A 57,036-nucleotide genomic window follows, 5' to 3' on the forward strand; every position below is an offset into this window, starting at 1 on the left:
GAGAACGGAGATGACGGGCATCGGCCCGATCTGTCTTGGCCCGCTTCTTGCGACCCCGCAACGACGAGGTGTCCGCCGGCTCCGCCAGATGCGCCTCGACACCGGCCGTCTCGAGTTCCTCAACCACAAACCGCCACCCGGTACAACCCTCAGTCGCGAACGACACATCGCTACGGCCGTCGAACCGACCCAACCAGGTACGGAACTCGGCCCGGTTCGCCGGTGCGATCCGCCCAACCTCGACCTCACCCGTCACGGTGTCGAGATGGTCATATGTGATCTGAGCACGATGCACGTCCAAGCCGCCTACGATCGCCATCAGGGATCTCCTTCGATAGCTCCGCCCCAACCCGGGGCCTTTCAGCACACAAGTGTGCATGAGCCGGAGGGGGTCCCTCACATGTCATCTGTCAGGAACCCTGTCAGGGACCCTGTCAGGGACCCTGTCAGGAACCTCCAACTCGACGCTTGTCCGAAATAACACTCAAATAACACTCCGCTGACAGGGTGCCGGACCACAATCCTCCACGCCAGTCGTCGAGCCGATCCCGTCGTCGCCGTCTGCTATGACTTTGGGACGCGACGGTTGAAGGAGTCGAAGATGGCGCACATCCGAAAGAAGGGTACGGGCCAGTGGCAGGTCCGGTACCGGGACCCCTCCGGCACGGAACGAGCGCGCAACTACCGCCGCAAGGCCGACGCCGAGAAGTTCCTCGTAACGGTCGAGGCTGACAAGTTGCGCGGTACATGGGCCGACCCGCGGCTCGGAAAGATCACGTTCGGCGAATGGCTGCCCACCTGGCAGGCAAGTCGGGTCCACCTCAGGCCATCGACACGAGCCGGAACCGAGTCGCTGTTGCGCAATCACGTACTCCCCTACTTCGGAGTTCGCCGCCTCGGATCGGTCACGCCGACGGAGGTGCAAGGGTTCGTTGCTCACCTCGAGGAAAAGGGGCTGGCCGCGTCAACAATCCGCCAGGCCTACCTGCTGGTCGCCGGCCTGTTCGCCTCAGCACTCGACTCGGACCTCATCGTCCGCACTCCCTGTCGTGGGATCAAGTTACCTCCAAAGTCGCAGACGGAGATGCGGTTCTTGAATGCCGACGAGGTAGCCGACGTCGCCGGTGCGATCGATGATCGGTACCGAGCGCTCGTCCTCACCGCCGCCTACACCGGTTGTCGCTTCGGTGAGCTCGCCGGCCTGCGAGTGCGCCGCCTCGATCTCCTCAGGCGGAGCCTGACGATCGCTGACACGCTTTCGGACGTGCGCGGTCAGGTCGCACTGGCTCCCCCGAAGACGGCAGCCGCACGGCGCCAGGTGGCGCTACCGAAGTTCCTCGTCGAGGAGGTGGCCCGGCACCTGAGTCAGTGGCCACCGGGTCCCGACGGGTTCGTGTTCTCGGCGCCCGAGGGCGGACCGCTGCGTCGCACAAACTTCCGGAGACGAACCTGGCTCCCGGCGGTCAGGGTCTCAGTTGGTGAGCCGCTCAGGTTCCATGACCTCAGACATACCCACGCCGCCATGCTCATCGCCCAAGGTGAGCACCCGAAAGTCATCCAGCTGCGCCTCGGGCACTCGTCGATTCAGGTCACTCTGGACACCTACGGGCACCTATTCGAGGGTCTCGATGAGGCGGCTGCGGACCGGCTTGACGCCGCGTTTTTGCGGACTCCCGCGGACTTTTCGCGGACTCTTGGCGATTCCAGCGTCTCCGAACTTCCTCGTTGAACGACAGAAACCCTTGCTGCACAAGGGCTTCCGCTGGTCGGGCTGGCCGGATTTGAACCGGCGACCTCTTGACCCCCAGTCAAGCGCGCTGCCATGCTGCGCCACAGCCCGTGGACATACGATCATACCCGACTCAGTGGGAGGAAAGGCCCAGCGATCAACGACCGCCTTCACCAGGGGCAGGTTCCCCAATCGAAGAGCCAGTCCCCGACACAGATGACTCCCTCGACTGCCCGGAGGGTCAGATAGAGGCCGACGATGGTGAGCGTGAGGATGTAGCCGAACGGCGGTCGCCGTCGCTCGGACTCAGGCATCGTCACCTTTTTGCGAACGGCGGCGGGCGACGAGCTTGACGGGCGTCCCGGTGAAATCTGCGACGCCCCGGATGCGATGCTCGAGGAAACGGAGGTAGTCGTCGCCTATCAATCCTCCGCCGACGAACACGACAATGGTCGGAGGTTCGGCACCCGCCTGAACGGCATACACGATATGCGGCCGCCGCCCCTTCCGCACCGGCGGCGGATGGGCGGCGTGCCACTCGCGAATCTGACGATTGAGCAGACTGGTCGACAGCCGTCGCCCCCTGTTCTCCAGGACGAGTTCGAGTGTCTTGGCCAGCCGGTGGAGCCGGGCGCCGGTTTTGGCCGAGATGCGCAACACCGGAGCCCATGCGATGAACTGGAGTCGTCTCGCCACCGCGTCCTCGGTGGCCTCTCGTTGCTCGAGATCGGCAATATCCCATTTGTTCAGCAGGACGATCAGGCCGGCGCCCCCGCCGGCGGCTTCCTCGGCGATCCGCTGATCCTGCTGGGTTACGCCCTCAACGGCGTCGATGATCAGCAGCGCGACATCGGCTGCGGCCAGTACTTCGCGGGCCCGCACGACTGAGTAGTACTCGGTGGTTTCCTTGACCTTGGGGGCACGGCGGATTCCTGCCGTGTCGACGATGGAGTATTCGATGCCGCCGAGTTCGACGACCGCATCGATGGGGTCGCGGGTCGTGCCGGGAACGGGTGATACCAGTACCCGGTCATCCTTCAACAGCTGATTCAGCAATGTGGATTTACCGACGTTCGGACGCCCAACGATGGCGAGCTTCGGCAGCGGTGACACCGCCGGCAACTCGTCGAGGTCGGGGAGATGATCGACAATGCGGTCGAGCAGGTCGCCGGTCCCGCGCCCGTGGAGCGCAGAGACACCTATCGGTTCGCCAAGGCCGAGGCTCCAGAGTTCGGGAACGTCGAACTCGCGAGCCGCGTCGTCGACCTTGTTGGCAACGACGATGACGCGATCCGGCGTGGCGCGCAGCAGCGAGACGACGCCTAGGTCGTCGCCCCCGACCGCCGTCGAGGCGTCCACAACGAAGAGCACGACGTCTGCGCTCGCCAGAGCCGCTTCGGCCTGCCCTGAGATGTCGGTGGCGAGTTCGTCTCCTGCTACCTGCCATCCACCCGTGTCGATGAGGAGGAACTGGCGACCGTTCCAATCGGCGGCGAACTCGCGCCGATCACGCGTCACGCCCGGCCGTTCTTCGACCACCGCAGAGCGGCGACCGATGATCCGGTTGATGAGTGTTGACTTACCTACGTTCGGGCGACCTACAACGGCCACAATGGGGAGGCGGGACATAGTGGGACGGATGGTACTCGGACGGGCGACTACCTCTGTTTCCCACCGACAAGCATGCGGGGATACTCCGTAGTCACACGGAACGCTGAGGTCAACGGTCGATGCCTGCAGCCTGAGGCCTACTGCCTGACGCGGACTCTCCGCCGGCTTCCACCTGTATCGCCCGGAGTGACCTAGCCTTGTTTCATGTCCCCATCCACCGTCCTTCTCGCAGAACCGCGCGGGTTCTGTGCCGGTGTCGAGATGGCGATCAAGGCCCTCACCTGGATGGTGCGGGTGTTCGAACCGCCGGTCTACTGCTTCCATGACATTGTCCACAACCGCTGGGTCGTGAAGGCCTTCGAGGATGTTGGCGTGATCTTTGTGGACGACATCGATGACGTTCCGGCCGGAGCGCCTGTGATGTTGTCTGCTCACGGTTCCGCCCCGGAGGTGGTTTCCAATGCAGAAGCGCGAGCGGGCATCGTTGTCGACGCCGTGTGCCCTCTCGTCACGAAAGTGCATCACGAAGTACGGCGCATGGCCGACCGCGGGTTCGAGATCATCTACGTCGGACATGCGGGCCACGATGAGGCCATCGGCACCGTAGCCGAGGCTCCCGAGGCGATCACGCTGGTCGAACCCGAAACAGGTCTAACCGATTTCGCGCCGGCGGATCCGTCGAAGGTGGCTCTCCTGGCGCAGACGACGCTCGGGGTGCATGAATGGCAGGCCGTACTCGATGAGGCGCGGCGCTCATTCCCAGCGGTGTCGATGGCCCGGAAGAGTGATCTTTGCTATGCCACGACGAACCGACAAGACGCCGTGCGGGCTCTGGCTGAGTCGGCCGACCTGATCCTGGTGGTCGGATCGGAATCATCCTCCAACACTCGCGCTCTCGTCCGCGTCGCCAGAGAGGGTGGAGTCGCCGCCTATCGGATCGACGACGCCGACTCCATCGAAGACACCTGGATCGACGCGGCAACTGTGGTCGGCCTCACTGCCGGGGCTTCGGCGCCGGATCATCTCGTCCAGGAGGTCATCGATCGCATCAACCCTCGTGATGGTGTGCGCCTGCTGTCGGTGACGGAGGAAGGCGAGTACTTCCCGCTCCCACCACAATTACGGTCGCTGCTGCGCGCTCTGCAGCAGACGGTGGAGGCGGGGTTCGGGGCGCGACCGTCGGTTGTACCGGGTCCGCTCGATCGAGATGTCGATTGGAACGCCACGGAGGCGCTGGCCGCCATCAGTCGCTAGGGCTACTCGATCAGCGGTGCTTCCGTTGCTGAGCCTCGGTCACGATCACGTCAACGACTTGCTCGATTGTGAGATCAGACGTATCGAGCACCAGCGCGTCTGCGGCTGCCGTCAGCGGCGAGTCCTTGCGCGACGAATCAATAGAGTCCCGACGCTCGAGATCTCCGGCCACCCGCTCTATGTCGGTTCGATCGTGCTCCGTGGCGCGCCGCCGGGCACGTATCTCCCGGCGGGCGGTCAGGTACACCTTGAGATCGGCATCCGGGAACACGACGGTGCCGATATCCCGACCTTCAACTACGGCACTACCGCCATGCTCCCTCACCCACTCCCGTTGGGCCGCCACCATGAGCCGACGCACCTCAGGGATTGCAGAAACGGGACTTGCCGCCCGGGTCACCGGGTCGGTACGGATCTCCGCGCTGACATCGCGTTCGTCGACCAACATGAGTCCGCCGCGGTAGCCGTATTCGTGGCGATTGACCTCAGCGATGACTGCCGGCGAATCATCGGGGTCGATCCCCGCTTCCACCGTCACCAGGGTCGCAGCCCGGTAGAACGCACCCGTGTCGAGGTGCGGGATGCTGAGCCTTTCACCAACTGCCCGGCTGACGGTCGTCTTGCCGGAACCGCCGGGACCGTCGAGTGCGATGATGACGCCCATGGGGTCAGGAACCCTAGTCGCGTCGACGGTGATCCCATCCAGAGCATCGAAGAAGCCCGGCCACGTCTTTGCCACACACCCGGAATCGAGAATCGTCATCCCCGGCGCGACCAGTCCTGCCACTGCGAAGGACATTGCGATCCGGTGGTCGTCGTAGGGTTCGATCTCGCCTCCGTGCGGCCGGCCACCCTCCACGCTGATCGAGTCGGAAGTTGTCCTGGCAGTGATCCCGATCGACGCCAGTTGCGCCTCCAAGGCAATCAAGCGATCCGACTCCTTGATGCGGAGGTTTCCGATATTGCTGATGATCGATTCACCGTCGGCGAATGCACAGACCACCGCCAGCATGAGCGCCGCGTCCGGTGCGGAACCCATATCGCGTCTTACCGGGCGCAACCTTTCCGGACCGTGAACCTGCACTCCCCCGCTTGTCCAATCGACACCACATCCCATTTCTTCCAGGACATCGAAGAACATCCGGTCTGCTTGTTGCGATTTTTGGGAAAGACCCTCGATCCGAATGTCTCCGCCGGTGATGGCGGCGGCCGCCGCCGGATACACCGCAGCCGAGAAATCGGGCTCGATCGCGAAATCCGTACCCGAATACCCGGTTGAACCGTGTACGAACAACTCGGGGCCGGGCCGCAGTTCGACGATGGCGCCGAACCGAGTCATGACGTCGATGGTCATCTCGATGTAGGGCCGGGACACCAGCAAGTCGTCGACGAAGCTGATCGTCGTGTCACCGGCCAGGCGCGGTGCAATCAACGCCACCGCCGAGACGTACTGACTCGACTTCGCCGCATCCATGGTGATCGAGCGACCTACCGGTTGCCTGTCGCCGACCCGGAGCGGTGGACCGGCACCGTCCCCCAGCATCTCGATCTCCGCCCCGAGCGCAATGAGAGCGTCCACCAGGTCGGTGATCGGTCGGCTGCGCATCCTTTCACTCCCGTCGATCACTACCGCACCCGGCACGAGTACGCCCAGCGCGGTGATGAACCGGGCGGTCGTCCCGGACGCTCCGACCTCGAGGCGACCTGTCGGAGTGGACAGGCGACCGCCGGAGCCGTGCACGCTCCACGCCGCCGGGTCCCCATCTTCGATCGTCACACCCAGAGCGCGAAGGCACCCCCGCATGGCCGACGTGTCCTCGGCATCGAGAGGCCGTCGCAAGACGCTTCGTCCGATAGCCAGTGCCGCAGTCACCAGTGCACGATTGGTGAGACTGCGCGATCCTGGAATCTGGAGTGACCCAACCGCTCTTCCGGGTCGCACCGTACGGTTCATCACCTCACCGAAGCTTCATAGAGTGACCGGACCTCTTCGATAGTCAGCCGCCGCCACTCTCCCTCTCGTAGATTCCCATCCCTCAGTGGACCGATCGCCGTCCGAAACAGGGCGGTCACCGAACAACCGATCGCTTCGCACATCCGCCTCACCTCGCGCTTGCGTCCTTCGCCCATGATGACCTCGAGCATGGTCTTGCCGCCTATCGACTCGACGATCCTGGCCGCAACCGCCTGCGCCGGACCGTCATCGAGTTGCACGCCCTGGGTCAAGCTACGGACTTCCGCCGTCCGGGGGCTGCCCTCCACCAGCACCGTGTAGGTCTTCGTCACTCCGTGACTCGGATGGGTGATGCGTTGGGCGAGGTCGCCGTCATTCGTCAGCAACAGCAACCCTCCCGAGTCCTGGTCGAGACGCCCAACCGGGAACACCCTGGGCTCTGACGGCACCAGGTCGACTACGGTCGCGCGGCCGTGCGTGTCTTCAGCTGTGCTGATCACTCCTGCCGGCTTGTTGAGTAGGTAGTAGACGAGCCCCGGGGCGATCGGGAGTGCGATGCCGTCGATCTCGACCTTTTCCTCATTGGTCTCGATCTTCTGCCCGAGGTGCGCGACGACACCGTCGACGGTTATGCGGCCCGCCCGAATCAACTCCTCAGCAGCTCGCCGCGAACATAGTCCCGACCGCGCTACCACTTTCTGAAGTCGCTCGTTCAAGGTTTGAAGGTTTCCTCGAGCGACTCAACCACCGTCGCCGCCGGTACGTGGTCTGCCAGCGGCGGTAGGTCGCCGAGCGATTGCAGGCCCATCTTCTCGAGGAACAGGTCCGTGGTGCCGTAGACCGCCGGATTGCCCGGGAGCGCCAGTCGCCCCATTTCGACGATCAGCCCACGTCTGGCGAGTGTGTGCAAAGCCGATTCGGCATCCACTCCTCGTACTTCGGACACCTGCGACCGGGACACCGGTTGCTGATAGGCGACGATCGCAAGAGTTTCGAGTGAAGCTTGAGAGAGCCGGGTGGCGGTGGCAGTCGTTGCGAATCGATCGAGATATGCGTAGGCGTCCGGCGACGTGTAGAGGCGCCACCCACCGCCGACGCTCCTCAGCTCCAGACCGCGATCGGTCAAGCGGTCCGCCAACACGTCGAGTTCGGAGCGAACCTCTGATACAGGAAGTTCTAGAACTTCGGCCAGTTCCTCGATCGGGACGGGTGACTCGGCAACGAACAGGATCGCTTCGAGAATCGATGGAACATCCATTACCGACTCCATTCACTCACGCGCGGGTCGCCATCCCCGGTATGACGTATGTCAATGGGCGAAAGCCAGTCATCCTGTGCGATGTCGACCAGTCCCCACCTGGCGAGTTCGAGCAGCGCCAGGAAATACGCCACGACTTCCACCTTGCGAGTGCAATGCGCTACGACATCATCGAAGGTGGTCTCGGCCAGCGAGGCGATCCTGGCCCGAAGCTCATCGATGGCATTCTCCACCGAGGGCAAATCGAGGTCGAGATGGTCGAGATCGAGCTCGGAGGGCCGCTCGGTAAAGACACGATGGGCCAGTGACACAAAACCGTTCAGGTCGAGCGGGATTCGCACTTCCGGCGGGTTGGCGGCGAGATCGGGATCGGAACCGGCACGCCGTTCGACGTACCGGTTGTTCGCCATGAACCTGTGCCCGAGCACCGCCGCAACGTCCTTGAATGTGACACATTGCAGCAACCGGGTGATCAGTCGATCCCGCTCTTCCATCAAAGCCAGTTCCTCGTCGAGGTCGACCTCAATATCGTCCGGGAGCAGATGGCGGGCCTTCAATTGAATCAGAGTGGCAGCGATGAGCAGGAACTCACTGGTGACGTCGAGATCGAGTTGCCTCATCTCGTGGATGAACGAGACGTACTCCGATACGAGATCGATCAAGCTCAGGCCGGTGATGTCGACTTGATGCCGGGTCACGAGTTGGAGTAGGAGGTCAAGCGGTCCCTCGAACACGGCCGTTTTCACTTCATACGTCATGATCGGCGCTCATCGTATTGCCTTCGAACGGGTGTCCGGAGGTTTTCCCGGTTCGTCTGCAGTCTCCAGCAACCGCCAATCCTCAGCACTGATCGACGTAGGGCGCTCATCGTGGTGCCATCTGGCAAAGTCGACGACGATTGGTTCACAGCCGAGCACCTGCAGCTCCTCGGCTCCGAGCGGGCCGTGTTGGAAGTACGTAGCGTGGCGCCCGCCGAGCGGTAATCGGAGTTTGGCCGATGCGCTTGCGAGGGAGCGACGGATGATGCCGAGGCCCGAATGGCGTTTGCCGACATCGTGCAACAACGCGGCCCGAATCAAATCGAGCCGATCGGGTACAAGATGCTGCATGCGTGATGCTGCTCGAAAGGCATGGCGTTGATCGACCACGGGCTGGAAGAAGAAGAGCCGGCCTTCCGCATTAGAAGCCAGCCAGGCGGCGAGTACGACCCGTTCCAGTTCATCCAGCGGACGTGCGGTTGCCACCTCGAAGAATCTCCTGGCGAGATGCCACCACGATCCGATCCGACGACCGCCCTCCACCGCGCCCCTAGGAACGGCGGGTCTTGCAGTCCATGCAGAGAACAGACGTCGGCCGGGCTTCCATTCTCGGCGCGCCGATCTCCTTACCGCACTTGGCGCACATCCCGTAGGTCCCCGAATCGAGCTTGGCCAGCGCTTCGTCAACCTCATCAACTTGCCCTTTGAGGCTCTCGACGAGTCCAAGGACCTCGGTGCGCTCTGCCGTCGCCGCTCCGGCATCGGCAAATCCATCACCAAACTGGACATCAGAGCGCAAATCACCGGACTCGGTCGCGCCGAGTTCCTCGAGCTGGTGAACCAGCTTCGTGCGCTCTTCAGTTAGTACCGTTCTAGCGGCGTCGTAGTTGATAATCATCTGCTTCGTGGGTGCGACTCGACGTAAACCTCAATGAGGTGCTGAGGCGACACTTTCGTATACACCTGAGTGGTGGAGATACTAGCGTGGCCGAGCATTACCTGTACGGTTCGCAGATCTGCCCCTCCTTCCACCATGTGTGTGGCTGCCGAATGGCGGAGAACATGGGGGGAAACCGCGTCTTCGTCGATGCCTGCCCGCCTCGCCGCTTTGCGGACCAGACCCCACACCCCTTGCCGGCTCAGCCGCCCTCCCCTGGCGTTGAGGAACACAGCACCGGGATCGGGCCGCCCGCCCAGCACGGCTCGACGGTCGGGGAGGTATTGCTCGATCGCCGCCACGGCATGACGTCCCAGTGGGACGAGGCGCTGCTTACTTCCCTTCCCCGTGACCATCGCCGTCCCGTCCTCCAGGTCGACATCGATGACATCGAGGCCGACCACCTCCGCCACCCTCGAACCCGAGGCGTACATGAATTCGAGGAGGGCGCGATCTCGCCTCCCTGGTGCCGTGGTCGTGTCCGGCGCTTCGATGAGCTTCTCTACGAGATCTAGGTCCAGCGCCTTTGGAAGGCGAAGGCCTCCGCGCCGGGCTTCGACGAGCGCGGTCGGATCGTCGGCAGCCGTGCCTTCTGCGATCAGGAAACGATGTAGCCCGCGCACTGCCGCCACCTTTCTCGAGATCGTGGCAGCCGCCAGTCCGCGCCGATTGAGGTCTGCAACGAACCCATCCACCAGGAGAGGCGTCGGCGCTCGTCCTTCGAGGAAAAGCCCATAGTCGGTGAGATCCCGGCGGTACGCCAGGATGGTGGCCGGTGCTAGACCACGCTCAACCGCGAGCGATGAAAGGAACTCGGCGACTTCAGCTTCGATGCTCATACCCTCCACGCCGAGACCGTTACGACGCCCACCGCGGCATTCCCTCCAACAGGCCGATCAGCGTCTTGGCATCGGTGATCGAACCATCGGCGATCGCCGACCGCACTTCCGCGAAGCTCAAGCGGATGATCTCGGCATGGCGTTCCTCAATCCCATCCGGCCGCGCTCCCACCTCCGTCAGATCGGTGGCGAGAAAAAGGTCGATGCGTTCGTCCGAGAAACCCGGTGTCGTGTTGATCGTGCGGAGATGTTCGAGCCGACCCGGCCGGTAGCCGGTCTCTTCCTCACACTCACGGGTAGCCGCCATCTCGAGAGGTTCGTTCTCGATGTCGAGTATCCCGGCCGGTATCTCCAGCATCAGGGCTCCAAGCGGTGCCCTGAACTGCCGGACGAAGATCACGTGTCCATCGTCGATCGGTACGACGGCCACGGCTCCGGGGTGCCGGATCACGACGCGTTCGAATTCGCTTCCGTCGTGGTCACGGTAACGATCCAACTCGACGGACAGAAAAGCGACCCTGGCAACTACATGGCTTCCGGTCAGAACCGCCGGAAGAGGATCCACGTCAGGATAACTCGACCGACGCCGGCGTTGGAACCGGCGATTCAGAGGTCAGACGGACCTCGCGGTGCGCGAGAGCAGCGGCGATGAAACCAAGGAACATCGGATGCGGATCATCCGGCCGCGACTTGAACTCCGGATGGAACTGCGAGGCGAGGAAGAACGGATGATCCGGCAGTTCGATGACCTCGACCAGGTTCCCATCTGGTGACACTCCGGAGAGCCGCATGCCGGCGGCCTCGAGGTCTTTGCGGTAGCGGTTGTTCACTTCGTACCGGTGCCGGTGTCGCTCGTAGATCAGTTCCTCGCCGTAGAGTCTGCGGATGAGCGAGCCTTCTGCCAGCTTGGCTGCGTAGAGACCAAGGCGCATCGTGCCACCCATATCGTTCAGATCCTGCTGGCTCTCCATCAGGTCGATGACCCGATGAGGGCTCGTTGGATCGAACTCGCCGGAATGTGCATCGCCCAAGCGAACCACGTTTCTGGCGAACTCGATCACCGCACACTGAAGACCCAGGCACAAACCCAGGTAGGGAACCCGTTGCTCCCGGGCATGACGAACGGCGAATACCTTGCCTTCGATGCCGCGACCGCCGAACCCACCGGGGACGAGTATGCCGTCGAGGTCCTCCAGGTAGGCAGAACCGAGGAGACCGGGAAGGTCATCGCTCGGGACCCAGCGAAGATCGAGTCGCACCCCCTTCGCCAGCGATGCGTGACGAAGGGACTCAACAACGGAGAGATAGGCGTCGGGGAGATCTACATACTTGCCGACGACACCGATCGTCACCTCGTCTTTCACTGAGGCGGCGCGGGCTACGAGGGCTTTCCACGAAGTCAGGTCTGGCTCGCCGGTTTCGAGGTGAAGTCGCTTCACCACGACCCCATCGAGACCGCCGTCATGAAGGGTAAGTGGTACCTCATAGATGTCGCTCGCATCGGGGGCGTTGATGACGGCATCTGCTTCGACATCGCAGAACAAGCTGATCTTCCGGCGAACCTGGTCGTCAATCGGGCGATCCGATCGCACCACAATCACATCCGGTTGGATGCCGCGGGACCGCAGTTCCGCGACCGAGTGCTGCGTCGGCTTGGATTTCAACTCTTCGCTGGAAGCTATGAACGGCACGAGTGTCACATGGAGGTAGAGCGTGTTGTCGCGTCCAACGTCCTTGCGCAGCTGGCGAATAGCCTCGAGATACGGGAGGCCTTCGATGTCGCCGACCGTGCCCCCGATCTCGGTGATGACAAAATCGACGTCATCGTTGTCGCCGAGACGCCGAATGCGTGACTTGATCTCATTGGTGATGTGCGGAATCACCTGGACGGTGTCACCGAGGTAGTCACCGCGTCGTTCCTTCTGGATGACCGTCTGGTAGATAGCCCCCGTGGTGACGTTCGAGTCGCGTCGGAGATGCTCGCCTGTGAATCGTTCGTAGTGGCCCAGGTCGAGGTCGGTCTCTCCGCCGTCGTCTGTGACGAATACCTCACCGTGCTGGAAGGGATTCATCGTCCCCGGATCCACGTTGATGTACGGGTCGAGTTTCTGGAGGACTACCTTGAGGCCCCGTGCTTTGAGGAGTCGACCGAGAGACGCAGCGGTTATGCCTTTGCCGAGGCTGGAAACCACGCCCCCGGTGACGAATACATATTTGGTCACGGGCGCGAAGCGTAGCACCGCCCCGCAGTTCCCCAAGTAAATCGCGCTCACCCGGCCGTCAGGCGCGATCTGCCATTGCCAATTGGCGCAACTCCTCAGCGTGCTCCCGCCCCCGCTCGGACTCCGACAAACCGGCGAGCATCCGCGACAGCTCTTCGATCTGGTCGACCGCTTCGACACGCCGGACCGTCGCCCGAGCACCGTCACGTTCGACGACGAAGTGGGCGTCGGCGAAAGCCGCCACCTGGGGCAGGTGTGTCACACACAGGACCTGACGGTGCCTGGCCAGGCCGGCGAGTTTCCGACCCATCGCCAGAGCCGTGCGACCGCCGAGACCGGCATCAACTTCGTCAAAGACAACAATCGGGGCCTCACCGGCCGCCCCGGCCAAACGCAGGGCCAGCACCAGGCGACTCAACTCGCCGCCTGAGGCGACTTTGGCGACCGGGCCGGGCTCGATTCGCTCATCGGAAGAGAACAGCAGGTCGATCTTGTCGGCGCCCGTTCCGCCCGGCCCGGCCTCGGTGATCGTGAACAGGATTGACGGCGAGGTGAAACCAAGGTCGCGCAGATGGCCTTCTGCGGCATGCTCCACTTGCTCGGCGGCCCGCATCCGTGCCTCCCGTAGCTCGCCGGCGGTGGCCAATACCTCTGCTTCGGCATCGACCAACTCAGCATCGAGGACCCGGCTTCTCTCAACCAGCTCCTCCAGTTCGGTCAGGCGTCCTGCCGCCTCCCGACCGAAATCGAGAACCGCGGTGAGGTCTTCTCCGTACTTGCGCCGGAGATCAGACAAGAGGGCGATCCGCTGTTCGATCTCCCCCAGCATCTTCGGGTCCAGCGACACCCCCTCGGTGGCGACCCGGATCTCAGTACCGAGTTCGGCCAGGCCGACCATCAGGCCTTGCGCGAGTTCGACCAGCGGAGCAAGGTCGGGGTCGAGGTCGGCTGCTCGCGTGATGCCGGCGAATGCACCACCACCGGCGTCGGCAGCTTCGTCGACAAGGCTGTGGGCGTTGTTCAGAACTTCGATCAGTTCGCTGGCGTGACGCATCCTCCTGGCGTCGATCACCAGGCTTTCATCGTCGCCGGTCACAAAACCGGCTGCAGAAATCTCGCCGACCTGGAAGGCTACGAGGGCACGCTCACGTTCGAGTGCACGCACATCCCCGCCGATCCGGGTTTGGTCTCTGCGAAGGCCTGCCAGCCGCTGCCAGGCAGTCTGGTACTTCTCAATCGACTGGCGGCCGGCTTCATCGAGCGAGGCATCGAGCAGGCGGCGGAGTTCGGCAGATGACCGCAGTGCGAAGTGGTCACCCTGGGCGACGACTTCGACGAGTCCGCGCACGCGTTCTGCGACCACTTTGAGAGGAACCATCGATCCGTCGAGATAGGCCCTGCTTCGTCCTTCGCGGGCAAGTCGACGAGTCACGGTCGTCTCTTCGCCGTCTGTTACGAATCTTCCCTCGACCGTAGCTTCGTCGCTGCCGGACGTGATCAGGCCGCTCCTGGCCGGAAGGCCAAGCATCAGTTCGATCGCCCCGAGCAGAAGGGTCTTGCCTGCACCGGTCTCGCCGGTCACCACCACGAGCCCGGCGGTCGGCTCGATGCGGGCCGAGTCGAGCACACCGAGATTCGAAATGGCCAGTTCGTCGAGGAGGGAGGTCATTGCAGTCTGAGCTTCTCCGTGACCAGGCGCGGGTACGACCGTCGGGAGTGGTCGATGAACCTCACGTTTTGTGGTGCACGGCGGATCACGATCTCCTCACCCTCAGCAGCACTCCCCAGCTCATTCCCGTCCACGTTTACGCCGACCGGCCACTCTCTGACCACGGTGCACCGAAGCTCAGTATCAGCCGGGAACACCATGGCACTCCGAAATAGGGAGTGGTGGGCGACAGGCGTGAGGATGATGGACTCGACTCGCGGATGGACGAGTGGACCTCCTGCTGACAAGTTGTAGGCGGTCGATCCTGTCGGGGTTGAAAACACGAGGCCATCAGCGTGGTACGTGAGAAACGGTTCTCCATCGATTGCGACGTCGATGGAGACAAGCCGCTGACTCATCACTTTCTCGACTACGACGTCATTGACGCCCACGAGGGATCCGACACCGGCAATCGATGCCTCGATTGCCATTCGCTCGACTTCGATCCAGGTGCCGGCGGCCAGCTGTGCAACGATCGAATCAATTTGCTCGGGCTCGACGTCCGCTAGGAACCCGATCCGACCTAGGTTCACTCCGAATAACGGCACGTCGATGGAGAGGGCGTGTTGAACAGCCCGTAGAACGGTCCCATCCCCCCCTACGGCCGCGACCACATCCACCGGGTCGACGTCCAGGTCCATCACCTCGATGCCCAGCACGGCGGCTGCACGTTCATCGGCCACCACCTCGAGGCCTGCGTCCCGAGCGCGGTTTACGAGTGTTCGGGCCACCTCCGCGGCCCGATCGAGCTTGTGATGCACCACAACGCCGAGTTTCACGCTCGCGTCATCTCCTCGATCTCCTTTTCGCTCACGATTCCGGATCCGGGCCGGAGGTGCACGAAGAACTCACGATTTCCCTTCGCCCCGCGAATCGGTGATGGAGTAATCCCGAGAGTTCCGAGACCGTAGCCATCGAGACACGCGATCACTTGCCGAATCGCCCGGCTGTGGTCCCCAGCCTCGCGCACGATGCCGCCCTTGCCAACCTCCCCCTTGCCCAACTCGAACTGCGGCTTGACCAGCAGGACGAGGTCGGCGCCGTCGGCGGCCAGATTCGCCAGAGCCCCACCCACGGTGCAAAGAGAGATGAAGGACAGATCCGCCACGATCAACGCGAATGGACCGCCGAGGTCGGTGCCGGCTACATAGCGAAGATTGGTCCGATCGTGAACCTCCACCCGCGGGTCCTGGCGGATCGACCAGTCCAGCTGACCGTACCCCACGTCGACCGCGCAGACGCTTTGCGCCCCGCGTTGGAGGAGGCAATCCGTGAATCCTCCCGTAGACGCACCGGCGTCCAGACAGCGCTTCTCTGTCGGGTCGACGCCAAACGTTTCGAGCGCAAACTCGAGCTTCAAGCCGCCCCGCGATACGTATCTGCTCGATCCTCCGTCGTCGACCTCGATGGGGTCATCGTTGCCGACCAGGGATGCCGCTTTGGGGGTAGAAACCCCGCGCACGAGGACGCGCCCTTCCTCGATGGCACGCTGCGCTTCCGATCTACTCGTAACCAACCCGCGCCGGAGCATCTCCTGGTCGAGACGGCGACGGGTCAGCCCGAACCCTCCCGCTCCGGGTCGAGCAGGTGGGCCAGGGTATCGGCGAGCGAATCGGCCTGTTCAGCGGCATCGGCCGGGTCGGCCTGTTCGAGGTCCTCGATGAGTTTCACGATCGACGTATGATCCATGAGTCCATTATCGCCCGTGTTCCCTGGATCCGAAGCTTTTCAGACACAATGATCCCAATTCGTGACACCAACCCCACCGTCATCAGGCCATTCGTCAACTGGTTGATCATCGCCGGTGCCGTTCTGGTCTTCTTCATGCTCCAACCACAGACCGAGCCGGCCGGCACCGCCTTCGCCTTCGAGTGGGCGGCGATCCCCTGCGAATTGACGACGATGGACCCCCTGGATGTTCGGGAACTCGAGACGGCGATTTGCCTATCGTCCGGCCAAGCAGGATCCGACCTTTTCCCTGAGAAGTCTGTCATGCTGGGGGTCCTGGTGTCGATGTTCCTCCACGGGGGACTCGGGCACCTCATCGGCAACATGTGGATGCTCTGGATCTTCGGTAACAACGCCGAAGAGGCGTTCGGGTCCGGCGGATATCTCCTCTTCTACCTGCTGTCGGGTGTCGCGGCTACCGCCGGTTACGTGCTACTGAACCCCGATGGCACCGTGCCATTGGTTGGCGCATCCGGCGCGATCGCCGGCGTTATGGGGGCGTACCTCGTGTTGTTTCCACGGGCACAAGTGGTCTCGCTGGTGCCGTTCTTCTTCTTCATCCCGTTCAACGTCCCGGCCGGGATCTACCTCATGATCTGGTTCGCCGGACAGTTCGCGATCTCCGGGGAGGCCGGCCAGATCGCCTGGGAAGCCCATGTGGCCGGCTTCGCGTTTGGTGTGGCGGTCGCCCTGCTGCTCCGTCGCCGGCTCTTGCGACGAGTCGCACGGTTGCAGCGACTGGCGGTTCCGCGCCGGATCAGGAGACGTTGAGCGCTGCTGGCAGTTCTGCGAGGGTCGAAACCACCAGGTCGGCGACGATCCCGACTGCTTCTGTCGGAGTGGTGATCCCGGACAAAGTCAGTACCGTTGACCATCCTGCCCGACGACCCAATTCGAGATCTGTCTCTGGACGATCGCCCACGGCGTACACGGGTCCCGCCAGAAGCTTGGCCGCGATGAGACGTCGCATGGGCTCGAACGGCTTGCCGGCCGGTTCAGCCGTCCTACCGGACGACGCTTCGAGAGCGGCAACCATCGACCCTGCTCCCGGCCACAAGTCGTTGCCGGCGGCCGGAAAGGTGTTGTCCAGATTGCTGGCAATGAACCGGGCTCCGCCGAGTAGAGCGAAGGTTGCCTCCCTCAGCCGATCGTAGGTGAGATCCCGATCGAACCCCACGACGACCGCCGTCGCAGTTCTCCCCTCCTCCACAAGTTCGTGACCGGCGTCCACCATTGCTGTGCGCAGCCCTTCACCGCCGACGATGTAGACGCGCCGGCGACCTGCTCCCAGGAGGGCTGCAGCCGCTTCGGCCGAGGTCACCACCTGGTCGGGCTTGACCGCGTAGCCAGACAAGCGCCCGATCTTCTCCGCCACCTGGTCATTCGTCTTCGAGGAGTTGTTCGTAGCGAAGATGATGTTGTAGCCGGCCTGGTCGAGCTTTCGAAGGGCCTCACCGGCGCCCGGAATCACCGTCTCTCCCCGATAGACGACCCCGTCCAGATCGCAGACCAGGTTGCCGACCCTGCGGGTTGGATCGCTCACGATTCCTGCAGACAATCGTTTGGCACCCGGGCAAACTACCAGGGCGGCATCGGACGTCCGGTGCAGACTCACGACGTAGTGTTGTTGCAGTGAGGTCGGCGCAGAGCATCGCTCAACCCCGGCGACTGGTGAGGCAATGGAATTGACGACTGCAATCAGATGGCTGGCAGGCGGCCTGATCGCCGCTAGATGGATGGCCTCGATGTGGTTGTTCCTACTCAACCGTCGACACGTGGTGGCTCACGCAAACGCAATACCAACGGCGTTTGCCGGAATCATCGACGAGTCAACCTACGGGCGGTCGGTGAGCTACACCCTGGCGAGGAACCGATTCAGCCAGATCGCGGAGACGTACACGTCGCTCGTTCTGCTGGCAGTGCTGTTCAGCGGTGTTCTGCCATGGGGGTACGAACTGGCGCTGCGCCGAACCGGCACCACGTCCTGGGCGATGGCCCTGTTCCTCATTTCTGTGGGACTGGGAATGGGCCTATCGAGTTTGCCGTTCGGATGGATCGCCCGGTTCAGGCTGGAAGATCGATTCGGCTTCAACACCAGTACACAGAGGACGTGGTGGCTAGATCTGGTCAAAGGGGCACTTCTGGCAATTGCCTTGGGATATCCCCTGCTTGTTGCGATCCTCCGGATCGTGGAGTGGTCGGGCGCCTCATGGTGGTTGTGGGTATGGGCAACGATCATGGCTCTCCAACTGACGATCACCGTACTGGCGCCTGTTCTCATCCTGCCGCTGTTCAACAAGCTGACTCCGTTGCCGGAAGGAAGCCTCAGGAACCGTCTGACGGCTCTCGCCGCGGAGACTCACTTCGAAGCTCGGAGTATCCAGGTGATGGATGGCAGCCGGCGCTCCCGTCACTCCAACGCCTTCTTCACAGGCTTCGGACGCCTTCGGAAGATTGTCCTGTTCGACACGTTGATCGAGCAAATGGAAGAAACGGAACTGGAGGCCGTGCTGGCTCACGAGATCGGGCATTCCAAGCGAAGGCACGTTCCCAAACTCCTGGTCGGCTCTGCGGCAGGATCACTCGCCGGCCTCTGGGTCATGGCCCGACTGGGAACGGAGCCGGCCTTCGTGGAGGCGTTCGGGTTCTCGTCACCGGCCTCCACGACCGGGTTCACCGGACCGGGGGTGGCGCCGGTGCTGTTGTTGTTCGGTCTGCTCTCGGGGGCGCTGACCTTCTGGCTCAACCCTCTCGTCCATTGGACGTCGCGTCGGTACGAATACGAAGCAGATTCATTCGCAAGAGAGGTAATGGGTGACTCTCAGCCGATGATCGGCGCGTTGCGAAAACTGAACGAGAAGAACCTGAGCAATCTGACTCCACATCCCATCTACAGCAAATTCCACTACTCGCATCCGACCTTGGTGGAACGGGAGGCTGCTCTGAGGGCACCGTAGTTGGCGCCCGGCGAGTCAGACCCGCGCCAAGAACCCCGCCACGACTTCATCGAGCAGTTGGTAGGTGCGGTGCAGGGACTCCACGCTCACCCGCTCATTCCTCCCGTGGAACATGCCGAGGAACTCCGGGAAGTCGATGCGCTCGTCGTACCAGCCGACGCCGTAGCCCACCGCTCCTCGCTCGCGAAAGAACCTGAGATCGGTGGTCACCGGAGTCAAGGTCGGCACCACCCGGCGTGAGCCCGCCAGCAGACCGAAAGCGTCGACAATCGCCTCCCACAACGGCCCGTTCGGCGCGCTCGACGAGGCTTGGTGATCCATCACCGGAGCGACCGCGATCCGATCCCGATCGGCGCCGAGGACCTTGGAGAGGTGATCGTCGACCGTCGATCCGTCCTGGCCGGGCAATGCCCGGAAGTCGACTTCGGCGTGACCAGCTTCCGGGATCACGTTGCTCTTCACTCCTGACTGCAACACGGTCGGGCTGACCGTGAGATGCGTGCATGCGTGTACGAACCTGGCTAACCCCATCGACTCAGCTGCCAGGTCTTCGACCACCTGATCGATGAGTTCGGGATCCAGCCAGGCAGTCGCCTGCTCGTCCGGCAACCCCAAGCCGGCCACGAACTCCCGCCACTCATCAGAGATCAAGACGGGCGCGGGAGCCTCGGCCAACCCCGCCATCGCACGAGCCAATGGCACCAGGGCGTTATCGGTTCCGTACGGCTGACTACCGTGACCCGGGGTACCGGTCGACTCGAGCGTTCGCCAGAATGGGCCCTTCTCGCCGACGTTCACCGGAAATACAGGGGACTCGGTCAGCCGGATAGCCGGATAAGCCACTTCGTTCAACACGTACTCACAGGCAATCTCGCCCCAGTGATGTTCTGTCAGGTACTTCGCACCGAATCTCGCTCCCGCTTCCTCATCGGCGACGGCGAGAAACAGGAGATCTCCTGCAGGCTGCGGAGCTTCGCCGGACAGGTACCGATTGAAGACGGCCGCCATGGCGGTCGTCACGTTCAGCATGTCCACTGCTCCGCGCCCCCAAACGAACCTGTCATGGACTCGACCGCCGAACGGATCATGGTCCCACCCGGTTCGATCGGCCGGAACGACATCGAGGTGGCCCATGAGCATCAGTCTCGGCGCCGCCGGGTTTCTCCCCGGTACCCTGTACAGGACGCTCTGACGGCCGGGGTGGGGTTCGAAAACCGTCCCGGCCTCCCCGAAGAAACCGGCCAGCGTCTCCACCGACCGGTGCTCGTAGCCGCTCTCAGGAGTGCCGTCGTTGATGCACTGATTGCGGATCAGCATTCCGAGCAGATCGGCCAGAACCTCGCTCTCCATCAACGTCTCCTGAGCAGGTCGATCAGTTCATGCATGGAGGAGGTCACCGGAAGGTCTGAAACCTCGTCCAACCCGACCCATGCCGCGTTCGCCGCGTCGTCTCCGGGAGTCAGCGTCCCTCCGACGACCGCTGCTTCGAAATCCATCAAGATGAAATGCCAGTCGGGTCCGATAGTTTGACCGCTCCAGACCAGCTCGCCGACCTCAACGACGAGCCCGGTTTCTTCATAGACTTCACGGACGACCGCATCCTCGAGCCGCTCACCCCAGCGAACCTTGCCGCCCGGAACGGCCCACTCACCGGCCCTGGGCGGCCGGCCACGTTCGACCATCAATAGGGCGCCGTCGCGTACGATCACTGCTCCGACTCCCACCCGGGGAAACCGGATCGGATCGTCCCTGGTCACCGCTTTCTCCGATGCATGATGATGGAACGGGCGGAGAACCCGGAGCGCTCGAAGAAGTTTTTGGCAAGCCGGTGGCCCGGCAAAACCGGTGCGTCGAATCGTTCCGCGCCGACGGCGGTGAGATCGGCCAACGCAACGTCGAGCATTGCCTCGGCAATGCCGACTTCGCGGGCTTCCAGTTCGGTGAAAATGAAGTCGATCACGCCGACCTCCTCGCCGCCGGCCTGTACGAGAAGCGGACGGAGGCGTGAAATCAGAAAACCGACCGGGACTTCGTCGATCATTCCCAGATACACGTGGTAATCGGTTGACTCAACTCGATCGCTGAGCGAGCCCTCAATCGGCTCATCGAGACCGTCGGCAACGGGCCACATCCCATGGAGTTCGACCATCTCGAGTTCAAGACGGCGATACAGTCGAACCAGTTCGGGGAGATCGGTTGGTTCGGCTCTGCGTACGTTGATCACCCTGGCGAGCGTAGTCGACCGAAGCGCCGTGACACTGCCCAGCGTGTCACGAGCCACATCGCCTCCGCCACTATTGCGTTGCTCATCTTCGACGTGCCGAATTTCCGGTCTCGAAACGAGATAGGCACTTCCTCAATCCGGCACCCCTCATCTGCAGCCCGCATCGCCAGCTCGACCTGGAAGGCGTAGCCCGATGCCCCGCAGGTTTCGGCATGTAGCCGGCGGAGGCAATCCGCCCGGTAGGCGCGAAACCCGGCGGTGGCGTCGTGCGTGGAAAGGCCGAGGGCAATTCGAGCGTAGAGGTTGCCGCCCCTTGAGAGGAACCGACGGTGCCACGGCCAGTCGGGAGTTGATCCACCCGGCACGTAGCGGCTGCCCAGCGCCAGGTCGGCACCTCCCTCGAGGGCCCCGATCAAGCGCGGGAGATCGTTCGGGTCGTGGGAGAAGTCGGCATCCATCTCGCACACGACCGCCGCCCCTCCTTCCAGGGCCACAGCAAACCCCTCTGCGTAGGCAGGTCCCAGCCCCTGCTTCGTTGAGCGGTGGACGACGTCCATCAACGTATGCTGGGAAGCGAGCTCGTCGGCGAGTGTTCCGGTCCCATCTGGCGAACCGTCGTCAACGATCAGCAGCCGGTATCCGTGGGACAGCACCGCGGTCACCAGATCCGGCAGGTTCTGTCGTTCGTTGTAGGTGGGGACTACGACGGTGACGGGGTCAAGACGCACAATCTAAGCAGATCATCTTGCGCCGATTCGCCAGCTGGCTCGTCCGCTTGACGAGAAAACATGAGGAGCAGACGAACTCATCGACCTGCGCCTGCTGGGCATCGATATTCATCGTCAATTCCTCTCGACGAATCGCCCGCAGCTCGGCAACCTCATCGATGAGCAGCGCTTCGGCCACTTCGTCGTCCAGCAACTCGAGTTCCTCGGCTTCGAGTTCGTCGAGCGCTTCGGTCTCCGTCTCGATCTCCGTCTCGTCGTCTTCGTCGTCGATGACCTCGTCGTCGACGATGTCATCCACCTCGCTCACCACGTCTTCATCGAGGTCCGCATCCTCATCAAAGTCCTCTTCGACGTCGTCTTCGAGTACTTCGTCGGGGTCTGTCAAAACATCATCCTGTGCCATGGCCTCTTCCATCGAGCGGCCGGAGTATAGGTTGCTGAGCCGGGTCCGTGACGCCACGGGCGATTTCGTTCCGGCCGCCGGCTCGAGGCAGTATCGACCGGTGAACGTCAGATCTTGAATTCGATGGCATTTGGCACCATATACGCCTTGAGGGGAGTCATGCCCAGTGGCTCACCGTCGACCTCGACCGGCCATGGGATCTCCGTCTCGATCGAGACAGAGGCCGCCGGCATCCGGTGAACACCGGGGTGGTTCCCGTGCATGCCCACCTTGATCTTCCGGAACAGCGGAACGGCAGACCTGCGCAACACCGAAAACGCCTGAACATCGAGCTTGCCGTCCCGGAGTGAGGCTCGAGGAGCGATATTGAGCCCTCCTCCGAAGAACTGACCGTTAGCCGCCACGACTGCCAGTGCGGGGCCTTCGAAAGACCTCAACCCCGCCTCGATCTTGACCATGGCCGGCCGAAAACGCGGCAAGGTAGCCCAGAAAGCGATCTGGTACTTGGCAGCGCCGATGCGACGCGGAAGTCGCTCGGCGATTCCTGCCGTCGCAGCTCCCAGTCCAGCCTGAACCTCGTTGATGAAAGCACGCTTGCCCCAGGAGCCCTCTGCGATGCCGACATCGACCGGATAGGTGCGCTCACCAACAAGATGGGCGGCAGCCTCTTCGAGTCGCTGCGGCAACGCGAACGTCCTGGCGAAATCGGAACCGGTCCCCGACGGCAATAACCCAACAACGGGCGGCGCGCTCCAAGTCCTCTGCATCAGGGCATCGACAACCACGTTGAGGGTGCCGTCTCCTCCTACAACGGCGAAACGGGTCCAGCCCGCGGCAGCGGCGGAAAGGGTCTGCTCTCGCATCGCCTCGATTCCGTCCGGGGATTCGGCATCTGACTCGAGTCCAAATGCGGTCAAAGCGTCGCGGGCCCGGTCCTCGAGGCGACGCCGGTCACCTGCCCGGGCGTTGACCATCACTTTCCAGGCCGTCATTGTTGTCCTCCTGCCGCGACCACGCCACGATCGACGGTCCGAATCGCTTCTCGAGCCAGACTCGCCAGGGCCGGGAACCCGTCCCTGAGCTGCCGGAGCAAGTCGAGCACTTGCCGCAGATTACGCACGAAGTCCCCTGCCGCGACGTCCTCGTCCTCGAGAACATCCTCGAGCGTAGCCCCGGAAGCCCAGGCAAATACCGTGTCGGCGTATCCCGGTTCGGGTCGACGCGTGGGTTTCAGGCGCCGGTTGGACTCTTCCTCGGTCAGAACCCGCCACGTTCGTTCGATCGCCTTCCAGCTGTCGCCGAACCGGACCGTTGGGGCCCGAAATCCCTCTCCGGCTCCGCGCGGGTCGTAGACGAATACGGACACCACGGCTGCCAGCTCGGCTGCCGACAACCCGTCGAAGACTCCTGTGCGAATCGATTCGGCCAGCAAGAGGTCCAATTCGTTGTAGACGATCCGAAGCCGCTCCCCCGCTTCACTGAGGCTCCAGCCGCGCACGTATCCCCGTGCCTCGAGGAGATCCAGGATCGAATCGAATTCCTCGATCAAATCCGACTCGCCGGCCCCCAGCCGCTTGCGCCTGCGAGCCAGGTCTTTCTCCAGCCGCAAAGCCTTCTGCGCAGTCCGAACGTGCTCGGTGACATCAGGGCACGCAGACACAGGATGCCCGCCTGCACGCTCCGATATGGTCCAACCGAGCACCTCTTCGACCTCGGGTTCAAAACCCTGTAGAAGGCGACCGACGCGATGATGGAATCGTTGATCCTTAGGACGGTACGGCTGCGGAAGCCGCACGCGGCCGAGGCGGGCTGTTCCGGGAGCGAGGTCGCGGAGGCGAATCCTCCGCAGCTTGCCGGTATCGCTCACGACAACGATCCGTGGGTCGGCGGACCGCCACCGATCACGCTGCAGAACAACGGTACGATCTCTTCCCCGGTCACCGAACTGTTCGATCACGTCACCGGCCTCGAGGTCCAACACACCGCGCTCGGACCGTGCAGGCGCCTCCCCTGCCAACCCCACGAACTCGAACACGTCGCCGCGTTCACAAGCGGCCCGGGACCGCAATTGGGCGAGCTCTGCTTCGAGCCTATCGATGGATTCCTTCGCCGCTTTCGCAGAACTACGCCGCTGGAATTGGGCAAACGAGGACTCGAGCAAGCGCTCCGCCTCAACCTGTGGGTAGTTGGCAACGAGATTGGCAGCCATGTTGTAGGTGGGACGGAAGCTCGATCGGAGTGGATGCGCTCCCATCCCGGCGATTGAGGAGACCCGATCGAAACCGACAAACGGGGAGTAGAGCGAGATCCCGTAACCGTGATCGTCGATTCCACGCCGTCCGGCCCGGCCGGTGAGCTGGGTGTAATCACCCGATCGAAGCAGCTCGTGCGTTTCTCCGTTGAACTTGCTCATGCTCTCCAGCACAACCGTCCTGGCCGGCATGTTGATGCCGAGCGCCAGCGTCTCAGTGGCGAACACCACTTTGACCAGACCCGCCGCGAAGGCCTCCTCGACGCTCTCCTTGAAAGCCGGCACCATTCCTGCGTGATGAGCTGCGACGCCCGACTCCAACTGGGCCACCCATCGTTCGTATCCGAGCGCCTGCAGGTCCCGGGTGGCCAGATGTGCCGTCCGGCGCTCGACGATCTCCCGCAACGACTGGCTATCACCATCGCCGCCCAGTCGAAGACCGGCAGAAGCCAGAGTGGCGGCGGCACTGTCGCACCCTGCTCTACTGAAGATGAAGTAGATCGCGGGCAGCATCTCGGCCCGGGCGAGTTGGTCAACGACGTCGAACCTGCGAGGAGTCACGAATCTCCGGCGCCGCCCCTTGCGCTGGCTGAGGAGTCGCTCGATCGCGTGGTTGGGGCGTTTTGCCCCGTCGCCGACAAACATCGGGAAGAGTTTGAGAGGGTCTTCTGCCCAGAGGTCCTTGAGGAAATAAAGGCTCTCGAGCGGAACGGGACGCTCGGACTCAACCACCAGCGATGTCGGGCCTCGCCGCTCTCTCACCCAGTCGGCCAGTTCCCCCGCATTCGCAATCGTGGCCGAGAGGCAGACCAGCCGGATCTGCGGAGGGGCGTGGATGATGATCTCTTCCCAGACCGGGCCACGAACCTGATCCTGTAGGTAGTGGACTTCGTCGAGCACGACGCTTTCGACGTCGACCAGCCCGGGAGTTTCCTGGTAGATCATGTTCCGCAGCACTTCGGTCGTCATCACAACCACCGGGGCATCGCCGTTGATGGAGTTGTCTCCGGTCAGCAATCCGACTCGTTTCTCGCCGTAGACGGCGACGAACTCGGCGAACTTCTGGTTGCTCAGAGCTTTGATCGGGGTCGTGTAGAACGCCCGCTTGCCGCGTTCGACGGCTCGGTAGACCGCCGCCTCCGCGATCAGAGTCTTGCCTGCTCCGGTCGGCGCAGACACGACAACGGATTCGTTGCGCTCGAGTATTTCGAAGGCCTGGCGTTGAAAACGATCCGGAGTGAAGTCCAACTGCGATATGTACGCGCCCAGACTCATTTGCGCAGGGTCCACCTGATCAGCCAGATCGTTATCTCATACAGCAGGTAAAGGGGTCCGCTCAGCAGGAGCAGCGTGTAGGGATCTCCGGTCGGCGTCACCACCGCGGCCACGATGACGATGATGGTGATTGCCCACCGGCGTGACCCGGCCAGCTTCTCCGAGGTGATCAGACCTGCTGCGGCGGCGGCGTAGAGGAACACCGGGAACTCAAACGAGAGCCCGAACACGAGCATCACCATGGTTACGAACTTCAAGTACTCCGTTATCTGCAGCCGGAACTCGACCTCGAGCACGGAGGCAAAGAATTCGAGGCCGCGCGGCAGAATCCAGTATGCGAACACGACGCCGCCCAGAAAGAGGATGACAAGAGCGGTGACGATTGGAATCGTCCAGCGGCGCTCCCGGGGGCTCAACGCAGGGTTGATGAACGCCCAGATTTGATACAGCAGGATCGGGCTGGCCAGCAACACCCCACCGAAGAACGCGATCCGCATCGCAGCCCCGAATGCTTCTGTTGGCTTCAGGGCTATCAGCTCCCCGGCCCCGCCGATGTCCCGGTAGGGCTGGACCAACACGTCGAGAATCCAGTCGCGGAAGACGAAGGCGACGATCGACGTGATGAGGAGGACAACTGCCGACTTGACGACCCGCCAGCGGAACTCCTCGAGGTGTTCGAGAATGGTCTGTCGGCGCTCGTCGTTCAATCCGGCTCCCCGTCGAGCAGGTCCTCGCCGGATTCGATTCGATCCAAATCCTCCAATGCATCGCCCGGTGTCGGCCCCGAGTCGGCAACAGGTCCCACCCAATCGGCCGACGCAAGCTGTTCGACCTCCTTCAGGTCGTCCTTGAGTTGGTCGAGCGGCTCGGCGAGGTCCTTCTTCATTGCTTCGACGGGACCCTGGATCTCCTTCTTGAGGTCCTGCATCGGACCAATCAGATCCTGGGTGATCTCCTTGAGAGGCTCATTGATTGCCGATACCTCGCGTTCGATGCCCCGGCGGAACTCACGGGAGATCGTTCGCAGTTCGCGCGCCCACTTGCCTGCCGTTCTACTGATCTCAGGCAGCCGTTTTGGGCCAAAGGCGATCAGCACGACCAGACCGATGACGGCGAACTCGGTTAGAGAGACATCAGGCATATGCACATGCTAGGAGGATCGTGCGCCTGGTCGACGCGAAGATGAGCGGAATCACATGGAAGGGACGGCCGGCCCACCAACCGGATCCCCGAAGGCTCGAGAACCTGTCGGTCAGGTGGCGAGGAGGCGGACGAGGTCTTCTTCGTCGCGCAGTGCTACGGCAAATGCGGCGATCTCGTCTTCTGTGATCGGATCTGTCGGGAGCACGTCGTAGGCGACGCCGGTGGCGAGCAGCACACTCACGACTCGAGCGTTCGCCGGGCGCCGCTGGATGTGATCGCAGGCCGGGCATGTGAACCGGTAGTTTCCTGCATCTTTCATCGGGTCGAGTTCGAGTCGCAGATCCTTGGGATGCAGCTCGATGTCTCCGCACAGCCGACAGGTGGTTTTGATGGTGGTCATCTTGTTGGGTTCTCCGCAACCGCTTGTTGCCAGAGATATCGGTGATAGACAGCTGAAACTGAAGAGGTTTCGCGAAGCCATTCGGGGAAGCCATCCGACTCGGACCCGCCTCGGCGCGGCTCACACCCTGGTCGGCAGGTCTTGAGTTCCGGCCGAGGCCGGTACGCCCCGGCGCTACGCCGGGGCGTACCGGGTGAGGATGCGGCTGCGCAAATCGGCGAGCGCTTCGGCAACGCCGGGGCCTTCAACTAGTGCGGCCTCGCTCCCGAGCCTGAGCAGGAGTCGTGCGATCACTGCAACATCGCTGGCCGAGAACCTGATGACGAGGCTGGACTCGAGATCTTCGACGACCTCGATCGGGTAATACTCTGCCACCCAGCGAGCCCGGTTGGTAAGGCGGATGGTGGCGCGTACGTCATCCTCACCCGGCAGGTACCGCACTTCCACCGGTGGGGGGTCCTCAGGCGGAACGAATGCCTCGTCTGTGACCTCCGCCCGACGGATCCGATCAACCCGGAAGATGCGCTCTCCCCCTGCCGTTCGGCAGTAGGCAGACAGATACCAGTTACCGAGGGCCGAAGCGACACTCCAGGGTTCAACCGATCGAGCCTTCGTCTCGCCTTTGCCGAGGGAGGAGTAAACGATGTCGACGACCCGGCCGCCGGCCGCCGCCGTGCGGAGCAGACCGACCAGCTCCGGTTCGCCGGATACATCTACCGCCAGTACCTCTCCGCCCTCAGGGGTGAGCGCGGTGCTGAGCTTCTCAACCGCCCGTTCGAGCGCCGGTGGGGCCTGACCGCTGCTGATCAACGCCAGTCCGGCCGCCAGCAGTCCCAGCCCTTCTGCCGGGGTGAGTCGGAGCGGTCTTGCGAAGTAATCCGCCATATCGACGATCACCTCGTCGTCCTCCACGTACGCGACCATGAGGTCACCGGGCCCGTATCCCGGAAGTCCGCACACGAAGACGAGGTCCAGGTCGGCGATCAGGTCCCTTCTGGAATAGCCGAACCGGTCGCAGACTTCATCAACCGCGGTACCGGGGTTGGCGATCACCCACGGGAGCATGGAGAGGATCCTGTTCAGTCGCTGCGCAGTGCGGGTCATCCGGCGCCCTCCACCCGTTGCATGAGCCTGGCCCGAAGTTCGGCAGGTGCCAGCACCTCCGCCTTTTCTTCGAATGCCAGCAGCCATCCAATGAACGCGTCCTCATTAGCCACATCGAGCCGGGCTGTGATCGATCCGTCATCGTGGTGTTCGCGCCCGGCATTCGAGGGGAGCTGTCGCTCCGCCCACCAGGCGACATCGGAATCGAACTGCACCTCCGCCCGGACATCACCTTCTCCTGCCTCCCATGGCGCCTTGGGGAGCGCTTGAGCCGCATTGAACCCAACCGGGCGTTCGAACGTTCCCGGCGCCGAGCCGACTGCCATGTTGGCGGTCCGGTCGATGCGAAAGGCCTTCACCGCCTCTTCAGATTCCTTACCTACCACGTACCAGTGCCCGCGCTGGTGCACCAGACCGTACGGGTGGATGCGGCGGTGGCGTTCCCGATAATCAAATTCGAGGGCAGACCGATCCGCTACCGCCTGGAACGCCGTTGAGAGGTCGGTCGACCCGAGCCCGAGCTCGGCCGCCAGCGGCTCGCCACCACCTGAGAACGGGATGCCACCCAGTTTCAGAATCGCCTCCGGGCCCTGTGGTTGTCCGCCCAGCCGGACGATCTGCGCGGCCAGCCACAGCGCGGTGCGTTCTTCGTCCGTCAGTCCCGGATCATCGAGCTGATACTCCTCGGGTGGCAGGACGTACCCGAATTCGATCTCCCAAATGTCGGTCGGCTGCAGTGAGATGGGAATCCCCATCTCACGCAAGAGCTCCTTGTCTCGCTCGAACATCCGGTGGAAGGCTTCATCCGTCTTTTCCTCGTACCCGGCCACGGTATAGCGAATCTCATCCGCTGAAACGGGGCGATCCGCGGTCAGCAGGCAAGCGAGCAGGTTCAGTAGGCGTTCGAGCACGTTCTTCATGACAACGACAGAGTACGGCGAGCGCCGCGGACTAGGAAGGATCTCGTGGAAGAGCTACCAGGTACCCGATCCGACCGGTGACTCAGAGGCTCTCGATCAACTTGTCGACCCGCTCATCTTGCGACTTGAACGGGTCCTTGCAGAGAACGGTTCGCTGAGCTTGATCGTTGAGCTTCAGGTGTACCCAGTCGACTGTGAAGTCGCGCTTCTTCTCTTTGGCGGCGCGAATGAACTCTCCGCGCAATCGCGCCCTAGTCGTCTGGGGTGCCTGTCTCCTGGCTTCGTCAATAGCCCGATCCGTCACCACCCTGTCGGCAAAACCGCGGCGCTGGAGGAGGTAGTAGAGACCGCGCGATCGGTTTACGTCGTGATAGCTGAGATCGATCATCGCCAGGCGCGAGCTCGACAGCGGCAGGTGATGCCGCTCGCGAAACCGCTCGATGATGTGATACTTCATGACCCAGTCGACCTCACGGTCGAGACGAAGCGGATCCTTTTCGAGATTCGTCAAGAGGTGTTCCCACATCTCGACTGCGAGTTGCACGGGAGCCGGGAACCCCACAGTGCGCGAGTAGCGCATGGCCCGATCGAAGTACTCCCACTGAACATCGAGCGCAGTGAGTTCACGACCGTTGTGTAGGCGGATCGGACGCCTGCACGTTATGTCGTGGCTGATCTCCCGAATGGCCCTGATGGGGTTCTCGAGCGTGAGATCGCGAAATACGACATCGTCCTCGAGCATCTGAAGTATGGCGGCCACCGTCCCCACTTTCACGAACGTGGCGTATTCCGACATATTGGAGTCGCCGGCTATTACATGGAGCCTGCGATACCGCTCTGCGTCGGCGTGCGGTTCGTCCCGGGTGTTGATGATCGGTCGGCTGCGCGTCGTTGCCGAAGACACTCCTTCCCAGATGTGCTCGGCCCGTTGCGCAATGGAGAAGGTCGTTCCGCGAGCGGTCTGGAGCAACTTGCCTGCCCCCGAGAAGATCTGCCGGGTCACCAGAAAAGGAATGAGGGTGTCGACGGTTCGCTGGAAATCACCGTGCCGGCTGATCAGGTAGTTCTCGTGACATCCATAGGAGTTGCCGGCCGAGTCTGTGTTGTTCTTGAAGAGGTGGATCTCGCCTTTGATCCCTTCCTCCTCGAGGCGTTCCTCGGCTGCGAACACGAGTTCTTCGAGGATCCGTTCCCCCGCCTTGTCGTGGGCGATCAGGTCGTGGAGGTTGTCGCACTCCGGCGTCGCGTATTCAGGATGAGAACCTACGTCGAGGTACAGGCGAGATCCGTTTTCGAGGAACACGTTCGACGACCGTCCCCAGCTGACCACCCGCCGGAACAGATATCTGGCTACCTCGTCGGGACTGAGCCGGCGCTGGCCCTGCCACGTGCAGGTCACCCCGTATTCGTTCTCGAGTCCGAAGATGCGGCGCTCCACGCGCTCAGCGTACAGCCCTCCTGGTTATCTGCGGGCGACACAGCAAGATGACCTGGGTTCAGTCGCTCAATTCATCCTCTGTGAGTCTTCGGAAGGTCCGACGCCCTAGCGCACGGTCCAGTACCGCTCCTTCCCAGCCTTCGATGTCGCGTCCGGCGGTGAGTGAGCGGAATGCGTCCTTGGCGAGCGCAAGAGCAGCTTCGAAGGGCAGCCCCTCCTCGTAGTTGCTGCGGAGGTGCGAGACCAGCTCGTCGGCCTGACCACCGATCGCGCCGACACCGTGCTCATCCGAGAGGGTTCCGTCGTACAGCACTTTGAACATGTCGCTACCGTCGTCGGAGATCCCTACCAACAGAATCTCGACTTCATACGGCTTGATCTCGTGGATGAAGATATTGCCAAGCGTCTGGGCAAATGCGTTGGCCAGGCCCTTGACGTCGACGTCCGGGCGCCCGTACATATAGCCCTTGACGTCTGCGTACCGGATGCCCGCCACCCGAAAGCTCTCGAACTCGTTGTAACGGCCGACGCCGGCAAAAGCGATGCGATCGTAGACCTCAGAGATCTTGTGAAGGGTTCCACTGGGGTTCTCAGCCAGGAGCAGCGCTCCCCCGGCAAACTCGAGAGCAACGATGCTCTTCCCCCTAGCAATACCCTTCCTGGCGTATTCGGCTCGATCCTTGACGAGTTGTTCCGGCGGAACGTACATCGGCATGCTCATCTGACGGCCTCCAGTGCGGCGGAGGCAATCGGCTCGACTCGGGCGTCGTCGAATTCGTCGTGCCCGGACGCGGTGACCGTCACCACCGTCGGGAAAATGGCGCGGCGCGGATCGGGGCCGGCAGTTGCCACGTCCTCCTCGGATGCCGCCACCAACGCTTCCATGGTGAGTTGAAGGGCTTCGGCTTCTTCGAGGTCGGGTGCATAGCGGTTGCGCAAGTACGAGCGTGCTTCCCGGGAGCCCGATCCGGTCGCTCCGAAGTCGTTCTCCTCATACCTTCCGCCTACAACATCGAATGTGAAGAGACGGCCCGTCTGATGGATTTCGTCGAAACCTGCAAAAAGCGGGACCACAACGAGTCCCTGGAAGGCCAGCGGAAGTTGCTGACGGACCATTCTGGCCAGGTATGTGGCTTTTCCGTCGAGACTCAGCCGGGATCCTTCGAGCTTCTCGTAGTGTTCGAGTTCGGTCTGGAATAGCCGAACCATCTCGACCGCCAGGCCGGCCGTTCCGGAAATCGCAACCACGCTGAATCGATCGGTGGGAAAGACCTTCTGCATCCGTCGATGCGCGACCGAGTGACCCTCGGTAGCCTGTCGATCGCCGATCATCACGACGCCGTCTTTGTAGCGGGCGGCGAGCACAGTCGTGGACTCCGGGGCTTCGATCCTGCTCATATCACCTTCGGCGGTCGGCCAGGTGGGTTCGAGATGGAGTGATTGGAGCAACTGGGTGAATCCGGGGCCTCCCGCGATATCGAGTCCCCGTGGCATTAGCCGGTCGATCACTCGCCACCCTTCTGCACATAGTTCTTCACGAACTCCTCGGCGTTCTCCTCTAGGACGGCATCGATCTCATCGAGGAGGTCATCGAGCTTCTCAGCGGTCTCGGAGACCTTCGCTTCGACCTTGGCGTCTGCGGCCTCGGTCTTTGAGTCAGCCGGTGGTTGGCGTCGTTTCTGTTCCTGCTCGGCCATCGCTACCTCCAAGCGCTTCGAGGAGTTGGGGGACGGTGAGTGAGCTATCGAGCAGCTCCTCTACGAGGTCCTTACTTCCTCTCAAGGGCTCCATCATAGGCACCCGTGTGAGTGAACCCTCCCCGGTATCGAAGACGAGCGAATCCCAGTTGGCAGCTACCAGCGCGGTCGGATACCGGGCAACGCATTCACCCCGGAAATAGGCGCGGGTCCCTTGCGGTGGGTGAGTTGCCGCCTCGTCGACTTCTGAATCTGTGAACAATCGGTTGATTGCCCCGCGACGTACCAGGCGTTGGAAGATCCCACGCTCTGGATCAACATCATGGAACTGAAGGTTCAGCGCTCGTAGCTTCGGATCGGTCCAGGAGAGCCCATCTCGCTCCTGCATCCCCGTGAGTAGGCGAAACTTGGCGGCCCAATCCAGGCGATCTGCGGTCGAGAGAGGGTCGCGCTCGAGGTCGGTCAGGATCTTCGCCCACTCGGAAAGCAGCAGGTCGTGTTCTCCTTCGAACTGTTCCGCGTACTTGGTGAGCCACTCGTGATACTGCCACTGCAGATCGAGCGCGGTGGCGGTGGCTCCGCCTTCGAGCCGGAGCGGGCGGCGCATCTCCAGGTCGTGACTGACCTGCCAGCACGACTCCACCGGATGTTGCAAGGTTAGGGCTTCGGGCAGCGCGCCGTCCTCGAGCGCGGCCAGCAACAGCGCAGTCGTCCCGACCTTCAGGAATGTCTGGGTTTCGGACATCGTGGCGTCACCGATGATCACGTGCAATCGACGGTATTTCGAAGGCGTCCCGTGCGGTTCATCCCTTGTGTTGATTATCGGCCGCTTCAGGGTTGTTTCGAGGCCCACCTCCTCTTCGAAGAAGTCTGCTCGTTGTGTCAACTGGAAGTCCACGTCGGGGCGACCGTTCTCCGAACCGAGTTTGCCGGAACCGGTGAAAACCTGCCGGGTCACGAGGAAGGCAGTCAGATGATGGATCACGTCTTCAAACGGCAGCGCACGGGCGAGCAGGTAGTTTTCATGGGCGCCGTAAGAGTTGCCCCTTCCGTCGCTGTTGTTCTTGTAGACACCGACGATCTGGCCGGCAGGAACGAGCTCCTGGGCAGCCCGGGCGGCTCTGGCCATGACGACTTCGCCCGCCTTGTCGTGGAGAGCAGCTTCGAGAGGAGTACGGCACTCGGGAGTCGAGTACTCAGGATGAGCATGGTCGACGTAGAGGCGGGCGCCGTTCGTCAGAACCACGTTGGCCATCCCAGCCTCTAGATCCGAAGAAACGGCGACCTCAAATCCAAAGCCGCGGGCATCACGGCCGGGTGACTCCTCCTCGAACGACCATTGCACCCGGGCAGCATCACCGCGGTAGGCATTGATCACGAGGCCGGACGCTACCGATGGGTTGAAGTCGGGCTGGTTCCGGATGGTGATCCCGAATTCGGTCTCGGTTCCAATCACCTTCGTCAATGCCACTACAGGTACTGTCCCGGCGTCATCGTCTCAATGGTCTTCGACTCGGACTCCCCCTCGATCAGGGTTCGCACGTAGACGATCCGTTCACCCTTCTTGCCGGAGATCTTCGCCCAGTCGTCGGGATTCGTGGTGTTCGGGAGGTCCTCATGTTCGCGGAACTCCTGCTTGATGGCGGCCAGCAGGTCGCTGGTCCGGATACCGGCTTCACCGTCGTTGATCTCTCGCTTGATGGCGTCCTTTTTTGCGCGGCGGACGATGTTCTCGATCATCGCGCCACTCGAGAAGTCCTTGAAATAGAGGACCTCCCGGTCGCCGTTCGCATACGTGACTTCGAGGAACTTGTTTTCGTCGCCCGTGCCGTACATGCGGGACACGGTCTGGCTGATCATGTCCGAGATCATGTCCCGGGGCTCTCCACCGTGTGCACCGACCTCACCGGCGTCGAGCGGCAGTTCGGGAGAAAGGTAGATCCGGAATATCTCCCCTGCCGCCTCCTCACTGGGACGGTTGATCTTGATCTTCACGTCGAGACGTCCCGGTCGAAGGATGGCGGGATCGATGAGATCCTCACGGTTCGAGGCGCCGATGACGATGACGTTCTTCAGGCTCTCCACACCATCGAGCTCGGAGAGCAACTGCGGGACGATGGTGGATTCCACGTCGGACGAAATGCCGGTTCCCCTCGTCCTGAACAGGGAGTCCATTTCGTCGAAGAAGACGATGACGGGCACGCCTTCATCCGACTTCTCTTTAGCCCTCTGGAAAATCAGCCGGATCTGGCGCTCCGTCTCACCGACGTATTTGTTCAGCAGTTCAGGGCCTTTGATGTTCAAGAAGTAGGACCGCGCGTCCTCCCTACCCACTCGCTGCGCAACGGCTTTGGCGAGGCTGTTGGCCACGGCTTTTGCGATCAGGGTCTTTCCGCAACCCGGTGGCCCGTACAGCAGCACACCTTTGGGGGCCTCGAGATCGTACTTCTCGAAGAGAACCTTGTGTACGTATGGAAGCTCGACCGCATCGCGGATCGTTTCGATTTGTTCTCCGAGGCCGCCGACCATCTCGTAGGTGATGTCGGGAACCTCCTCGAGCACGAGTTCCTCGACCTCCGGCCGGGCGAGCTTCTCGTGGACCAGGTTGGCTTTGGCGTCGATCCGAACGTGGTCGCCGGCCCGAAGGAACTGTTCCCGCATCGGCTCGGCGATCTCAACGACGCGCTCTTCGTCACCGTGGCCGACCACGATGAGCCGGTGTTCGTCGAGGCGTTCTTTCACGGTGGCGATCTCGCCCGTGGAGTCGAAGTGCCGCACGTCGACGACGTTGAGGGACTCGTTCAGCAACACCTCCTGCCCCCGCTGCAACTGCTTGACCTCGATCGTCGGCTGAGCACTGACCCTCATCTTTCGACCGGCGGTGAGCACATCCACGGTGCCGTCTTCGTTGGTGTTGATCACCGTTCCGAAAGGATTCGGCGGTGTGGTGAGTTTCTCGACCTCCTCACGAAGCACCGAAAGCTGCTCACGAGCCTCTTCGAGCACATTGGTCAGGCGTTCGTTCTGTTCGACTGCCCTGCGCAATTGGGCCTTCTGCTCGATGAGTCGTTCTTCGAGAATCCGCACGTGTTTGGGAGCGTCGAGCAGCCGACCGCGCAGGGTGGCAGCCTCTCCCTCGAGCCGGGCAATCGTAGCGAGAAGGTCACGAATCTCGGCCCGGTCGTGTGGTTCGTTCGTCATGAGGTACCTCTATTCGCAGTATACGGATGCAGCCGTCTTGTACATACCAGGGCGGGAAGTCCCGGCTTGGCGACAACGTGCAGTAGGATGACGCTCCGCAAAACACCGAACCAGGAGTTCGACATGAAGGTGTGGATCGATCAGGATCTCTGCACAGGAGACGGTCTCTGCGAAGAGATCGCACCGGACGTATTCGTGATGCTCGATGACGGACTGGCCTACGTCCGTGAGGGCGAGAAGATCTTCGCCGAGGCGGAGAACAACTCGCAGGGAGCAGACGGTGTCGCCGTAGTACCGGCCGGGCAAGAGGACATCACGGTGGAATCTGCCGAGGAATGCCCCGGCGAGTGCATATTCATTGAGCCCTAGGCTCAACCCTCATCGGGCGGTTGAGAGCCGGAGTCCTCAGACTCCGGCTCTTGCTGTGTGCTCGGTGCTACCTTGCGGGCGACGCAGATGAACCCGGTATGTCCGACCATCTGATGGTCCGGACGCACCGACCGTCCTTGCACATTCCAGGTACGCAGAAGTGCCTCGAAAGCCAGAATGTCGTCGAAACGCCCGCTCGCCCGCAGTTCCTCGACCGTCTGTTGGAGTTGAGGAACGGTGGGAACATAGGCGCAAAACACGCCGCCACTGCTCAACCCGACGGCCGCCGGTGCAACGCTGTGCCACGGCTCCGGAACGTCCAGCACGATGCGGTCCGGTCGAACCTCGAGAATCTGATCCTCTACCTGTCCGATTCGCAATTCGAGGTTGTCCGGTATCGACCCCAACCACCGGCTGATCGTCTCCCCGGCATGCTCGGCATGATCTTCACGGCGTTCGACGCTCACCACCCGACCCGATGAGCCAACCGCTCTCAGCAAACCGAGGGTCAGAGCGCCGGAACCCGTCCCGGCTTCGAGCACAATCGACCCGGGGGCGATATCCGCGTACACGAGGATGGGGCCCAGATCTTTGGGATAGACCACCTGGGCGCCCCTTCGCATCTTGAGCACATAGTCCGAGAGACGCGGCCGCAATACGATGAACTCGGCGCCGCCGGTCGAGATCGCCCGCGATCCATCCTCCATGCCGATCAGATGATCGTGATCGATGACCCCATGATGCGAGTGGAAAGCGCCGCCTTCCCTGAGACGGAGAAGGAAACGGCGCTTCTTGGTGTCGATGAGGAGACACTGATCACCGGCAGAGAAAGCCCTGCTCATGAAGAGAGCACAGACAGCGCGGCGACCATCATCGTGAGGATCATGCCGGCCACGACGACAAAAATGACTGCTCGAATGAAGCGCTGGTTTCGCATGGGTTGAGGAGTTTAGGGCGTCGAGTCGCCTGCCTGGTCGATCAGCCGGCGGCCCGGGCTAACCTTGTTCTGCCATGAACCCACTCACGTCCGGTCTGACTCGAACCTTCCGTGGTCTCCGCACCGGCGATCCGCAACTGATCCTGCTGGGCGCGTCCCTACTTGCTGTTGCCTGGCTCCGCAGTCGCAGCAGTGGGAGGGAGTTGCTCGACAAGCGGACGCTCAAGGTCGGCGAAGGTGTCCAGGTGAAACTGGCCGAGCCGGCCTGACGCTCAGATCCGGTAGACCTCGACGACGGCCTTGCCTTGCTTGCCTTTGCGGCGCCCGAACACAAACGCGAAGACGACGATGGCGGCAACGCCAACGGCGACCCAGACGGCACTGTTCTTGACGGCCTGCTGGGTTTCTTTCAAGGCCCCTTCGATCTCTTTTGCTTTTGCTTCGATATCCGCACGAGTGACCATCAGCGTGTCGCCCTCCAGATGATGAGGCCGGCGGTTCCCCCGAGCACCAGGGTTGAAATCAGATAGGCAAGAGCCTTCCAGAGATCCCCGTCCGGGAGCACCATGACCAGTAGTAATGCCAGAGCGATGCCGAGAAAGATGGCGCCGAACGCAAACAAGGCACCCGCCGCCAGGCCCATGCCCGCAACGCGTCCCAGCCGCTTGGCCGGTTCAATCGTCTCTTGCATGAGGTACTGCTTCGAGAGGTCGGTCAGTTCCGTGACCAGCTGCGGGAGTTCTTTCGGGCCGCTCATGATGACTCAGGCTACTTTCTCGATGCCGCCGGGGCGCAATCCGCACTTGGTGCGCGGAGGCCCAAGACGGGTCTACCGCACACGATAGTGCCCGACGGTCTAGCCTGCCCCCTCAGTATGAGAGGCGAGATCTGGACACAACGATCGCGCCCGAGCCGGGGTCGCCATCGAGCGCCTGCCGGACTCGGCGCGCGTTTCAACGCTCTTTGGGCCGGACAAACGATCTCACAACTCGGCGATTACATCGCCTATTTCACGATCCCGGCCTTCGTCAGATTCCTGATTTCCGATCAACCGTCAGATTTCGGCCTCATCTACGCGGCAGAGAGCTTCCCGACCTTCCTGGTCGGCGTACTCGCCGGAGTTCTGTTGGATCGACTGCGTCTGCGTTCCGTCCTGATTGTCTCGGATCTCATCCGGGCCGGTGCATTTCTGGTCCTGGCCAGGTTGGCAGCCGGCGCTCCCCCCGATCTGCCGGCGTTGCTGGCTATCTCATTCCTCGTGGGAACGTTCGCAGCCACGTTCACGAGTGCTCTGTTCGCATTCGTTCCCTTGATCGTTAGGCCGGATCAGCTGGGCACTGCCAACGCCCGGGTTGCTCTCAGCCAACAGGTCGCCTTCGTCGTCGGCCCTGCTCTCGGTGGCCTCATCGTCGGCTGGTGGGACTACTCCACCGCATTCACGCTCAATGCACTCACCTTCGTCGTTTCGGCGCTCTCGCTCGCGCTCGTCGGGCCTGTGAAGCGCTCTCTGCAAACGGTCCACGGCGGCTATTGGGCTGAGGCGAGAGAGGGCTTCTCGTTCTTGTGGGAAGAGCGGCGCTTGCGACTCCTGACGGGCGCCGGAGCCATCACCAACTTCGTGGCGGGGTTCCTCGAAGCAATCATCATCCTGATCGGAGCCGACTACTTCGGAATGACCGACAGCCAGGAGGTGAGCCTCTTGTTCGTCGCCGCAGGCGTGGGTGGTGTCCTGGGAGCGCTCAGTGCAGGAAGCGCAGGGAAGATCCTCGGATTGGGGAGGACGCTCGTGACGGGAATGCTGGTGTTCGGTACCGGGTTCGCCGTGTTGACCCTGACAGTTTCGCGATGGTCGATCCTCCTGGTGTTGACGGTCACCTTCCTCGGCCTTTCCTGGATCAACGTCCCGCTCATCACGATGCGACAGCTCTATACGCCCGATCACCTGCTCGGGCGGGTCACCTCGGCTTCTCGCGCCGTCATGTGGAGCACTTTGCCGTTGGGATCGCTGATCGGCACCTGGATAGCCGATCGCCTCAGTATCGTGACCGTTGCGCGGGTCGAACCTCTGTTCATCATCGCATTCGGGTTGTACCTCGTGTTTACGCCAATCTGGACCGCCACCAACGAACGAACAGCGTTCTAGCCCGGCACCCTGTTCGAACGCTCGATCAGAACCCAGAACCCACGAATCGAGAACGCCAACCTTGATCCCAAGGAGGATCCGTGCAGACGACTCACAAGGTTTTCAATCAGCCGCTGCCACTCGTCGACTACAACCTCTTCACAAGCGATCGGGCGCTTTCCGGGCATCTGGCCCGGTACCCGGTTCAATGGTCAACTGAGAGCTTCGTCGAGTTCGGCGCCAGAATCGGCTCAGCGGAAGTGATCGAGTGGGGATTCCAGGCCAACCGATCTGACCCGGTCCTCCATACCCACGATCCGGTCGGGAACCGTGTCGATGAGGTCGTCTTCCACCCCGCCTATCACTCTTTGATGGCGCTCTCTATGGAGTACGGCTTACATTCCCTGCCGTGGGAGGGAGAACCGGGTGCATATGTGGCACGAGCCACCCTCTTCTCTCTGATGGCACAAATCGAGGCCGGCCACGGTTGTCCGATCTCGATGACCACCTCCGTGGTCCCCAGCCTCCGTAAACAACCCGACCTCGCCGCCCGGTGGGAGCAGCGCCTGACCCGAGCGTACGATCCGTCCGCACAGCCGGCGGACCGTAAGACGGGTGTCACGTTCGGAATGGCCTTGACCGAAAAGCAGGGTGGTTCCGACGTCAGGTCCAACACGTCCACTGCCATCCCCATCGACGGCGGCTACTCGATCACGGGCCACAAGTGGTTCTGCTCTGCTCCGATGTCCGACGCCTTTCTCGTCCTGGCCGTCGCACCCGAGGGACTCACCTGTTTCCTTCTGCCGCGCTGGACTCCGGATGGTGTGCGCAACGGCTTCACTATTCAGAGGCTGAAGGACAAGCTCGGGAACCGATCGAACGCTTCGAGTGAAGTTGAGTTCTACGAAAGCTGGGCTGAGCGAGTCGGTGACGAAGGAGACGGTGTCCGCGTCATCGTTGAGATGATCAATCACACGCGGCTCGATTGCGTGCTTGGTTCGGCCGGCCTCATGCGACAGGCGGTTGCGCAGGCAACTCACCACGCTTCGCAGAGAACCGCGTTCGGCCGCGTGCTGGCCGATCAGCCGGCTATGGCTAACGTGCTCGCCGACCTGGCTCTCGAATCTGAAGCCGCCACCGCAGTGATGCTGAGAGTGGCCGGCGCCTTCGACAACAAGGAAGACGAGCAGGAGGAGTTGTTCCGCCGGATCGCCACCCCGGTCGCCAAGTACTGGGTCACAAAACGTACACCCGGCCTGGCCTACGAGTCACTCGAATGCCTGGGAGGGAACGGCTACGTCGAGGAGTCGATCATGCCGCGTCTCTTCCGGGAGAGCCCTGTCAACGCGGTGTGGGAGGGTTCCGGCAACGTTATCGCCCTCGATGTGCTGCGAGCGCTGCGCAAATCACCGGATGTCGCAGAGGCGTTCCTGGCGGAGCTGAGGCTCGCGCAGGGTGGTGACTCGCGCTTCGATGCGGCCCTCGACCATCTCGGTGAGTCGATCCACGGATTGGTGTCCGAGTCGGACGCACGCCGGGTCGTTGAGTCGATGGCACTCCTCCTCCAGGCGTCACTGCTGATCAGGTCCGCACCGCCGGCGGTAGCAGACGCGTTCGTGTCGTCGAGGCTCACAAACGACCGGGGCGGTCTCTACGGGACACTTCCCGGCAGTGTTGATCAGCGCTCAATCCTCGAACGGGCGACTCCGGCGATGTGACTCAGTTCCTACGCCGTCCGATTGCGATGCCGAGTAGGAGCCCGAACACGCCGGACAGCGCAACGCCTGAGGACACCTGGTCCTTCTGGCGCTGTCTGGGGGCCTGAGCGACCGGTCGAACTACGGCGCCGGACCGAAGGTGTCCGGCATAGACCTTGGTGAGCTCGGCTCCGAAGAGATAGACCTGCCACATCAAGTTGAAGAAAAAGAGCAGGATGGCGACGCCGCCGAGCGCACCCAGCGTGCCCTGATTCCCCACCATTCCGAGAATTGTTCCGACCAGGAAGGCAGCCGGGAGCCCCATCAGGGCGGTGGCGGCGCCACCACGCCGGGCTGCTCGCCAGGGAATCAGCACCGCCGTCATGATTTGAAATGTCAGGCCGACCACTGCCATGAGCAGCACCACCGAAACAATCGGCACACTCCACGCCAGCAGGGTTCGCAGCCAGCTCATCGCATCCGGCACCAGCCAACGATTCATGTATTGGATAGCGGCAACCGCCACCACCGGCGCGATGACCAGCACTGCCAGGACGAGCGCCGAGACGAAGGCCACACTCCGTTTCCACAGCCACGCGGTGAGGCCGCTCGTCCGGGCGGTCGGGACGTCGAAGATCTTGTTCAACACTCCTTGCACTTGCAGGAAGATGCCCGAGGCTGAGAACACAGTGAGGGTGATACCGATGCCCAGTGAGGCACCAGCCTGGCGCTTGGCGACTTCGAGTAGATCGGAGATCTGGCTCGCCACAGTTTCGCCTGCGGCAGTTTCGACCTGTCCGACGATGGAGTTCAACCGGCCAACGTCCTCGAAGATGAACCCGGCAATCGCCACGATGAGGAACATCATCGGCACCAGAGAGAAGAGTGTGTAGAACGACAAGGCGGCGGCGGCGCGACCCGCTTCATCCTCCCCGTAGGAACTGGCCGCCGCCTTGAGCGCCTCGACCCCTCGCCTCAGTCGTGTGGTATCCATGTTGCCAAGCAGGGTACCTTTGCGATAGGCCGATAGGCCCGAGCGTGACGCCTATGTTGCGAGTGCTGTGGTCGTCACTTCGACCAGTGTCGGCCCATCGGTCACGGCCAGCGCAGCGGTGATCGCCTGGCGCAGGTCTTCGGGTCGATCGACACGCCACCCACGAGCACCGCACAAGCGAGCGTATTCGGCGAAGTCTGGATTCACGAGTGACGTCCCCCAGATCGGACGCAGCGCCCCCACCTGTTCCCGGCTGATCTTGCCCAGTTCGGAGTTGTTGAGGAGCACGTGCGTTATCGGCATAGAGTATTTCACCGCAGTCGTGAGGTCCGCCAGGTACTGGCCGAATCCCCCATCACCCGAAATCGAGATGACCTTCCGTCCGGTTCCTCTGGTGGCAGCCCAAGCTCCCATGGCGGCGGGGAAGGCAAATCCGATCGAGCCCAGATACCCGGACATGAGTACATCCTGGTCGGCTCCAGACTCGAAATAGTGGCCGAACGCATACGTGTTGTTTCCAACGTCGACCGACAGGACCGCGCCGTCGGGCACCAGCGCAGACAACTCATGGAAGATAGCGGAGGGATGCATTCGTCCCTGTTCGTCGGTGATGGCTCTCCGCCGTTCCTTTTCGACACGCCACACCTGCTTTCGCCGTTCGACGTCGAGTCGCTGCTCGGGCCGGTCGGCCTGGTTCAGTCGGGTCGCCAGCAATTCGAGCGTCACTCCGATATCTCCCCAGACGGGGATGTCGACGGGGGCGAACTTGCCGAGCGTCATCCGGTCGTAATCAACCTGAATGGTTGGCACCCAATTGGCGATGCCTGAGTGATTTGAGAACGACGCCCCGAGCACCATTAGCGCGTCCGCCCGGCCCATTACCGCCGAGGCCACCGGAGTTCCCGACCGGCCGACCACCCCGCAGGCCAGTGGATGTGCATCCGGGATGAGTCCCTTCGCTTTGAAAGTTGTAATCACCGGGGCATCGAGGAACTCGGCCAGAGCGATGATCTCGGCGCGAAATGGGCGTGCACCGTTGCCGGCAACTATCACGGGTCGTCGCGCTCCGTTCAGCAGTTGCACGGCTTCGTCGATACCGGCGGCGGGTGGAGAGATCCGATGGTCGGCGACCCTCCCTGCTCGGGGGCGGGCCGGCGAATCGGTTCGCCCCGGCAGATTCTGTACATCGTCGGGAAAGATGAGGTGAGCCACGTCCCGCTGGACGATCGCATGCTTGAGCGCCAGCGCCATCAACTCAGTGGCATTTTCCTGACCGAGGACGGTCTGGCTCCACTCCGACACGGCCGCGTAGGCCTCGGCCAGCGGTATCTCCTGGAAGGCGCCGGGCCCCAGGACCTGAGTCTGGACCTGACCCGTCAGCGCCAGGATCGGAGCACGGTCGACCTTGGCGTCCCAGAGGCCGGTGAGGAGGTTTGTTGCCCCCGGCCCGGCGATGGCCAGGCAGGCGGCCGGGCGGCCGGTCAGCTTGCCGTATCCGCTGGCGGCGAAGGCGGCCGCTCCTTCGTGCCGGATTCCGAAATAGCTGAGCCTGCCGTCCTTCTCAGCACGCCGGAGGGCGTCGGCCAACCCGAGGTTGCTGTGTCCGACCATTCCGAACACGGTGTCGACGCCCCAGTCGGTGAGCACATCGACCATCTGATCCATCAGCGTCGGGGCCTCGTCCGCAACGGGCAACTCCACATAGAGGCCATCCGGGCGCAACTCGACCGGATAGGCAGTCGCCGCGTCCGTGAATCCCGGCGGTGGCTGTCCTGACACCGGGTCGTATTCGTAGCCGTGCCAGGGGCAGAGCAGGTATTCTCCCTCGACCTGTCCCTCTCCAAGGGGTCCACCCTGATGAGGACAGCGGTTGTCGAGGATGCCCCAGCCACTTTCGGTCCGGGTAACACACAGGGCGCGACCTCCCGCGCTGACCATCGTGGGCGTGTTCAACGCCAGATCGTCTGCGTCGAGCTTGAACCACGCCGACGTTGCTGCCACTTGGTGCTCCCCTCGTTGTGGTTCGACGTTAGCGGGCCCTGCCTTCATCGATCGGGTCGAGGTGGCCCGTCGCTCAGACCTGGTCGAAGTCACCGTTGGTGAGATACCGGTTGATGTCGGCGGCGGCACGGCGTCCGGCCCCCATCGCCAGGATGACGGTGGCACCGCCCGTCACGATATCGCCCCCCGCCCATACACTCTTCTTGGTCGTGCGGCCGCTCGCCTCATCGGCAACTACGGTGCCCCACTTCGTGAACGCCAACCCGGGGGCGTTTCGCCTGAGCAAGGGGTTGGCATCGTTGCCGATTGCGATGACTGCCACGTCAACGTCGATCTCGTATTCTCCGCCCTCGACCGGGACGGGACGCCGGCGACCGCTGTCGTCCGGCTTCCCGAGTTCCATCTGTTGGAGCCTGGCACTGGTGAGCCAGCCATCGTCCGTGCCGGAGAAACTCAGCGGGCTCGTCAGCAGTTTGAAGACGACCCCTTCGTCTTTGGCGTGGATGATCTCCTCGACTCTGGCAGGCATTTGCTCTTCCGCCCGGCGATAGATGATGGACGCTTCGGCCGCTCCAAGCCGGAGGGCCGTTCGCACTGCGTCCATGGCGGTATTCCCCCCGCCGAAGACCGCCACCTTCTTGCCTCGCACGTCGAAGATCGGCGTATTCGACCCATCCTCGTAGGCACGCATCAGATTGACTCTGGTGAGGAACTCGTTGGCGGAGTACACGCCGATGAGGTTCTCGCCGTCGATGTTCGTGAATTTCGGAAGGCCGGCGCCGACTCCCAGGAAGACTGCGTCGAATCCGTCCCGACCCAGCAGGGCGTTGATTGTTGTCGTCTGACCGATGACGGCGTTCGTAATGAACTCGACTCCCATCTGGCGAAGGCCGTCGATCTCAGCCCGAACAATCTCCTTTGGTAGCCGGAATTCGGGAATTCCGTACACCAGCACCCCGCCCAGTTCGTGGAGCGCCTCAAAGACCGTGACGTCGTGGCCGGCTTTGGCGAGATCGGTTGCACAGGCAAGGCCGGCCGGGCCCGAGCCGACAATGGCGACCTTCTTGCCGGTTCGGTAGGCCGGCACCTCAATGACGCCGAGATCGTTTAGCCGCTCATAGTCGGCGACAAACCGCTCGAGTGCCCCGATGGCGACCGACTCACCCTTCTTGGTGAGGACACACGCCCCTTCACACTGGTTCTCCTGGGGGCAGACCCGACCGCAGATTGCCGGCAGCGAATTGTCGAGTTTGACGATCAGGGCGGCTTCTGCGAAGTGCCCTTCGGCCACCAGGCTCACGAACAGATCGATCTCGACTCCAACCGGGCAACCATCCATGCAAGTAGGCGTCTTGCACTCCAGGCACCGCATGGCTTCGAGCCTCGCCATGTTCTCCGTGAAGCCGAGATTGACCTCGCTGAAGTTGTGGGCTCGGTCCGCCGCTTCTTGTTCGGGCATCCGGAGTCGAGCGATAGCACGACGTTCCCGCTTGGGTGGCCAGACATCGGGGACCTCGATGGTCACGTCTGGACCTGCTCGAGGAAAGCCTCTAGTCGGTTTCGCTCGAACCCAAGGTACGCCTTATTGCGCCTTTCCATCAGATCGAAATCGACCTCATGGGCATCGAACTCCGGCCCATCGACGCACGCAAATCGAGTTTCGCCACCGACACTCACCCGACACCCGCCGCACATGCCGGTTCCGTCCACCATGATCGGATTGAGACTCACGATCGTCTTGATGCCGAACGGCCGCGTCACATCTGCGACGGCGCGCATCATGGGTATCGGTCCGATCGCCAGCACCAGGTCGAGGGTTTTGCCCTCATCGATGAGCCCCTGCAGTTTCTGCGTGACGAATCCGTGGAAACCGTAGCTCCCATCATCGGTGCATGGATAGAACTCGTCGGAGATGTCCCGGAGCGCCGGTTCCATGATTACGTACTCCCTGGAACGACCTCCAACGATCGAAATCACGTAGTTGCCCGCACGCTTGAGGGCGACGGCCGTCGGGTAGGCAATCGCAGTGCCCACTCCCCCGCCGATCGACACGGCCGTTCCGAAGTTCTGAATATGCGATGGCATCCCCAGCGGCCCTGCTACATCATGGATAGAAGCCCCGGCCCCGAGCGTGTTCAAGTGTTTGGTTGTCTTGCCGACACCCTGGACGATGACGGCAATCCAGCCTCCGGATGCGTCACCGTCGGCGATGGTGAGCGGGATACGTTCACCATCCGCGGCTACTCGGAGTATGACGAACTGTCCGGCCCGGCGCGAGCGAGCGATCGACGGTGCCTCGATGCGGAAGTACTTGACGTCAGGCGCCAGAAAGCGTGCCTCGAGAATACGAAACATGATTGAGCCCATCAGGCAAACGACATTCTTCATCACGCATATTGGCGGGCAACCGGGGCAATACCCAGTGACCAAGGTCCCAACGGCCCCTCCGTGCGACCCGAACGGAGTCGAAAACCCTCACATAGACACCCGGCGGTCGGCCGGTGCACAGCTATTGGCTGGCCCGGCGGCGCACGCCGAGCATCCAGGCGCCGGCGACGACCGCCACCGCAGGGACGAAGGCGACACCCGTGGTGTCCGGAGTGACGAAACCGTCAAGAGCCAGCCGGGCGAAGCCCCACATGACGACCAACACGCCCGCAACTACTCCGAGGAGCGCCGCCGGTGCAGACGGGCGGTTCTCTTCGAACTGCCCGAAAATCCCAACTAGTCCCGCCAGCGGGAGGAGCAGGATGGCGAACCAGAGCGGGCGAGACCACCACCACCCGGCACTGAGCGGCTCTATTCCAAAGCCGATTCCATCGAGCCATATGGCAAGTCCCAGAACCGACACCATCGCGGTCATATGCCACAAATAGACGGTCATGATCCGGCCGTTGCCAGCGATCACAACTGCCCATGGGAACGGGCGTTCGAGCCAGTTCGAAACGGGCCGGCTGAACACCAGCATGACCCCGATTTGCAGCACGGCGAGCATCATGAGAGCGATTGTTGGAGGGAGGTTGTTGGTCCATTCGGATCCCGGTACGCCGACCATGCTGACCGGGTAGGGACCCGGGCCGGTCAAAGCAACGAGACCGGCGTAGCCCGCTCCCGCCAGGGCCAACGAGCCCACCCGGCTCCGCGGCAGCACATCCCGTTGCCAGAGGACACCGAGCTGATGGATACCAAGCCAGACGAACAGGAAGTTGGTCCAACCGACCACCGGCACCCCCATTCCATGACCAAGCCAATCGACGGCTGCGGCAATGCTGAACAGCCCGGCCGGCACCGCCCATCCGAATCTGCGGTCGAGTTCGATCATGATCGGAGCCAGCGCAACGACACCGATGTACACCGCCAGAAACCAGAGGGGAACCGCAACCACCTGCGTCCCGATCCGTAGAAGGCGGGCGTCCACGCCGGCCGTGACCAGAGCGAACGTCACGGCTACCCAGGCGCCGGCCAGGATCATCGTCGGCCGGAGCAGCCTGGCCGTCCGGCCCTGAAGCCAGATGGCGTACCCGTGCCCGCCCCGTCGTGCGGCGGACCAGGAAACGGCGTTGGCGAAACCTCCAACGATGAAGAACACGGGCATCACTTGAAGAACCCAGGTGAGATACTGCATCTTCGGCGCGGCTGCCAGCAGATGATCAATCTCAACTTCGCCGTCACGAACCAACACGACCGCCATCAACCAGTGGCCCAGTACCACCACCGCGATCGAGAAGAGCCGAAGGAAGTCGATGTAGCGATCTCGCTCCGGCGGTGTCCGGTCGGCCATGGTCCTGGCTCGTTTCCACATGGTCTGCATTGGCTCCTCCTGAATTCCGGACCCTCAGAAGACCAGATGTGGGCGGTTGCTGCATCGGGGGCCCACCCTGGTTTCCGGGTCGGGGATACCTGGGCTCTCTCCGGGTCTGCCGCCGGCGCGGCTAGCGTGATTGGTGGAACCTGAAAGGAGCCTCGTGCGGTTGCGGCTAGCCCTGACATTTGTCCTGATGTCGACACTGCTCCCGGTGGCGGCATTCGCCCAGACGACCATTGAGTGCCCCGCGTTTGAAGGCATCACGTGCGATGGCGCCGTCACCGATACGACCGGGATGATCCAGGACGACGCCGGTCTGGAAGAAGCGGTCGGGCGTCTCGTCGCGACGTACGGGCACGAAACGGCCGTTGTCGTCGTCGACGGCACCGGCGGTCGGTCGGTCGAGGAATTCGCCATCGACCTTGGGGACGCTTGGGGGGTCGGCGATCCGGAGCGCAACGATGGGATCGTCATCGCCGTCGACCTCGCCTCACGTATCACGACTATCCAGCACGGGCCCGGCCTCAACGATGTCCCGCGGGATTTCGATTCGATCGCGGCGGTGGCCAACAGCTTCTTCGCAGCCGGCAACTTCGACGGTGGCCTGCTCGCCATCATCGGTTCCTTGGATGAAGCCCTCGCCGCGTTCGCGGCCGGCGAAACAGCTTCGAGCAACACGGTCGGTGAGGTGATGGAAGGCTTCACGCCCGATCAGACGACCACAAGCACCGGGGGCGGGCCCAACCTGGCGATCATCGGCGGAGCTCTGGGCGTGGCATTGCTCGGCGGCCTCGGTGTAACCGGCGTAGCAGTGCGGAGTCAGCGCCGTACCCGCACCCGCCGCCTGCGCAAGGAACTCGTTGACGGAGAACTCGCCCGTCTCGACGTTGCCGGCCACGAGCTCCCCCTGCTGCGGGACTTTCTCATGGAGGTCGAGGTCGCCACGACCGAAGCGTCGACTGCGGACATCGTGAGGGTCCTCACCGACGTGGCGGAGATCCGGCGACCCGACCTCGATGCTGCGGTTGAGGCGGCCCACCGTCACCGACTTCTCAACATCATCGACCGGGACCGCATGATGGGTGCTGCCGAAGTGCCCCTGGAGCTTCAGGTCGCAGGCGAGAGAGATGTGCTCGAAGGGGCAATACAGGCCGCCGCCAGGGAGTCGCTGGAGATCGACCTCGACGATGAACCCACCTTCGAGGTACGACGCCGCGAGCTGACCGACTTGGTGGACGGGTTACGCCCCTACCGGGTGGCTGAGGCCAGGGCCCGAGTGGCGGCCACCGTGGACCAGCGACTGGTCGAGACTGCGATCGGGCATGCATTGCTCACCGACCTGGGCGAGCGGTTCTTGAAGGTTGCTCCGGTACTCCGCGAGACGCCGCAGGTGGGGGTGGCGTTGGAAACGCTGGAACTGGCGTATGCGACGGCGCGGGCCAAGACGGATGCTCTCGAGACCCTATATGCACAGTTGCCCGCCTCTTCGGCTCGACCGGCGGTCGCCGCCGCCCTGGCCGACCTCGAACCCGACGCCGATCGGGCCTTTGCCCGCTATGAACGGGTCCGACAGGAACTCGACGAAAAGGCGGCCGACCTCAAGCAGGACGGACTCGACGTCGCCGCGATTGCCGCACTGCTGTTGCTCAACCGGGATGAAGGGTCCGTTCCGGAGTTCCTTGCCGCGTATAGCCGCAATCGGGACGAGCAACTCACTCCCTCTGAATCGGTGGAGTATGCCCTGGTCGGGCTCTCCAATCCGCGCCGGGTGGCGGCGATCCGGGAACAATCGAAACGATTAGGGCTTCCCGTTGCCATCACGGCCGCGCTGCTCGAGCGACGCACCGACGGGGTGGCCGTCTATCAGGAGTTGCTCGACGACCTGGCAGAAGTGGGCCTCACCGGCGATACCCGGCGGACAATCGCCGGGATTCTGGCCGTATCGCTCGAGCCTGCTCAGGCAGTTCGCAGATGGTCGGAAGCCAGAGATGCTCTGGTGGCTCTGGGACTTGAGGGATCCTACGCCGACATCGCAGCAGCCTTCGGCGCCTCCGATGCACGCGGACCCCGGGAGTTCGCGCTGGCCTATGCCGCCCAGCGCCAGGCGCTTTCCCGCTCCTCGATCGACGACGCCGACCGCTTCGCCCCCGAACTAGCCCATACCGGCACGTCGCGCCAGACCGATACATGGACGGGACGTCCCATCCCGGCCAGATTCGGCTCCTTCGATCCCTTCACACTGCTCTTCTACCACTGGGTCATTACCGGCGGTCATTCCGGCAGCTATGGCTGGGAGCCCGTCTATCAGGATACTTCCTGGGCCAAGGACACGAACTCGTGGTTTGGCGGGTTCTCGGGTGGCGGATTCGGCGGTGGCGGAGGTGGTAGTTCAAGCTGGGGCGGCGGCGGATGGAGTTCCGGCAGCTTCGGTGGGTTCAGCGGCGGTGGAGGGTTTTCCGGCGGCGGCGGTGGATCTAGTAGCTGGTAACCCGTCACAGCTGCCGACGATCGGATACGCTTGCGTATCGGGACTCAATGGAGGTATGCAATGGCGACGATCGGTGATGTGATATCGGAAAAAGGCTCGGACGTGGTTCGCATCGGGCAGGAAAACACGGTCTTTGAGGCAATACGGGCAATGGTCGATGCCAATTGCGGGGCGCTTCTCGTGACCGAGGACGACGAGATCGCCGGCATTATCACCGAGCGTGACTATCTTCGCCGAATCGCTCTCGAGGGCCGGACGTCCAAGAAGACCCTTGTGAAAGAAATCATGAGCGCCCCGGTCTTGTACGTGGAGCCGTCTTGTGATGTCGAAGAAGCTCTGGCTCTGATGACAGACCGAAGAATTCGCCACCTGCCGGTTGTCGCAGACGACAGCTTGAAGGGCATCGTTTCCATTGGGGATCTCGTCCGATTTCAGACCAAGGAACAGAGCTTCCACATCCAGTACCTCGAGGAATATATCTCAGCCCGGTAGCGGTCATTCCGGGGGCAATTGCCAAGGGTTACCCTCGATCATTCGCCCGCGATCTCGCGCGCCACGACGGGTCACGGGAATCTCATACCCGGAATCCCCGGCGAGACGCCCTCGGTCCCGTTCCGTGAGGTCGGCGTTCGTCACGTTGAGAAACCGCTCAGCCTCCGGATCAGATCGTGCGTCGGTTCCTCGAACCCTGGCGAGGAAGGCGCGTCGATCGGCCCGTTCGGCACGCCAGCCGTCCTCTGCAGTTCGCTTCCCCGCTCTTCCGGTCGTCCAACCGGCCAACAGGAGTGCGAGGGCACCCAGTCCGCCTAATCCGGTCGTGGTGAGACTCCCGGCGCCGAACGCCAGCACTCCCAGCGCACACCGGATGTCGACCAGGTCGTCTTCAGACAACGCGAACTCGACCGCGGCCGTGCCCGCCAGCACAACCCCAAGGAATGAGGCGGCCAACCCCATAGCCCAGGGGATCAACCCGAACGTCATCGGTCCGGAGAAGCTGTGGAATCCGGCGAAGAGCCCAAGCAGAGCCGATGCTGCCAGCAGGACAACCGTCAGCTCGCGATAGCGTGCTTGGAAGGACGGGCAGAGTTTCATGCCTGCGCAAACTGATGATGGATGACCAACATGGGGGATCTCAATCGACAGGCAAAGCTTGTCGCTTCTCTCGTGGTTTTCACGTCTGTTGGTATTGTCGGCATCACAGGAGGTTTCGTGAAGCTAATTGAGTGCGTTCCGATCACGCGTGCGCCTAGAAACGCGCTCATCCACGCATGATCGACCGCCGATGGCGACTCAAGCGCTATCCACAGGCCGTACTCCTGGCGTTGCTAGCCGGATGGGCATTTGCCGTGGCGGTTGGCTCCGACAAACCGGCGGACACCGGACTCCTCGGGGGCGACTATCCCGCCTTCTATGTCGCCGGATCCATCGTCAACGAGGGCCTGGCCGATCGCCTCTACGATTTCGAGCTGCAAGCTTCCATGCAAGCAGACCTGGTGCCGGACGGGTTCCTACCGTTTGCATATCCACCGTTTGCCGCTGCTGCCTACGCCCCGTTGGCGCTCCTGCCATATCGAACCTCGTACGCCCTCTTCACCATCATTTCGTTCTCTGCACTCGCATTGGCGATCTGGCTCCTTCGCCCGATCACTCCGCTGGTTCGCGATTACCCGTGGATCGCTATGGCCGGTGCCGCCCTGTTCTATCCGATGCTGCGCGCGATCATCGGCGGCCAGAACACCGTGATCAGTCTCCTGATCGTGGTGGGCACCTGGCGGCTGATACGCGCCGACAGGAACTTCACAGCCGGTATCGTCCTCAGCCTTCTTGCCTTCAAGCCACAATTCCTGCTGCCGATCCTTGGAGTGGTGTGGCTGGCTCGAAAGCATCGCGCCGTGTACGGGTGCCTGGCGGGCATCGGCGTCCTCTACTTTGCCGGCGTTGCCCTGACCGGTTGGTCCTGGCCGATCGATTGGTGGTCCGAAGCGACCTCATTCGCGCTTGCCAACGATGCTGTGAACGGCCTGAATTTCGTGACCTGGCACCAGTTGGCGCTTTGGCTCGACGTCGAACCGGCATGGATCGCTCTCTCATCGGTAACGGCAGGGTGGATCGCCTGGACTGCCTACCGACATGGAAGGAGCGACCTGTCGGGCGTCTTAGCCATGACCTTGCCCGGGGCTGTGCTGCTGGCGCCTCATGCGCTCTTCTACGACGTGGGACTCGCTCTCCCTTCACTGTTCATACTGGCCGACCGGCGCAACGGGCGCGTCGCCGTCGTCCTGTGGATCGCCGGCCTCACTCACCTGCTCGGTTCCGCCCTCGGCTTCAACCCCTTGATATTCCTGCTTCTGTTCATGGTCATCGCCACCCGGAAAAGCATCCGATCATGAACTGCCCGACTCATCCCCGGTCGTTGTCAGCCGCTCAGGGTTCTGTGGATGCCATGCTCGAAGTGGTCCGCGACGGCGCGCTGTATCGTCAGCGCGAAAGGAGGCCTTGTGAAGCTCATTGAGTGTGTCCCCAATTTCAGCGAGGGGCGGGACCGGACCGTCATCGGGGAAATCACGGATGCCGTGGGGCGGGTTGAGGGTGTCCGGCTGCTGGACGTCGACCCGGGGGCAGCCACCAATCGCACGGTAGTGACGTTCGTCGGACCTCCGGAGGCAGTCGAGCGGGCCGCATTCTCGGCAATCAAGCGCGCCTCTGAACTGATAGACATGCGCACCCATCATGGAGAGCACCCGCGAATGGGGGCGACCGACGTTTGCCCCTTTGTTCCGCTCGAAGGAGCGTCGATGGGCGATTGCATCGAGATCGCCAGACGGCTCGGCGAGCGGGTTGGACGCGAGCTAGCGATTCCGGTCTTCCTCTACGAGCATGCCGCTCCGGAGGGTCGCCGGTCGCTGGCCGATGTCCGGCGGGGCGAATATGAGGGTCTCCAGCATCGAGCGCAAACACCAGATTTCGGTCCGACCTACAACGCCTCCGCCGGAGCCACTGCAATCGGCGCACGGCAGTTCCTCATTGCGTACAACGTCAACCTCAATACCAAGGACCGCCGGCTCGCCCATCGGATAGCCCAGGCCGTACGAGAGCTCGGCACGCCCCAGCGCAACGAAGACGGCACAGTCCAGAAGGATGCCAACGGACAGACCGTGTTCGAACCTGGCCGGTTCAAGGAGGTCAAGGGCGTCGGCTGGTATATCGACGAATACCGGCGAGCGCAGGTGTCGCTCAATCTGACCGATTTCTCGGAGTCGCCCCTGCATCTCGTCTTCGACGCCTGTCGAGAAGAGGCCGCCAAACTCGGGCTTCGGGTGACCGGTAGTGAGCTGATAGGGCTGGTGCCCCGCCGAGCCCTCCTCGCCGCAGGTGACCACTACCTGACGGCCCAGGGGGCAACGACGGGCGCCCCGGAAGCCGAACGCATCCAGACTGCCGTCCTCTCGCTGGGATTGAATGAACTGGCGCCGTTCGACCCGAACACCAAGATCATCGAGTATGCCTTCGCCGATCGGCCCGGAGGTCTGGCAGGCTTGCCCGTTGCCTCTTTCGTGGACGAGCTCTCCACCGCCACGCCGGCTCCCGGTGGAGGGAGTGCCGCTGCGCTAGCGGGTGCCCTCGGCGCCGCGCTCTCCGCAATGGTGGCGTCGCTCACCTACGCCAAGCAGGGTATGGAATCAGAACGCCCGGAGATGCAAGACCTCGGCATCACTGCTCAGGATCTCAAAGACTGGTTTGTTTCTGCGATCGATCGCGACACTGATGCATTCAATGCCGTCCTCAGCGCCAGGCGTCTGCCGCGCTCAACACCGGCGGAAACCGAGTACCGCCTGGCGGCGATAGCAGCGGCGGACCTCGGTGCAACCCTGGTTCCACTCGAAGTGCTCGAACGAAGCGTCGACGCACTCGAACTGATCTTGACGGCAGCCAGGAGAGGCAATCCGACGTCTGTCACCGACGCCGGTGTCGGTGGGTGGTGCGGGCTGGCCGCTGCGGAGGGTGCTTCCATGAACGTGCGGGTCAACCTGAACGGACTCGGGGGTGAACACGCCGGACTTCTCCAACGTCACGACACAGCACTCCGCAAGGCGCGAGAACTCGCCGCCGAGATCACGCGGTCGGTAGAGGAACGCCTATGAACGAATTGGTACCCGGGTTGTCGGGGTCCCACCAGGCCGTCGTGGCAGAAGCCGATACCGCCATTGCCCTCGGGAGCGGATCGGTGCCGGTTCTAGCTACTCCGCGCCTCGTTGCCTGGTTGGAAGCGGCAGCCGTTGCCGCCCTCGCCTGCGCCATCCCGGACGGCTCTACCACCGTGGGAACCCACATCGATCTTCGACACACGGCACCTACGGCCGTCGGTCGGCAGGTCGACGTCGTCGCCACCGTCTCCTCAGTAGAAGGGCGCACGATCGCGTTTGAACTTCAGGCCCAAGACGGCGGCAAACCAATCGCCTCCGGTCTGCATCTCCGCGTAATCGTCGACGCGGAGAGGTTCCTCAACAGCCTTTGATCAGGCCTTGCCGGGCCATTCGCTGACTGGATACGACGCCACGGGAACTACTACGGAATTAGCGAACTTGTCATGCCAGGTCTGCTTTTCGGGATCCCACAGCATCCAGAGGTAACCGATGAAGCACGCAATACCCGACACGATCTTTCCGATCACCCGGATGAAGGCGCCGGCGTAGCCGATGCTGGTTCCGGTCTGCATTCCGACAACCCTGATCGACATCGCTCGCTTGCCAACGGTCTGTCCCGAGGGGCTTCCCTCCAAATACACGTAGTAGCCGTAGCTGACTACCGCCCCGATGAACGATCCGAAGAGACCTACCCTGCTGAGAATCCCGGTAGCCACGCCAACCACAACCGCATCGATGATGGCGGCAATGAGCCTCTCACCGAAGCTCGCTCTCGGGCCTGAAGGTGCTGCGGGTACTGTCATGCTCTCTCCCTTGTTAGATGAACCCGTATCTCGACAACTCGAACGCCCACATCGCACCGAGGGACACAAGGACGAACGGCATGGAAACCCTTACGCTGGTCGGTCGGCGGATGAGCAAGAAGAGAGCGACTCCGACCGCGACGATGCCGGCCGGGTTAGCTACAAAAGCTTCTGCAAGATCGAGGTGTACCGTGGCAGTGACGCTCGTGGTCATTCCACAGAAGGGGCACGGCACACCCGTCACCGCCCGGAGGGGGCACAGAACTCCAAGCTCCATCGGTATCAAGGGTCTTATGAGAGCCAGAAGCACCATCAAGCCGCCGGCGAATCGGAGGTCGCCCGCATCTATGCGGTTGGATGCCATCCACCAGCCGCGGGACCGGTGCCGGCGCAACGAATGCGCTATTGCCACGAACCGAGGATACTGAAGACGCAGGCGGACTCGCGGGATAACGGCCTACTTCGCGGCCAGCGCCACACCGTGGGCGACTGCCGCCAGATTGCTCTCGCCGAACGGGCCTGCGGCGACGGCCGACCGGAGCGCTTCGATAGGAATCACGCCGCTGTGCTCAACGACCGCGGCCAGCACCACTAGAGCTAGATCTCCTTTCCCGATCCGCCCGGGCAGGGTGGCCGGATCGAGCACCACGACCCGGGCCGGTGTATCGATAGTGGAGAATTCCGGGAGGACGTACACAACGGCATCCCCGGTCATTCGCGCCGCCCGCTTGGCCACTTTCCGATACCCATCGTCCGTCAGTACCACGAGCACGTTCGGCTGCTCGGATCCGGCGTAATCAATCGGCCGATTCGCCAGCAGGAGCCTGGAAAGGCTGTGCCCCGTCTTGACCGTGACGGGATAGTCGTCGCGTTGGGAGGCATAGAGACCGCTCTTGATCGCCGCGATGGCACCGATCCGGACGGCGGAGCGCACACGCCCACCGGCAGATCCGGCCATCTCGATCAGGAACGGGTGATCGAGTTGTGCCGTCCATTCGGAGGGGATCGGCTGTGGCCCATCCGGGGGCCGACCTAGGGATGACAGTCCGGCCTCACGAATGGCAACCGTAAACTCCGGTCGACCGTCCCGGTACAACACGCCGGTCTCGAAGCCAAGCTCTTCGAGGGTGGAATCGATGGCCCGTCTGGTGAACTGATTGGACTTGACGAAGTAGGCCGTGCACAGCTCCCAGATATCGAGCAGAGCGAACGATTCTGACAAGATGGCTTCGCTGATTCGCTCAGTCAGGTCGGTGTCGAAATTCGTGCCGCGCCAGACGTATCCGGCACCGTTGACCCCAACCGACGCGCAGATGTCGAGCGGACGTTCGGGATTCCCTCCGGGTGTCGTCGAGGTCACGGCTCCCGTCGGAGTGGTCGCCGAGTGCTGTCCGCCGGTCATTCCATAGTTGAAGTTGTTGAACACGAGCACCGTGATCCCTATGTTGCGGCGGGCGGCGTTCAGGAGATGCGTGCCGCCGATGCCGGTGCCTCCGTCACCCATCACGACAATCACCGTCAGTTCGGGTTGCGCAAGCTTGATCCCCGTTGCGTAGGTGACCGAGCGGCCGTGCAAACCATGAAAGGCACTCGTGATGAAGTACTGGTCCGAGAGGCCCGAGCATCCGATGTCGCTGACGATGACCGTTTGGGCAGGATCGACCTGCAGTTCGACCAGCGCCGCGTTCAAGTTGTCGAGAATCGACTTATGTCCGCAACCTGGGCAAAACGGGTACGGGCTGTCATTCCGGTAGCTACCCAGTGGCGTGATCGTCGTGAGGATGCTCATATCAGGACCTCGAGGAAGTCGGCAGGCGTGATGAGAGTTCCGTCATTTCGGTGCACACCGATCACCTCGGTGCCCGGGCCGGCCAGGCGCTCGATTTCCCTCCGGTATTGCCCATGATTGAGTTCGCCGATCACCACGCGGTCGTGG

At 62.6% G+C, this 57,036-nt stretch carries 60 protein-coding genes and 1 tRNA gene (1 of these 61 only partly in view); 13 read left to right on the forward strand and 48 right to left on the reverse strand.

Features of this window, described 5'->3' with window-relative positions:
- A partial coding sequence (locus P1T08_04430; GenBank protein ID MDF1595333.1) for an IS110 family transposase occupies positions 1-319 on the reverse strand: 319 nt, incomplete at its 3' end.
- A gap of 282 nt (positions 320-601) precedes the next feature.
- Here P1T08_04430 and P1T08_04435 point away from each other — a divergent pair.
- Positions 602-1,729, forward strand: a complete 1,128-nt coding sequence (locus P1T08_04435) for a site-specific integrase (GenBank protein ID MDF1595334.1) — start codon at positions 602-604, stop codon at positions 1,727-1,729.
- Between the two features lie 34 nt (positions 1,730-1,763).
- On the opposite strand, the gene P1T08_04440 is transcribed toward P1T08_04435, so the two are convergent.
- From P1T08_04440 to der, 3 genes are all read right to left on the reverse strand, one after another.
- Positions 1,764-1,840 (reverse strand) — tRNA-Pro (locus tag P1T08_04440).
- A gap of 59 nt (positions 1,841-1,899) precedes the next feature.
- A complete protein-coding gene (locus tag P1T08_04445) occupies positions 1,900-2,043 on the reverse strand; it encodes a hypothetical protein (GenBank protein ID MDF1595335.1) in 144 nt (47 codons plus the stop codon).
- On the reverse strand, positions 2,036-3,358 hold the full coding sequence (gene der, locus P1T08_04450) for a ribosome biogenesis GTPase Der (protein ID MDF1595336.1): 1,323 nt from the start codon (positions 3,356-3,358) through the stop codon (positions 2,036-2,038). The genes P1T08_04445 and der overlap by 8 nt, the downstream gene beginning before the upstream one ends.
- A 186-nt stretch (positions 3,359-3,544) precedes the next feature.
- On the opposite strand from der, the gene ispH reads away from it, so the two are divergent.
- Positions 3,545-4,594, forward strand: coding sequence for a 4-hydroxy-3-methylbut-2-enyl diphosphate reductase (gene ispH / locus P1T08_04455; protein ID MDF1595337.1), 1,050 nt, complete (start codon positions 3,545-3,547; stop codon positions 4,592-4,594).
- Between the two features lie 10 nt (positions 4,595-4,604).
- Here ispH and aroA read toward each other — a convergent pair whose 3' ends face one another.
- The 12 genes from aroA to P1T08_04515 form a co-directional block, all read right to left on the reverse strand.
- Entirely contained in the window at positions 4,605-6,548 is a 1,944-nt protein-coding gene (gene aroA / locus P1T08_04460) for a 3-phosphoshikimate 1-carboxyvinyltransferase (GenBank protein MDF1595338.1), read from the reverse strand.
- On the reverse strand, positions 6,548-7,264 hold the full coding sequence (locus tag P1T08_04465) for a pseudouridine synthase (protein MDF1595339.1): 717 nt from the start codon (positions 7,262-7,264) through the stop codon (positions 6,548-6,550). The genes aroA and P1T08_04465 overlap by 1 nt, the downstream gene beginning before the upstream one ends.
- Complete coding sequence (scpB, locus tag P1T08_04470) at positions 7,261-7,806, reverse strand: SMC-Scp complex subunit ScpB (GenBank protein ID MDF1595340.1); 546 nt, start codon at positions 7,804-7,806, stop codon at positions 7,261-7,263. Before scpB ends, P1T08_04465 begins: the two co-directional genes overlap by 4 nt.
- On the reverse strand, positions 7,806-8,564 hold the full coding sequence (locus P1T08_04475) for a segregation/condensation protein A (protein MDF1595341.1): 759 nt from the start codon (positions 8,562-8,564) through the stop codon (positions 7,806-7,808). The genes scpB and P1T08_04475 overlap by 1 nt, the downstream gene beginning before the upstream one ends.
- A 9-nt stretch (positions 8,565-8,573) precedes the next feature.
- Entirely contained in the window at positions 8,574-9,050 is a 477-nt protein-coding gene (locus tag P1T08_04480; protein MDF1595342.1) for an HDIG domain-containing protein, read from the reverse strand.
- Positions 9,051-9,114: 64 nt separating this feature from the next.
- Positions 9,115-9,462 (reverse strand): TraR/DksA C4-type zinc finger protein, encoded by a 348-nt coding sequence (locus tag P1T08_04485; protein MDF1595343.1) that lies wholly within the window; start codon positions 9,460-9,462, stop codon positions 9,115-9,117.
- Positions 9,459-10,340: a site-specific tyrosine recombinase XerD gene (locus P1T08_04490; protein MDF1595344.1), complete on the reverse strand. Its 882-nt coding sequence runs from the start codon at positions 10,338-10,340 to the stop codon at positions 9,459-9,461. Before P1T08_04490 ends, P1T08_04485 begins: the two co-directional genes overlap by 4 nt.
- Before the next feature lie 19 nt (positions 10,341-10,359).
- Complete coding sequence (locus tag P1T08_04495; protein ID MDF1595345.1) at positions 10,360-10,905, reverse strand: NUDIX hydrolase; 546 nt, start codon at positions 10,903-10,905, stop codon at positions 10,360-10,362.
- Between the two features lies 1 nt (position 10,906).
- Positions 10,907-12,562, reverse strand: coding sequence for a CTP synthase (locus tag P1T08_04500; protein ID MDF1595346.1), 1,656 nt, complete (start codon positions 12,560-12,562; stop codon positions 10,907-10,909).
- A gap of 58 nt (positions 12,563-12,620) precedes the next feature.
- Positions 12,621-14,231 carry an AAA family ATPase gene (locus tag P1T08_04505; GenBank protein ID MDF1595347.1) on the reverse strand — a complete coding sequence of 537 codons (1,611 nt, stop codon included), beginning with the start codon at positions 14,229-14,231 and terminating at the stop codon, positions 12,621-12,623.
- The gene (locus tag P1T08_04510) at positions 14,228-15,049 is read right to left on the reverse strand and encodes an NAD(+)/NADH kinase (protein MDF1595348.1); all 822 of its coding nucleotides are present in this window, start codon (positions 15,047-15,049) and stop codon (positions 14,228-14,230) included. The genes P1T08_04505 and P1T08_04510 overlap by 4 nt, the downstream gene beginning before the upstream one ends.
- Positions 15,046-15,828 carry a TlyA family RNA methyltransferase gene (locus tag P1T08_04515; protein ID MDF1595349.1) on the reverse strand — a complete coding sequence of 261 codons (783 nt, stop codon included), beginning with the start codon at positions 15,826-15,828 and terminating at the stop codon, positions 15,046-15,048. The genes P1T08_04510 and P1T08_04515 overlap by 4 nt, the downstream gene beginning before the upstream one ends.
- A 179-nt stretch (positions 15,829-16,007) precedes the next feature.
- Here P1T08_04515 and P1T08_04520 point away from each other — a divergent pair, with 179 nt between their 5' ends.
- The gene (locus tag P1T08_04520; protein MDF1595350.1) at positions 16,008-16,769 is read left to right on the forward strand and encodes a rhomboid family intramembrane serine protease; all 762 of its coding nucleotides are present in this window, start codon (positions 16,008-16,010) and stop codon (positions 16,767-16,769) included.
- On the opposite strand, the gene P1T08_04525 is transcribed toward P1T08_04520, so the two are convergent.
- Entirely contained in the window at positions 16,756-17,541 is a 786-nt protein-coding gene (locus tag P1T08_04525; GenBank protein ID MDF1595351.1) for an HAD-IIA family hydrolase, read from the reverse strand. The two genes, P1T08_04520 and P1T08_04525, sit on opposite strands and share 14 nt — an antisense overlap.
- Before the next feature lie 136 nt (positions 17,542-17,677).
- On the opposite strand from P1T08_04525, the gene P1T08_04530 reads away from it, so the two are divergent.
- The gene (locus P1T08_04530; protein MDF1595352.1) at positions 17,678-18,955 is read left to right on the forward strand and encodes a M48 family metallopeptidase; all 1,278 of its coding nucleotides are present in this window, start codon (positions 17,678-17,680) and stop codon (positions 18,953-18,955) included.
- A gap of 15 nt (positions 18,956-18,970) precedes the next feature.
- Here the strand turns inward: P1T08_04530 and P1T08_04535 are convergent, their stop codons facing one another.
- The 18 genes from P1T08_04535 to arc all read right to left on the reverse strand — a co-directional run bounded on the left by P1T08_04535 (position 18,971) and on the right by arc (position 35,739).
- Positions 18,971-20,305: a M20/M25/M40 family metallo-hydrolase gene (locus P1T08_04535; protein ID MDF1595353.1), complete on the reverse strand. Its 1,335-nt coding sequence runs from the start codon at positions 20,303-20,305 to the stop codon at positions 18,971-18,973.
- Positions 20,305-20,712: an NUDIX hydrolase gene (locus P1T08_04540; protein ID MDF1595354.1), complete on the reverse strand. Its 408-nt coding sequence runs from the start codon at positions 20,710-20,712 to the stop codon at positions 20,305-20,307. The genes P1T08_04535 and P1T08_04540 overlap by 1 nt, the downstream gene beginning before the upstream one ends.
- Positions 20,709-21,179: a GNAT family N-acetyltransferase gene (locus P1T08_04545; protein ID MDF1595355.1), complete on the reverse strand. Its 471-nt coding sequence runs from the start codon at positions 21,177-21,179 to the stop codon at positions 20,709-20,711. Before P1T08_04545 ends, P1T08_04540 begins: the two co-directional genes overlap by 4 nt.
- Positions 21,176-21,907, reverse strand: coding sequence for a polyprenol monophosphomannose synthase (locus tag P1T08_04550; protein ID MDF1595356.1), 732 nt, complete (start codon positions 21,905-21,907; stop codon positions 21,176-21,178). The genes P1T08_04545 and P1T08_04550 overlap by 4 nt, the downstream gene beginning before the upstream one ends.
- Positions 21,897-22,310: a DUF4193 family protein gene (locus P1T08_04555; GenBank protein MDF1595357.1), complete on the reverse strand. Its 414-nt coding sequence runs from the start codon at positions 22,308-22,310 to the stop codon at positions 21,897-21,899. Before P1T08_04555 ends, P1T08_04550 begins: the two co-directional genes overlap by 11 nt.
- A 107-nt stretch (positions 22,311-22,417) precedes the next feature.
- Entirely contained in the window at positions 22,418-23,302 is an 885-nt protein-coding gene (locus tag P1T08_04560; GenBank protein MDF1595358.1) for a YegS/Rv2252/BmrU family lipid kinase, read from the reverse strand.
- Entirely contained in the window at positions 23,299-25,836 is a 2,538-nt protein-coding gene (locus P1T08_04565) for a DEAD/DEAH box helicase (GenBank protein ID MDF1595359.1), read from the reverse strand. The genes P1T08_04560 and P1T08_04565 overlap by 4 nt, the downstream gene beginning before the upstream one ends.
- Entirely contained in the window at positions 25,833-26,543 is a 711-nt protein-coding gene (tatC, locus tag P1T08_04570) for a twin-arginine translocase subunit TatC (protein ID MDF1595360.1), read from the reverse strand. The genes P1T08_04565 and tatC overlap by 4 nt, the downstream gene beginning before the upstream one ends.
- On the reverse strand, positions 26,540-26,977 hold the full coding sequence (locus P1T08_04575; protein MDF1595361.1) for a twin-arginine translocase TatA/TatE family subunit: 438 nt from the start codon (positions 26,975-26,977) through the stop codon (positions 26,540-26,542). The genes tatC and P1T08_04575 overlap by 4 nt, the downstream gene beginning before the upstream one ends.
- 111 nt (positions 26,978-27,088) lie before the next feature.
- On the reverse strand, positions 27,089-27,379 hold the full coding sequence (locus P1T08_04580; GenBank protein ID MDF1595362.1) for a hypothetical protein: 291 nt from the start codon (positions 27,377-27,379) through the stop codon (positions 27,089-27,091).
- A 174-nt stretch (positions 27,380-27,553) separates the two neighbouring features.
- Positions 27,554-28,483 (reverse strand): WYL domain-containing protein, encoded by a 930-nt coding sequence (locus P1T08_04585; protein ID MDF1595363.1) that lies wholly within the window; start codon positions 28,481-28,483, stop codon positions 27,554-27,556.
- A complete protein-coding gene (locus P1T08_04590) occupies positions 28,480-29,403 on the reverse strand; it encodes a WYL domain-containing protein (GenBank protein ID MDF1595364.1) in 924 nt (307 codons plus the stop codon). Before P1T08_04590 ends, P1T08_04585 begins: the two co-directional genes overlap by 4 nt.
- A gap of 82 nt (positions 29,404-29,485) precedes the next feature.
- Positions 29,486-30,841, reverse strand: a complete 1,356-nt coding sequence (pafA, locus tag P1T08_04595) for a Pup--protein ligase (GenBank protein ID MDF1595365.1) — start codon at positions 30,839-30,841, stop codon at positions 29,486-29,488.
- A gap of 58 nt (positions 30,842-30,899) precedes the next feature.
- A complete protein-coding gene (gene prcA, locus P1T08_04600; protein ID MDF1595366.1) occupies positions 30,900-31,562 on the reverse strand; it encodes a proteasome subunit alpha in 663 nt (220 codons plus the stop codon).
- Complete coding sequence (prcB, locus tag P1T08_04605; GenBank protein MDF1595367.1) at positions 31,559-32,350, reverse strand: proteasome subunit beta; 792 nt, start codon at positions 32,348-32,350, stop codon at positions 31,559-31,561. The genes prcA and prcB overlap by 4 nt, the downstream gene beginning before the upstream one ends.
- Entirely contained in the window at positions 32,347-32,538 is a 192-nt protein-coding gene (locus tag P1T08_04610) for a ubiquitin-like protein Pup (GenBank protein ID MDF1595368.1), read from the reverse strand. Before P1T08_04610 ends, prcB begins: the two co-directional genes overlap by 4 nt.
- A complete protein-coding gene (dop, locus tag P1T08_04615) occupies positions 32,498-34,009 on the reverse strand; it encodes a depupylase/deamidase Dop (protein MDF1595369.1) in 1,512 nt (503 codons plus the stop codon). Before dop ends, P1T08_04610 begins: the two co-directional genes overlap by 41 nt.
- Entirely contained in the window at positions 34,009-35,739 is a 1,731-nt protein-coding gene (arc, locus tag P1T08_04620) for a proteasome ATPase (protein MDF1595370.1), read from the reverse strand. Before arc ends, dop begins: the two co-directional genes overlap by 1 nt.
- A gap of 123 nt (positions 35,740-35,862) precedes the next feature.
- Here arc and P1T08_04625 point away from each other — a divergent pair, with 123 nt between their 5' ends.
- Positions 35,863-36,108, forward strand: coding sequence for a ferredoxin (locus P1T08_04625; protein ID MDF1595371.1), 246 nt, complete (start codon positions 35,863-35,865; stop codon positions 36,106-36,108).
- A 2-nt stretch (positions 36,109-36,110) separates the two neighbouring features.
- On the opposite strand, the gene P1T08_04630 is transcribed toward P1T08_04625, so the two are convergent.
- Positions 36,111-36,950 (reverse strand): tRNA (adenine-N1)-methyltransferase, encoded by an 840-nt coding sequence (locus P1T08_04630; GenBank protein MDF1595372.1) that lies wholly within the window; start codon positions 36,948-36,950, stop codon positions 36,111-36,113.
- Between the two features lie 169 nt (positions 36,951-37,119).
- On the opposite strand from P1T08_04630, the gene P1T08_04635 reads away from it, so the two are divergent.
- The gene (locus tag P1T08_04635; GenBank protein MDF1595373.1) at positions 37,120-37,314 is read left to right on the forward strand and encodes a hypothetical protein; all 195 of its coding nucleotides are present in this window, start codon (positions 37,120-37,122) and stop codon (positions 37,312-37,314) included.
- A gap of 3 nt (positions 37,315-37,317) precedes the next feature.
- On the opposite strand, the gene P1T08_04640 is transcribed toward P1T08_04635, so the two are convergent.
- Positions 37,318-37,509 (reverse strand): hypothetical protein, encoded by a 192-nt coding sequence (locus P1T08_04640; GenBank protein MDF1595374.1) that lies wholly within the window; start codon positions 37,507-37,509, stop codon positions 37,318-37,320.
- Complete coding sequence (locus P1T08_04645) at positions 37,509-37,802, reverse strand: phage holin family protein (GenBank protein MDF1595375.1); 294 nt, start codon at positions 37,800-37,802, stop codon at positions 37,509-37,511. The genes P1T08_04640 and P1T08_04645 overlap by 1 nt, the downstream gene beginning before the upstream one ends.
- A 117-nt stretch (positions 37,803-37,919) precedes the next feature.
- Here P1T08_04645 and P1T08_04650 point away from each other — a divergent pair, with 117 nt between their 5' ends.
- Positions 37,920-39,188: an MFS transporter gene (locus tag P1T08_04650; GenBank protein ID MDF1595376.1), complete on the forward strand. Its 1,269-nt coding sequence runs from the start codon at positions 37,920-37,922 to the stop codon at positions 39,186-39,188.
- 80 nt (positions 39,189-39,268) lie between these two features.
- Positions 39,269-40,885, forward strand: coding sequence for an acyl-CoA dehydrogenase family protein (locus P1T08_04655; protein ID MDF1595377.1), 1,617 nt, complete (start codon positions 39,269-39,271; stop codon positions 40,883-40,885).
- A gap of 1 nt (position 40,886) precedes the next feature.
- Here the strand turns inward: P1T08_04655 and P1T08_04660 are convergent, their stop codons facing one another.
- From P1T08_04660 to P1T08_04680, 5 genes are all read right to left on the reverse strand, one after another.
- On the reverse strand, positions 40,887-41,858 hold the full coding sequence (locus P1T08_04660) for a YihY/virulence factor BrkB family protein (GenBank protein ID MDF1595378.1): 972 nt from the start codon (positions 41,856-41,858) through the stop codon (positions 40,887-40,889).
- Positions 41,859-41,909: 51 nt separating this feature from the next.
- A complete protein-coding gene (locus P1T08_04665; protein MDF1595379.1) occupies positions 41,910-43,859 on the reverse strand; it encodes a thiamine pyrophosphate-binding protein in 1,950 nt (649 codons plus the stop codon).
- 73 nt (positions 43,860-43,932) lie between these two features.
- Entirely contained in the window at positions 43,933-45,318 is a 1,386-nt protein-coding gene (gene gltA / locus P1T08_04670) for an NADPH-dependent glutamate synthase (GenBank protein ID MDF1595380.1), read from the reverse strand.
- A 62-nt stretch (positions 45,319-45,380) separates the two neighbouring features.
- Positions 45,381-46,214 (reverse strand): sulfide/dihydroorotate dehydrogenase-like FAD/NAD-binding protein, encoded by an 834-nt coding sequence (locus P1T08_04675; protein ID MDF1595381.1) that lies wholly within the window; start codon positions 46,212-46,214, stop codon positions 45,381-45,383.
- A gap of 154 nt (positions 46,215-46,368) precedes the next feature.
- Positions 46,369-47,670: an acyltransferase gene (locus tag P1T08_04680; protein ID MDF1595382.1), complete on the reverse strand. Its 1,302-nt coding sequence runs from the start codon at positions 47,668-47,670 to the stop codon at positions 46,369-46,371.
- Between the two features lie 187 nt (positions 47,671-47,857).
- Between P1T08_04680 and P1T08_04685 the strand changes: the two genes are divergently transcribed.
- On the forward strand, positions 47,858-50,152 hold the full coding sequence (locus tag P1T08_04685; GenBank protein MDF1595383.1) for a TPM domain-containing protein: 2,295 nt from the start codon (positions 47,858-47,860) through the stop codon (positions 50,150-50,152).
- 60 nt (positions 50,153-50,212) lie between these two features.
- Positions 50,213-50,644 carry a CBS domain-containing protein gene (locus P1T08_04690; GenBank protein MDF1595384.1) on the forward strand — a complete coding sequence of 144 codons (432 nt, stop codon included), beginning with the start codon at positions 50,213-50,215 and terminating at the stop codon, positions 50,642-50,644.
- Between the two features lie 3 nt (positions 50,645-50,647).
- On the opposite strand, the gene P1T08_04695 is transcribed toward P1T08_04690, so the two are convergent.
- Positions 50,648-51,244 (reverse strand): hypothetical protein, encoded by a 597-nt coding sequence (locus P1T08_04695; protein ID MDF1595385.1) that lies wholly within the window; start codon positions 51,242-51,244, stop codon positions 50,648-50,650.
- Between the two features lie 176 nt (positions 51,245-51,420).
- Here P1T08_04695 and P1T08_04700 point away from each other — a divergent pair, with 176 nt between their 5' ends.
- The 3 genes from P1T08_04700 (at position 51,421) to P1T08_04710 (ending at position 54,668) form a co-directional block, all read left to right on the forward strand.
- Positions 51,421-52,542 (forward strand): glycosyltransferase family 87 protein, encoded by a 1,122-nt coding sequence (locus tag P1T08_04700; GenBank protein ID MDF1595386.1) that lies wholly within the window; start codon positions 51,421-51,423, stop codon positions 52,540-52,542.
- A 108-nt stretch (positions 52,543-52,650) separates the two neighbouring features.
- Entirely contained in the window at positions 52,651-54,294 is a 1,644-nt protein-coding gene (gene ftcD / locus P1T08_04705; GenBank protein MDF1595387.1) for a glutamate formimidoyltransferase, read from the forward strand.
- Entirely contained in the window at positions 54,291-54,668 is a 378-nt protein-coding gene (locus tag P1T08_04710) for a hotdog domain-containing protein (protein ID MDF1595388.1), read from the forward strand. Before ftcD ends, P1T08_04710 begins: the two co-directional genes overlap by 4 nt.
- Here P1T08_04710 and P1T08_04715 read toward each other — a convergent pair whose 3' ends face one another.
- The 4 genes in view from P1T08_04715 to P1T08_04730 are tightly spaced (at most 45 nt apart) and all read right to left on the reverse strand, a layout consistent with a single transcriptional unit that may run on beyond the window.
- The gene (locus P1T08_04715; GenBank protein ID MDF1595389.1) at positions 54,669-55,100 is read right to left on the reverse strand and encodes an RDD family protein; all 432 of its coding nucleotides are present in this window, start codon (positions 55,098-55,100) and stop codon (positions 54,669-54,671) included. It lies immediately after the preceding gene.
- 13 nt (positions 55,101-55,113) lie between these two features.
- Positions 55,114-55,512, reverse strand: a complete 399-nt coding sequence (locus tag P1T08_04720) for a DUF2752 domain-containing protein (protein ID MDF1595390.1) — start codon at positions 55,510-55,512, stop codon at positions 55,114-55,116.
- 45 nt (positions 55,513-55,557) lie between these two features.
- Positions 55,558-56,889, reverse strand: coding sequence for a thiamine pyrophosphate-dependent enzyme (locus P1T08_04725; protein ID MDF1595391.1), 1,332 nt, complete (start codon positions 56,887-56,889; stop codon positions 55,558-55,560).
- Positions 56,886-57,036, reverse strand: the final stretch of a protein-coding gene (locus P1T08_04730) for a pyruvate flavodoxin/ferredoxin oxidoreductase (GenBank protein MDF1595392.1). Its footprint extends 968 nt past the window's final position; the window shows 151 of its 1,119 coding nt (coding positions 969-1,119); the start codon falls outside the window, past its right edge — the gene reads right to left on this strand; it ends in the stop codon at positions 56,886-56,888. The genes P1T08_04725 and P1T08_04730 overlap by 4 nt, the downstream gene beginning before the upstream one ends.

Source organism: Acidimicrobiia bacterium (assembly GCA_029210695.1).
Classification (GTDB): domain Bacteria; phylum Actinomycetota; class Acidimicrobiia; order Spongiisociales; family JAHEDJ01; genus JAHEDJ01.

Bases quoted from the DNA above. Each gene is read 5' to 3' on its own strand.
- P1T08_04580 (MDF1595362.1), bottom strand. From the start codon at position 27,379: ATGACCACCATCAAAACCACCTGTCGGCTGTGCGGAGACATCGAGCTG.
- P1T08_04435 (MDF1595334.1), top strand. From the start codon at position 602: ATGGCGCACATCCGAAAGAAGGGTACGGGCCAGTGGCAGGTCCGGTAC.
- P1T08_04530 (MDF1595352.1), top strand. From the start codon at position 17,678: ATGGAATTGACGACTGCAATCAGATGGCTGGCAGGCGGCCTGATCGCC.
- P1T08_04445 (MDF1595335.1), bottom strand. From the start codon at position 2,043: ATGCCTGAGTCCGAGCGACGGCGACCGCCGTTCGGCTACATCCTCACG.
- P1T08_04630 (MDF1595372.1), bottom strand. From the start codon at position 36,950: ATGAGCAGGGCTTTCTCTGCCGGTGATCAGTGTCTCCTCATCGACACC.
- P1T08_04685 (MDF1595383.1), top strand. From the start codon at position 47,858: ATGTCGACACTGCTCCCGGTGGCGGCATTCGCCCAGACGACCATTGAG.
- P1T08_04610 (MDF1595368.1), bottom strand. From the start codon at position 32,538: ATGGCCGAGCAGGAACAGAAACGACGCCAACCACCGGCTGACTCAAAG.
- P1T08_04625 (MDF1595371.1), top strand. From the start codon at position 35,863: ATGAAGGTGTGGATCGATCAGGATCTCTGCACAGGAGACGGTCTCTGC.
- P1T08_04585 (MDF1595363.1), bottom strand. From the start codon at position 28,483: ATGACCCGCACTGCGCAGCGACTGAACAGGATCCTCTCCATGCTCCCG.
- P1T08_04660 (MDF1595378.1), bottom strand. From the start codon at position 41,858: ATGGATACCACACGACTGAGGCGAGGGGTCGAGGCGCTCAAGGCGGCG.
- ispH (MDF1595337.1), top strand. From the start codon at position 3,545: ATGTCCCCATCCACCGTCCTTCTCGCAGAACCGCGCGGGTTCTGTGCC.
- P1T08_04675 (MDF1595381.1), bottom strand. From the start codon at position 46,214: ATGTTTCGTATTCTCGAGGCACGCTTTCTGGCGCCTGACGTCAAGTAC.
- P1T08_04505 (MDF1595347.1), bottom strand. From the start codon at position 14,231: ATGACCTCCCTCCTCGACGAACTGGCCATTTCGAATCTCGGTGTGCTC.
- P1T08_04560 (MDF1595358.1), bottom strand. From the start codon at position 23,302: ATGACGGCCTGGAAAGTGATGGTCAACGCCCGGGCAGGTGACCGGCGT.
- gltA (MDF1595380.1), bottom strand. From the start codon at position 45,318: ATGCCCGAACAAGAAGCGGCGGACCGAGCCCACAACTTCAGCGAGGTC.
- P1T08_04520 (MDF1595350.1), top strand. From the start codon at position 16,008: ATGATCCCAATTCGTGACACCAACCCCACCGTCATCAGGCCATTCGTC.
- P1T08_04485 (MDF1595343.1), bottom strand. From the start codon at position 9,462: ATGATTATCAACTACGACGCCGCTAGAACGGTACTAACTGAAGAGCGC.
- P1T08_04565 (MDF1595359.1), bottom strand. From the start codon at position 25,836: ATGAGTCTGGGCGCGTACATATCGCAGTTGGACTTCACTCCGGATCGT.
- P1T08_04715 (MDF1595389.1), bottom strand. From the start codon at position 55,100: ATGACAGTACCCGCAGCACCTTCAGGCCCGAGAGCGAGCTTCGGTGAG.
- P1T08_04535 (MDF1595353.1), bottom strand. From the start codon at position 20,305: ATGGAGAGCGAGGTTCTGGCCGATCTGCTCGGAATGCTGATCCGCAAT.
- P1T08_04640 (MDF1595374.1), bottom strand. From the start codon at position 37,509: ATGGTCACTCGTGCGGATATCGAAGCAAAAGCAAAAGAGATCGAAGGG.
- P1T08_04555 (MDF1595357.1), bottom strand. From the start codon at position 22,310: ATGGCACAGGATGATGTTTTGACAGACCCCGACGAAGTACTCGAAGAC.
- P1T08_04575 (MDF1595361.1), bottom strand. From the start codon at position 26,977: ATGCCTGATGTCTCTCTAACCGAGTTCGCCGTCATCGGTCTGGTCGTG.
- P1T08_04695 (MDF1595385.1), bottom strand. From the start codon at position 51,244: ATGAAACTCTGCCCGTCCTTCCAAGCACGCTATCGCGAGCTGACGGTT.
- scpB (MDF1595340.1), bottom strand. From the start codon at position 7,806: ATGGATGTTCCATCGATTCTCGAAGCGATCCTGTTCGTTGCCGAGTCA.
- P1T08_04650 (MDF1595376.1), top strand. From the start codon at position 37,920: ATGAGAGGCGAGATCTGGACACAACGATCGCGCCCGAGCCGGGGTCGC.
- arc (MDF1595370.1), bottom strand. From the start codon at position 35,739: ATGACGAACGAACCACACGACCGGGCCGAGATTCGTGACCTTCTCGCT.
- P1T08_04710 (MDF1595388.1), top strand. From the start codon at position 54,291: ATGAACGAATTGGTACCCGGGTTGTCGGGGTCCCACCAGGCCGTCGTG.
- P1T08_04490 (MDF1595344.1), bottom strand. From the start codon at position 10,340: ATGAGCATCGAAGCTGAAGTCGCCGAGTTCCTTTCATCGCTCGCGGTT.
- P1T08_04680 (MDF1595382.1), bottom strand. From the start codon at position 47,670: ATGCAGACCATGTGGAAACGAGCCAGGACCATGGCCGACCGGACACCG.
- P1T08_04700 (MDF1595386.1), top strand. From the start codon at position 51,421: ATGATCGACCGCCGATGGCGACTCAAGCGCTATCCACAGGCCGTACTC.
- der (MDF1595336.1), bottom strand. From the start codon at position 3,358: ATGTCCCGCCTCCCCATTGTGGCCGTTGTAGGTCGCCCGAACGTAGGT.
- P1T08_04725 (MDF1595391.1), bottom strand. From the start codon at position 56,889: ATGAGCATCCTCACGACGATCACGCCACTGGGTAGCTACCGGAATGAC.
- aroA (MDF1595338.1), bottom strand. From the start codon at position 6,548: ATGAACCGTACGGTGCGACCCGGAAGAGCGGTTGGGTCACTCCAGATT.
- P1T08_04590 (MDF1595364.1), bottom strand. From the start codon at position 29,403: ATGAAGAACGTGCTCGAACGCCTACTGAACCTGCTCGCTTGCCTGCTG.
- P1T08_04475 (MDF1595341.1), bottom strand. From the start codon at position 8,564: ATGACGTATGAAGTGAAAACGGCCGTGTTCGAGGGACCGCTTGACCTC.
- prcA (MDF1595366.1), bottom strand. From the start codon at position 31,562: ATGAGCATGCCGATGTACGTTCCGCCGGAACAACTCGTCAAGGATCGA.
- P1T08_04645 (MDF1595375.1), bottom strand. From the start codon at position 37,802: ATGAGCGGCCCGAAAGAACTCCCGCAGCTGGTCACGGAACTGACCGAC.
- P1T08_04635 (MDF1595373.1), top strand. From the start codon at position 37,120: ATGAACCCACTCACGTCCGGTCTGACTCGAACCTTCCGTGGTCTCCGC.
- P1T08_04690 (MDF1595384.1), top strand. From the start codon at position 50,213: ATGGCGACGATCGGTGATGTGATATCGGAAAAAGGCTCGGACGTGGTT.